The organism is Desulfuromonadaceae bacterium (genome assembly GCA_019429445.1).
In the GTDB taxonomy this organism is placed as follows: domain Bacteria; phylum Desulfobacterota; class Desulfuromonadia; order Desulfuromonadales; family JAHYIW01; genus JAHYIW01.
Genome location: JAHYIW010000021.1, coordinates 1 through 57,671 on the forward strand (window position 1 = coordinate 1; position 57,671 = coordinate 57,671).

The window sequence follows — 57,671 nt, forward strand, 5'->3', positions numbered from 1 at the left end:
AATTTGTCCACGTTCACCCCAACGCAGCAAAACCCGCGTCCGAACACCGCCACGCGCACGAGCACCCGCCGGTTACGCCTGCCGTGCATGAGCATCAGCATCCGGGGCATGAGTTTGAGGAGCATGAGCATGAGCATGAGGAGTAACGTGGTGGCGGGACGAAACCCGCCGGTTACGCCTTGCGTGCATGAGCCTCGACATGGCCCTGAAAAGGATGTGATGAGTTAACACAATGGACAATATCCTCCAATGAAGTTCAGAACCGACAGATTCTTCTTGTCTAACCACGCCACCATACTATAATAATTCGTCTTTAACCGTGTCGGCATGGTGCAAAACTTTTCTGCCCATCCTCCACGACACATTGCCCTCCCTGATCCCTTTAAAATGCTCAGATCGGAGAAATTCATGAAAGCTAAAAACTTTGATCGATTCCAGAAAAAATCGTGGTGCAGGCAGCTGTTGTTGGCCGCTCTGCTGGCGGTCCTCGCCCTGGCCCTCTCGGGTTGTGCCATGCAGTGGACCGCGCAATGGCAAGATGCCGGTGTCAACACTCCAACAGCGCAATCCGCCATGCTCCTGAACCAGGCACAGGCGCTGTTTGAAACAGCCAACGACCGGGAGTCGCTGTTGAACTCCATCGCCGCATACGAAAAAGTCCTTGCTGCCAACCCGGGAGACACGACCGCGCTGACCATGCTCAGTACCCAGGAAATTCTCCTTGGGACGGCGTACACCCAAAGTTCACAGGAAAAATCTCTCCATTTCAGACGCGCCATGACCTACGCCGAGCGCGCCATGTACACCAACCCCTCGTTCAGGAAGCAGGTTGATAGTGGCACAGCACCCTGGGACGCGGCAGCCACCTTGGGCAAGGATGATGTTCAGGCGATGTTTTTCTGGGTGACAGCGTTGCAATATGAATTCAAGGAAGGAATGAACCTCGCGCAAAAGATTGCCAATATAAACTGGCTGCAAAAAGGTTTGATTTTTCTCGACCGCATTGAGCAGGTCGCCCCGGAGTTTGGCGGCGGCGCGGTCGCATTCGCCAAGGTAATCTGCTACTACGCCTTGCCGGCCAGCAAGGGAGGGTCGACAGTAAAAGGGGATAAATACATGGAGCTGGCAATCGAGCGGGGCGGCACAAGGCTGTTCACTCGCTGGGCGCGGGGCAAGTATTTCTATCCCATCAAGAATGAAAGCGAAAAAGCCCGTCAGGATCTGGAATGGGTTGCGGGCCAGAACTTGACTGAATTTGATGACCCCTATCCATGGAAAGTCTATTTTCTGGAGAATGCCCGCGAACTGCTCAACTAATCCGGAGACCACCTGATGAGATCCTCAAAACATTTCACCCGTGTCGCTTTATTGGTCGCGATGCTGATTCTGACCGCCTGCGTACCCAAAGCTACAATCCCGATACCGGCCAGGGAATATGGTCAAATCAACAGCTCGGGCAATCATCATCTGCTGATTATCCTGCGCGGCATCGGCGGGAGTATGGATGATTTTGAAAAACACGGTCTGATTGATGAGGTCCGCGCCCGCAAACTCCCGTTTGATGTGATCATTCCAGACGCTCACTTCGGCTACTACAAGAGTGAAACCCTTGAAGAACGCCTGAAAAGAGACATCATCGACCCGGCCAAAGCCCGTGGCTACCGGCAGGTCTGGTTAACCGGTTTTTCCATGGGTGGGATGGGCAGCCTTTTCTATCTGCGCAAGTATGCCGAAGATATCGATGGCGTCCTGTTGGTCAGCCCCTTCATGGGCTGGGGATCAATCCACAAGGAAATCCAGAAGGCGGGTGGTATCGGTGGGTGGGTTCCGGAGCAGAGCAAGCTGGATGACTGGCAACGGACGATCTGGAGCTGGGTGCATGATTACACACGCCATGCTGCAGAATATCCGCCAATCTATCTCGGCTTTGGCGACAATGACTCCCTGACCGGAAAGGGGCCGCAACTGCTCAGTGAAGCCTTTGCACCGAGTCACGTCTTCACCCTGCCCGGTGATCATGACTACCCGACTTTTAAAGCGATCTGGACAGAGCACCTCAACCGGCTCGAAGAGCAGCTGCGAGCACTTCCTTAAAACACCACCAATATGCTGTCCTCCGTTATTTGGTAGTTCATTGCGTCATGCCTAATCGACAATGATGCGACGGGGGCGGGCTGCCAAGATGGCAACCCGGGACTATCTTGACAACGCAGGAGCCTGATCCCACCGTTGCCCTGTATTTCCCCGAGAAATCTCAAGCAATATGCGCCACCTCCTACGGCGTGAGCGCGGCAATCTTTTGCACCAGCTGTTTTTCCCGTTCAAACGTCGCGGTCACATCGCGCATCACCGATGCAACGCCAAGGGGTTTTCCGTCGTCATCCTTGAGCATGACGATGGAAAAGGCGCAGGAGAGTTGATGACCATCCTTGTGCCGTGCCGGGACCGAAAGCAGCTCGCTCCCGTAGCGGGTCTCTCCGGTGGCCATAACCTTGTGATACCCTTCCCAGTGCCGTCCTCGAAGTTTTTCCGGAATAATAATATCCAGCGACTGGCCGAGTGCTTCGGCGGCACTGTAACCGAAAACCAGTTCGCAGCCTCGGTTCCACAAGCGGATAGTCCCTTCCCGGTCAGAAAAAAGGAGCGCATCCGGGGCCTGGTCGATGATCTGGCGATAGAATTCAAGCGGAAATTTTTCAGTCACGATTTTCTCCTTTGCACACAAGAAGTTCTGTACACGCTCATCCTACACCATCTGACACAGCAGTAACTTGATCTACAGCAATTTCGAGGCGTCACAATAAGTCCGCCCGGCGTGAAAAATTGTCGCCCCGCCTCTTGCAATTATTCATGCATTTTGTTATATATCTTCTAGCACTCTCGCACCGAGAGTGCCAAATGCCAAAATAATGGGGGAACCAACCATAATGAGTACGCTCAGTCTTCCGATTACCACCGATTCATTTGATCATTACATGACCCAGGTCAACAGTTTTGCCCTGCTCGATCGTGACGAAGAACACGCCCTGGCAATCCGCTATCGCGACACCGGCGACATCGAAAGTGCCCATCGGCTGATTACGGCGAATCTGCGTTTTGTTGTTAAAGTTGCCCTTGAATACCGCAATTACGGGGTCAAACTTCTCGACCTGATTCAGGAAGGGAATATCGGCCTGATGATGGCGGTGCGCAAATTTGACCCGGATCGCGGCCTGCGCCTGATCACCTACGCGGTCTGGTGGATTCGCGCCTACATTCAGAATTATATCCTGCGCAGCTGGTCGCTGGTCAAGATCGGCACCACCCAGGCGCAAAAAAAACTTTTCTTCAAACTCAGCCAGACGCGTAACGCCTTGCGCAACCTGACCGGCGATGCCGACGCCGCCGAGATTGCTCGCCAGCTTGATGTGCGTGATAGCGATGTCGAAGAAATGACCATGCGCATGGGAGGGCGTGACCAGTCTATTGATCTTGAACTGGTCGAAGGCGAAGGGTATACTCTCAGCGATTCGCTCGCTGACACCCGCGCCAGTCAGGAAGAACTGGTGGCGGAGCAACAGGAACAGTCGCTGTTGAATGAGCAGGTTCAGCGCGCCATGAAACGCCTCAACGAACGCGAACGCCACATCGTTGAGCAACGGATTCTCGCTGACGAACCGCAGACGCTGCAAGAACTGGCCGACCACTACAGCATCAGCCGTGAGCGCGTGCGGCAACTTGAAAAGAACGCACTGCAAAAACTCAAGGGGGTCTTTTGCCCGACAACCTGACCGTATTGACGCCATCAGCGGCGGACGAGAAGATCGTCCGCCTGAGTGCGTTTGTCGCACCGCTGATGGACGAACTCGGCAAGGTTATAATCGGCCAGCGCGCACTCCTCGAAGGGCTGCTGATCGGCCTGCTCAGTCAGGGACATGTGCTGATCGAGGGCGTTCCCGGGCTGGCCAAAACGCTCACCGTCAACCGTCTGGCCAACGCTCTCGACCTCACTTTTCAGCGCATCCAGTTCACCCCCGACCTGCTCCCCGCCGACCTCCTCGGCACCCTGGTCTTTCATCCCGGCAGCGCCACTTTCGCCATCAAAAAAGGTCCGATCTTCGCCAATCTGGTGCTCGCCGACGAAATCAACCGGGCTCCGGCCAAAGTCCAGTCGGCACTGCTGGAGGCGATGGAGGAACAGCAGGTGACGCTCGGCGACACCACCTATCCGTTACCCGCACCCTTCTTCGTCCTTGCCACCCAAAATCCGCTTGATCACGAAGGCACTTACCCGCTCCCCGAAGCGCAAACCGACCGTTTTCTGCTCAAGCTCCTGGTCGATTACCCCTCACGGGCAGATGAAGAGCGGATTGTTGACACTTACAGCGGCGCACCCCCGACGCACATCACCCCCCAGCTCGATCCGGCCACGCTGGCAGCGGCGACCGAAGCCGTAAAATCCATCTATCTCGATCCGCTGGTGCGTGATTACCTGCTCGATCTGGTGGCGGCTACGCGCCATCCTGAACACTTTGGTCTGGCCGCACTCGCGCCATTGATCGAGCACGGGGTCTCGCCGCGCGGGAGTATTTTCCTTGCTCGCGCCGCCCGCGCCCAGGCCTTTTTGCGCGGTCGTTCCTACGTCGTCCCTGACGACATCCGCAGTGTCGCTCCGGCGGTGCTGCGCCACCGCATTCTGCTCTCCTATGAGGCCGAAGCCGAAGCGGTATCGATTGCCGCCATTCTGCAACAGATCTTTGCTGCCGTCCCCCAACCCTGAGCACACCACCATGATCCCCCGTTCGGAAATCCGCCCGCTGCTGCGTCGTCTGGAAATCGATTCCCGACGTCTGCTGGCCGGACTGGCCGGGGGCGACTACCGTTCGCTGCTTTGCGGGCAAGGGCTCGAATTTGCTGACCTGCGCCTCTACCAGCCGGGGGACGACATTCGTGCCATCGACTGGAACGCCACCGCCCGCAGCGGCGTCCCGCACAGCAAACAGTTCAGTGAAGAACGCAATCGCACAATGACCTTGGTGGCCGACATCTCCCGTTCAATGACTCCGGCCAAACGACGGCTGCTCCTCGAAACCGCCGCACTACTGGCTTTCGCAGCGGTCGCCCATCGCGACCGGCTGGGGTTGATCACCTTCAGTGACCGGATCGAAACGCTGGTGAGGCCCATGACTGGCCGCAGCCATGCCCTGCGTATTCTCGATGCAATACTCACCGGTGCGCCGAGCGGACGCGGCACAGATCTGCATCCGCCCCTCGAAACCGCTTTGGCGGTTGGCAAACGCCCCGGCCTGCTGATCCTCCTCACTGACGGTCACGGCTCCTTGCCGCAACACCTGCTCAACAAAGTCACTGCCCGCCACGAGCTGTTGCTGCTGCCGCTGCGCGACAGTCGCGAACAACACCTGCCCGCCGCCGGGCTGACCCGCTTCGAGGATGCGGAAAGTGGTCGCCAACGGCTGGTCGATCTGAGCACTGCCGCCCTTGCCAGCGGCTGGCAGCGACTTGACCGCCAGCTTGTCATGCAGCTGCGCCGTCACCGGATCGACCATACCTTCCTGCGCAGCGACCAGCCGATATTCCCCACCCTGGCCGCATTTTTCCGCCGCCGGAGACGCCGATGAAGCGCTGGATCGTCAGCGTGATCATGCTCTGCCATGCGCCCCTGTTGCTCGGCGCGGCACCGTTGGCGATGACCGTGGAACCAGCTACGCCGACCTTCGGCAAAACTGTTACGGTGCATGTCACCCTGCCGGACGACGTGGTTCCCGGCGGGCTTCCCGCCCTCTCGCCGTTCATCGCCCTGGCGGCACCCCGTGTCGAAGACAATCATTATCGACTCCTCCTGCTGCCGCTGGGCAGCGGCAGCGTCACGCTCCCGTCATTATCGTTTGTGCGCGGGGTCAGCGAGCATTTTCAGACCGCGCCGCTGACGCTCGAAATCCGCGATGACATCCCTCCCGATGCCATGCTTATTCCGCCACCGCCGCCACCGCGCAACACTTTGCCGCTGGGCAAAGTGGCGGCTCTGTTGCTTGCTGGCAGTGCGCTACTCTGGGCCTTGCGTGCTCCATCCCGGCGTCCTCTACCGCCGCAAAGGGCACCGTCCCTCGCCGATTTCAGCGGTGCAGAACTGCTTGCTGAACTTGACCGCCGGATCAGCTCCGACAGAGAACTGCCCGCAGCGGAGCAGCACCTGTGGCGCAAACGACTCGACGCCGCACGTTTTTCCGCGCCCCTGACACGAACCGCGACCGCCCGCCAGTTGCTCACCGAATATCTCCGCCACAGTGGCGAAAAGCGATGCAGCTGACTCTCTCGCACCCCGGACTGTTGCTGCTTTTGCCCCTGTTGATCGTGCCCTTTTTGCCACGTCGCTCAGCAGCGCTCCATTTTTCAACGCTCGAACCGTTGGCCCAACGGCCCACCTGGCGCCTGCGTCTTGAACGCGGGCGTCCGTTGCTGGCCGCCACAATCATCCTGCTGTTGATCGGCGCATTGGTCGACCCGGCGCGCGAAGAACATTTTCAGGAAACCCTTCGTCGCGGTCGCAATCTGATGCTGGTTCTCGATATCTCGACCAGCATGGCCGCCACCGACCTGGCGCCGAATCGCCTGGCAGTGGCCCGTCGCGAAGCAACCCGCTTCGTTGCCGGGCGCCCCGACGACCGTATCGGCGTGGTGCTCTTTTCCGGGATTCCCTACCTGCTGACCCCCCCCACCCTGAGCCGCGGCGTAATCCTCGACCGGCTGCACCAGGTCCGTGCCGATCAGCGCGGCAGCGGCACCGCCATCGGCGATGCTCTCGGCGTGGCGCTGGCGCGACTGACCGACGCTCCCCCCGACAGCGCGGCGATTATCCTCCTGACCGACGGTATTTCGAATCGCGGTCGCCTCGCGCCAACCGCCGCGGCACGGGCCGCGGCGGCGCTTGGCATCCGGATCTACACCATCGGGTTCGGTACCGATTTCGGCGGCGACGTTACCCTCAGCGGTCAGCAGCTGCACGTCGGGCTGGCCACCCAGGAACTGCTGGAGATTGCCCGGCTCAGCGATGGCCGCTACTTTCGGGCGCTCAGTGGCGATGAACTGGAAACGGTCTACCAGCAGATCGATGCGCTCGAAAAAACGTCGCTGATAACCACTGAAAAGATTGCACGCACGTCACTGCGACCGTTCATCCTTACTCTTCTGAGCATCGCGCTGTTGGTTGAGGTGATCCTTTATCGCAGCTGGTTGCGGAGGATGCCATGAATCTGCCGTGGTTCCTCGTGCCGGGATTACTCGTGCCGGGCGCCGTGTTGATCGTCGCCGCCGAGCTGCACGGGCGACGACGGTTGCATCACTGGCACCCCTTGCCAGGGGGGAAGGAGCGCCTGCGCGACGATCTGTCGTCGCTGCTGACCGCCGCCCTGATCTGCGCCGCGCTGTTGCTCCCCGCCCCCGAAAGCGCCCGCCGGTCGCTTGCCGGCGCGGCGGCCCCGACCGTGGTGCTGGCGGTCGATGTCTCGACCAGCATGAGCGCCGCCGATGTCACCCCGACCCGCCTCGATCGCGTCAAAGCCGAAATCCGCCAGTTGGTCGCCGCCCTCCCCGGCACCACCTTTGCCCTCCTCCCGTTCGCCGGTGAAGCGGTCGAACAACTGCCGCTCACCACCGATCAGCAGGCACTGCTCTTCTTTGTTGACCGCCTCTCCCCCGGCATGATTGCCGCGCCCGGCTCCGCCCCCGCTGCCGCCGCGCTCCACGCGCAACAGTTACTCAGCGCCGCGCCCGGCCCGCCCGCCACCGCACGTGTGATCCTCTTCAGCGACGGCGAACGCACCCTCCCCGGCCCGCCCCCGGAGGTGCTGACGACGATCCCGATTTACTGCGTACCACTCGGTTCAACGGCTGGGGCACCATTTCTTGACCACGAAGGGAAAACCCGCCGCGCTGCTGACCAACGACCGCAACTCAGTCGGGCACACCCCGATTTTCTGGAGCAACTGGCCAGCCGGAGCGGCGGCAAGCTCTTCCCGCTCACCCCGGATTCCTTTGCACTCGCCGCACTGGCCCGCAGTTGGCACTCATCAATCGCCGGGCGCCCGGCAAATCCGGAGTTTTTTCTCTGGCTGGCACTGGGGTGCTGGCTGTTGCGCTATCTACCGCTGCGCGGGCAACGGCGGGGCATGCGCTCGACCGTCGCTGCCGCAGTGTTGATCATGCTGGTTGCCGCCTGCCGCCTTAATGACCCTTGCAGCGCATTGCTTGCCTCCGCCTATGACGCCTACCAGACTGGCGAGTTGACCGCAGCGGCGCGCCATTACGGCGCCGCCGCGCAGCACCTTGACGGTGCTGAACGCGCCGCGGCACTCCGTGATCAAGGCACCGTTCTGCTCCTGAACAACGCCGGTCAACCGGCGGTGGACATCTTGACCGCAGCGTTGCTCGAAAATCCCGAGGACGAAGCAACCCGCGTCAACCTGGCACTGGCACTGCGCCAGAGCAAGGCGGACGCAGCGGGGGCGACCGGCAGCGGCACCAGCGAACCGACCGAGCAAAACGGTGCGCGCATGTCACGTCAACAGGCGTTGAAGTTGCTCGAAAACGTCACCCCGCACACCCTCCCGAACGCGCCCTTGCGCAACACAACCGTGCGCGAAGTTCCGGTGGAAAGGGACTGGTAGGCGATGCGTAGTGGCCTGTTGATGATTATTTTCTGGATCGTAACAAGCACTGTTGCGCTGGGCGCACCGTCAAACCTGACGTTGCGGCTGCTGGTCGACAACCCGCGTCCCTATGTCGGTCAGGCATTTATCCTGAGCCTTGAATTCAGCTACGAACAGCTGCCGACAACTGCGGTTACCCCCGTCTGGGGCGGCCTCGACAACGTGATCCTGACCGATCTCCCCCCCCTGTTACCACGCCGCGAAGAGCATCATGGTCACCACCGCATCGTCGAAACCACGCGCAAACTGGCGTACCCGCTGACCTCTGAAAAAATTATTGTCACGCTCACCGCGCCCGGCGGCGGTGACCTCCCCCCCCCGGCACCGCTCATCATCCATCCCCGGCCACTCCCGCAACGGGGACGTCCCGCCAACTTTTCCGGAGCCGTCGTCAGCGGGGTGCGACTCAAGGTCAACAGCGCGGGGAGTGGCGCCCGTGAAGTTGTTGTCACCCTTGGCGGTCGCGGCAATCTGTCCGCCGTTGAACTGATCGCACCGCTGCATTACGGTGACCGGCTCACCCTGCTCAGCGATGAACTTCTCGGCCGCGCAAAAGATAAGCAAACGCGGCGCCAGCGCTATCTTTATCAACCCTGGCTCGCCTCCCGTCAGCCGCAATTTCTGGTTAGCGTCTTTGACCCGGTCACGGCCAGTTATCAGCTGCTGCGCACGACGCAGCGATCTTCCCGCTGGCCGACAGTGGGCATGACGGTCGCTTTGCTGCTCGTTGCGGGGGCGCTCGGAATCGTTATCCGTCGCCGACCCCGGCGCGATCTCAATCAACAGCTGACGCGACTGCTCGGCGCCCCCCCGCACAGTTTGACCGATGCGCAATTTGACGCCGCGCTGGAGCGCCACAAGCTCTCTTCGGAGATGATCAGGGCACTGCAACAGGAACGGCGCGCGTCCGAGGAGCGTTTTGCTCGCGGCGCCGTGCGACAACGGCCACCCTCGCCACTGGCCACGACTGAACTGGCCCGCAAACTGGCGATGGAGATTGACAAACGATCACGCTTGCCGTAAGGTCAGCAGGGAATTTTACCCAGGAGTCAACGACCAAATGCGCCTATTCATTATCCCCCTCTGCTGTTTTTTCCTTGCGGCCTGCATGGCAACAGAAGTCCCCGAAAGAAAGAGCGCCGAGCACTACTTTAAACAGGGCGAAGAGTTTCTGGAGAACAATCAATATGAAGATGCCATTGCCTCCTGGGAGAAGGTTCGCGACAGTTATCAATCGCCGGAACTGGTCACTATCGCTGAACTTAAAATCGCCGAAACACATTTTCTGGCCGAACAGTACCCCGAAGCGGTCGCCGCCTGGGAAGCTTTTCTCAAACAACACCCCAACTATCCGCAGGCCGCAGAGGTGATCTTTCAACTCGGCAAAGCCTACTCTATTCAGATGCTCTCTGCCGATCGTGACCAGACCGCCACGCACAATGCCGTCGCCACTTTTGAAACACTGTTACGCCAATATCCGCAATCGTCTCATAGTGACGAGGCCAGGCAGTTAAATGAACGGTGCCACAACCGGCTGGCGGAACATGAACTTTATGTGGGGGAAGTTTATCTACGCCTCAAACAGTATCCTGCCGCCATCAGAAGGCTGTCCGGGCTGCTGGAAAGCTATCCAAATTACTCGGAGAATCCTGACAAAGCCCTTTTTCTCCTTGCTAAAGCTTACCTGCTCAATGAGCAACGCGCGGAGGCAACCGATTACTTCAATCTCCTTTATCGCAACTTTCCCGACAGCCCCTATGTTCTCAAGGGACGAAAGCTGGTCGAGAAACATTATTGAGTAGCCCTGTTCGCTCCCGTTGGGAGGGGTGCAACAACGCAGAAGCCAGTATGTTTTCGCTTGACTTGCACCAATCGTCACGCTATAAAAGTTTGGCCTTTATAACCTGATTTTAGAATCAACATGACAACGAGGGAGCTTCTTCCTCGTTGTTTTATCCCCTGTAAAACCCTTTAATCCCGGTTCGAAACGCACTGAGACGTTTCGGCAAATTTAAGAGGAGGAGAGAGAAATATGTCTGAATACGGTACATTGCAAGATCGCGTTCGCTGTAAGTCTTTGCTCAACAAGGTCATGGAGCCGGCGCAAACCGTTCAGTTTTTTAAGGACGGAATGAACCTCGGCTGGTCGGGATTTACTCCGGCAGGCTACCCGAAGGTAGTGCCGATCGCCCTCGCGGATCATGTTGAAAAGAACAATCTGCAAGGCAAGATGAAATTCAGCCTCTTCATCGGCGCGTCCGTCGGGGCGGAAACTGAGGATCGCTGGGCAACCCTCGACATGATCGACCGCCGCTGGCCCTACCAGACCGGCAAAAACATCGCCAAAGGGATCAACGAAGGGCGCATCCGCATGGGTGACAAGCACCTCTCGCTCTTTGCGCAGGATCTTGGCTACGGCTTCTACACCGCCAATGGCCGGATCGATATCGCGATCATCGAAGTCTCGGCGATCACCGAAGATGGCGGGCTGGTTCCGACCTCATCGTGTGGCGTTATCCCCGAACTGCTGCAGGTCGCCGACAAGATCATTCTTGAGGTCAACACCGGACAGCCCTCTTTTGAAGGGATGCACGACCTGCTGACCTGCTATAACCCGCCGAAGCGTCAAATCCTCGGCATCACCCACGCCGCTGAGCGGATCGGCAAAACCTCGATCCCCTGCGATCTGAGCAAAGTCGTCGCGGTGTGTGAATCAAAGTTGCGTGACAAGGGGCGTGCCTTCACCGACATGGACGCCACCTCTGAAGCCATCGCCAGCCACATCATGGACTTCTTCTCCAATGAAGTGAAGCAAGGGCGCTTGCCGGAAAACCTGCTGCCTTTGCAGTCGGGCGTCGGTTCGATCGCCAATGCCGTCGTCGGCGGTCTGGCCAAAGGGCCGTTCAAGAACCTCACCGTCTACACCGAGGTTCTGCAGGACACCATGCTCGACCTGTTCGACTCCGGCAAACTGGACGCCGCGTCATCCTGTTCGCTGTCACTGTCCGAAACCCCCGGTTTCCCGCGTTTCTTCGACAACTGGGACAAATACGCTGACAAGATCACCCTGCGTCCGCTGGCCATCTCCAATGCCCCGGAGCCGATCCGTCGTCTCGGCTGTATCGCCATGAACACCCCGGTTGAATTTGACTTCTATGCCCACGCCAACTCGACGCTGGTCGGCGGCACCCGGATGATCAATGGCCTCGGCGGTTCCGGCGACTACCTGCGCAACGGCTTCCTGAAAATCATGCACTCCCCGTCCTCGCGTCCGTCCAAGACCGATCCGAACGGCATCACCTGCGTGGTACCGAAGGCTCCGCATATCGACCATACCGAGCACGATCTTGACGTTGTGGTCACCGAGCAGGGTCTGGCCGACTTGCGCGGTCTGGCACCGAAAGATCGTGCCCAGCTCATCATCGACAAGTGTGCTCATCCGGAGTACAAACCGATCCTGCAAGAGTACTTCGATATGGCCAAAACCGAGTGCCTGGCTAAAGGGATCGGTCATGAGCCGCAACTCTTTGACCGCTGTTTCAAGATGCAGCAGAACCTCGCTGTCAACGGCACCATGAAGGTTAAAAACTGGGACATCAAAGTCGATCTCTGCGAATAGTTTTCGGCTTTACCCGGCACCACATAAAAGCCCCGTCGAGTTTTCGGCGGGGCTTTTTATATGCACTGATAGCGTCTTTGTCCAGAGTGATTCAATAAATTGACTTTTACTTTCAAAACTGCATAAATGTGTCATAATATCGTCACTAATTTTTTATCATTTCGCGGGGTTTTGCCTTCATATCACCACCCATGCTCAACCCACACCCCGAAAGGTGAAAATGAACGCATTTAAACATCTGACCCTGCTTTTTGTTGAAGATCAGAATCTGTTACGTCAAAGCGTAGGAGATCTGCTCACCCCCCTTTGTAAAAAACTGCTCTTTGCGGTCAACGGTCGCGAAGCCCTGGATATTTTTTTGCTGGAAAAACCCGATCTGGTGCTGACCGACATCATCATGCCGGAAATGGATGGTATCACCCTGACCGAACACCTGAGCAGGCTTAGCCCACAGACCCCGGTGATCATCTTCAGCGCTTTCTCTGACACCCCCAACCTGCTTCGCGCGATCGAACTGGGGGTCGCAGGCTTTGTGCCGAAACCCTGCGACGATGACAAGCTGATTGCCACCCTTGAAAAAGCGGCCACGCCGGTAGTGCAACGACATCAATTATCCGGACTCAGAAATGAGCTGTTGCAATCGGTCGAACAGATGCTTGGCCGTGGGCCACAGTTGCGGGCCATCGCCGCTCAGGTTGTCCGCATCGCCCGCAGCAACTACGCGGTACTGATTCAGGGAGAAACCGGTGCCGGAAAATCGCGGCTGGCCTCGATCATTCACGGTCTCAGCCCGCGTGCCAACCAGCCTTTTGTGTCCGTTCAGCTGGGCGCAATGCCCGAATCACTGGTCGCCGCCGAGCTCTTTGGACACGAGAAAGGTGCCTTTACCGGCGCGGAACGCAAGCGCGAAGGGTTTGTCGGTGCCGCGCAAGGGGGGACCCTTTTTCTTGACGACATCGATGCGGCCGCCCCTGCCATACAAGCACTATTGCTGCAATTAGTGGATGAAAAAAGCTATCACCCCCTCGGCAGCAATCGCATCGCACACGCCGATATTCGCATCATTGCCGCCAGCAACAAAGACCTCGCGGCAGAGGCCGCAGCGGGGAACTTCCGTCAGGATCTCTATTACCGACTCGCCACGTTCATGATCGAGATGCCTCCGTTGCGCACCCTTCCCGAGGACATACCGCTGCTGGCGGAAAAGTTTTTGCGGGATGCCTGTCATGAAATCGGTCGGGCACCGCTGGAAATTTCCGCCGCCGCAATCGCCCTGTTAAGGACCCATCCCTGGCCCGGAAATATCCGCGAACTGCATAACATCATCAAATACGCCGCAGTCATGACAGACGACCTGATTACCCCAAAGATTCTCCACACTGCCATCAGCAGAACCGACCCCACCGCCAAAGGGTTGAGCACCGGCAATACAGCGGCGGAAACACCCCCCGTTGACCTGCCCTTCACCATGGCCGAGGTCGAAAAATGGGCACTGAAGCGTGCGCTGGCCGCCGCCGATGGCAAAAAAATGGTCGCCGCGCGACTCCTTGACATGAACTACTACACCTTCAAACGACACCTGGAACGCCACGGTATCGACGACGATTCCACCGACTGATCTGTTTTAGCTATCTATAATAGATACCCAAGACATGACCTGCAATCTTCCCTTTATCCAATCAGCCCCTTTTCCTCGAATAATTGATACGGTATGAATTTTGCATTAAATACATTACATTAATTTCTTTATTGGAGGGAAAATCCTGAGACCGAACAGTCGGGTTTTTTCATCATCCCGGCATTACCGAAACGAGTGGATCAATATCATGAAAACCAAAAACCCTCCTTGCTCCCTGCAGACCGCAGACTTCTCGCAGGAAATAAATTTTTCCGCCAAACAGTTGCTGGCTTTTAAACAATTGCGCTCGCGCGCTGAAGATCTGTCCCTGGCACTGGCGGTGCGACTGCGGGTGATGGCAAAAAGTTTGGCGGCAGCCTGCCGGAACAACCAGCGGGAGGGTGATAACGCGCTCATGGAGCATGCCCTCACCTACACCCTTCTGCGGCATCAGCTGAACGTTTTTCTCGTCACCCACAGCAACGGTGAGTTCAACGCGTTTAAACCGGTTGCCACCGTCCGGCGTCACCTGCTGACCACCTTGCCACGAAATCTGGAAATTTGCGCTGCTGCCAAGTCGTGCCGCGTTAAAACCATTGAAGAGATGGTCGCTCTGTTGACGGAAACACACCGCGAATCAGGCGATTTTCCTTTCACGCGGAAACCGCTGTTTTCAGCGCCGGGGCAGAAGACAAATGCGGCATAGGTATTCACACCAGAGTATGAGGGGCAATGAAAGTGCCTACTTGCGAACCACGAGTTTGCGCATTCAGGCGGAACACGCACTAAACAGATGACACAAAACATGACTTCATTTGGGCATGACAAACAACACGGCATAAAGAAAATTGCGGCGCGATGCAGCCAGCGGCTCTTTACGCTGCTCCTTTTTTCAGCCGCATTGCTGCTGATTGCGGCGACGCATGTGCATGCCTGGCCAGCGGACAGCGACTGGATTCCGATCTATCGCGGAACCGAGATGCTCAGCGACGACAATGATGCCAATCCGAGCAGCCTCGACATCGTCGGCGATGCGACCAATTCTGCCGCGTATCTCTTCAACGATGGCAATTATATGCACTTCCGTATTCGTCTCGACGCCGATCCCATGGCAAATGCCACATCACTAAAGCAGTTCGGTTGGGGTTTTCTGCTCGATTTGAACCAGAACTTCGACGATTACGAATTCATGATCATGCTCGACGGCATATCTGACACCATGTACCTGGCCCAAAACACCGTACAGGGAACACTCGGAGACCCCTCGGACCGCCCCGAAATCATCCGCTGGCAGGAGACCCTCACCTACGGCAACAACTTCCGGGTAGAGGTCGCGACCACGACATTCGGTAACAACGCGGATTATTTTCTCGATTACGCCATTCCTTTTAGCGTCTTTAAAAGCAGCATGGGCCTCACGGACTCGTCGATTATCAGCTACTTTGTCGGCGGTTCCACTTCTGCTCAAACCCTTGCCACTGATTTGGCTGCCGGGTCGGATCTTTACGACAGTGGATCCAATTTTGTGCTGCCCAGTGGCACGCAACCCACCACCGGCAGTGTTCATTTTGTCACCGACAGCAGCGGCACAACAGACCTGACCGAGTTTTATGCCGGCGCCACCGTTTATCTTCAAGTGATTGACGCCGACCTCAACTCTGCGGTCACTTCAATCCAGACGGTCACCGTGTCGGTCACAGCACCGAGTGGTGATTCTCAATCAGTGACACTGACTGAAACCGGCCTCGATACGGGGATCTTCACCGGACCGTTGACAACATCGGACGGCTCACCGACAGCGGATGACGGAATATTGCAAACAACTCCGATTGAAATCGTTACCGTCACCTACATCGATGGGGCCGACGCGACCACCCCTGTCCCGTTGCAAAACCAGCCACGTACCGACACCGCCCAGGTCTTGCCAGCGGCGGACATTGCCGTGACAAAAAGTGTCGATCATGAGACGCCCAACGAGGGGGAAACGATCACCTATACCATCCGCGCCACCAATAACGGTCCAAGCAATGCCAGTGGCATCCAAATCAGCGATCTGCTGCCGAGCGGCGTCACCTACGTCTCCCACAGCGCCCCGACGGGTACCAGTTATAACTTCGACACCGGCCTGTGGTCCGCCGGGAGTCTGACCAAGGACGCTTTTAAAGAGTTGACCATTACCGCCACCGTCAACAGCGGCACCGCGCAGACCACCATCCGCAATATCGCTACGCGCTCGGCCGCATCTCAGCCAGATCCCAACAATGCCAACGATTCTGATTTCGCCGACATTTCGGTCACCGGCGCCGACCTGAGCATTACCAAGACAGTCGACAATATCACCCCGGCGGTTGGCAGCACGGTCCATTTCGTTATCACCGTCACCAACAACGGCACCTATCCGGCCACCAACGTGGTAGTCACCGATATTCTGCCCACCGCCACCTGGGCTTCATTGAGCAATATCAGTGTCACCCAGGGCACAACCAGCTACGGCGATGGCACCTTTGTCTGGAACGTCGGCACCGTCGCCTATCCCGGTCCCGGCAATGTTGCCACACTGGAATTTGACGCAAAGCTGGCCGCAGCGAGCAGCGGCACCACCGTAACCAACACGGCTGCGATAACGGCGGTCGATCAAAAAGATCCGCATCCTGGCGATGACGTTGCCAGTGTTACGCTGGTGGTCGGCGGCATCGATCTGTCAGTAACCAAGGTCGTGACTTCACCCAGCCCGGCGACCCCGAATGTCGGCGACAGCGTCGTTTTTACCATTACCGTCAGCAACAATTTAACGTCATCTACCGAGGCCACCGGGGTCGAGGTCAGCGATCTTCTCTCCACCGGTTTAACCTATGTGTCAGCCACGCCCAGTGAAGGGACCTACAACAGCGGTATATGGAGCGGGCTTAGCCTCGCACCCGGTGAAAGCCAGACCCTTGATTTAACCGCCACAGTCGACAGCGGCACCGCCGGACTTACCCTGACCAATACGGCAACCATCAGCGCCTACAACGAAGTTGACATCAACACCGGAAACCACAGTGCCGCTGCCGCCGTCGCGGTTAAAGCCGCTGATTTGAGCATTGTCAAAACAGTTGACAACCCCACCCCCAGTGATAACACAAATGTCACTTTTACCATCATCGTCACCAACGTCGGCACCACCGCAGCATCTGACATCAGCATTTACGATTTATTGCCCGGTCAGGTTACTTTTGTTTCGTCCAGTGCAGATCAGGGGAGCTACGATGATCAAGTAACCCATCTGTGGAGTGGCATTTCCCTGCCCGTCGCAGGCACCGCCACACTGACCATTACCGCCAAGGTCAATCTCTCTCAACAGGATCCCAAAACTTTCTTTAACACCGCCGCGCTCAATGCCAGCACCCCCGAAGATAGCAACGCTACCAACGACGTTTCTTCTACGGTGGTCAGCGTCAGTGGCACGGATCTGGGCATCACCAAGACGATGAACACCGGCTACACCAACTATCCGGCGAGTCCTTCGACCACCCAGTTCCTGCTCACCCTGACCAATTACGGGCCAAACCCTGCGACCAACATTAAAGTTAAAGACACCGTTCCGGACGGCTTCTCCTGCGCCTCAGGAACACCGTCAGTCGGAACCTTTGTCACCAACAAATGTGAATGGACGGTTTCCGCGCTCGCTGTCGATGCCGTTGCCACGTTGGTACTGACTTCAGCCATAACTGCTCCCGTCGGTTCTACCCGGACCAACCAGGCGACGATCACGGTCGCTGACCAGGCCGACCCCAACGGTGGCAACAATAGTGCCACCCAGCTTCTTTATGTCGGCGCGTCCGACATTTCCGTGGCTAAAAATGTCGACAACCCCACCCCCAATGTCGGCGACAGTGTCACCTTTACTGTCACCCTCACTAACAACGGCAGCAACAATGTCACCGGCCTCTCCCTGACCGACCTGCTGCCGACCGGCCTGAGCTACAGCAGCCATAGCGTCAGTGCAGGGCAGTACAACGCAGTCACCGGCCTCTGGGACGGCATCGATCTGACCTACAGTGTCGGCCCGCCGGAGGTGAAGGAGACCGCGACCCTGACCCTGACCGCCACCGTCGACAGCGGCACGGCCGGAACCGTCATCACCAATGAAGCGGTGTTTTCACCGGTGGGATTCCTTGATCCGAACACCGCCAATGACCGCGCATCGGCCAGCATTGCGGTACAACAAGCCGATATTTATATCGACAAAATTGCCGACACCCTGACTCCCTATAGTGGAGAAACAGTAACCTTTACCATCACCGCCGGCAACTACGGCCCCGATACCGCCACCAACCTGATCGTGCGTGATCTTCTGCCGACACAGCCCGACAGTTCGGCGACCCCTTCCCCGGTTTTTTCCGGCGTGGTGAGCACTCCGAGCCAGGGTACTTACAACAGCACCACCGGCGACTGGGTCATCGGTACCCTGGCAAAAAATGCCACCGCAACCCTGACCCTGACCGCCACCGTCGTCCCCGGCAGCGAAGGGATGAATATCACCAACACTGCCAGCAAGGTCAGCGCCGACCAGACCGATGTCAACACGACCAACGACAGCAAAACGGTTGCGATCAGTCCGCGTCTGTTAACCATCGATCTGCGCCTGACCAAAAGTGTCAATAACGCCACTCCCGATGAAGGGGCCAACGTCAACTTCACCCTGACCCTTTACAATCTGCACGCCTCGGTAACCGCCACCGGCATCGAGGTCAGCGACCTGCTCAACCCCCTGGTTGCAGGAAACAATGGTTTCAGCTTTATCTCTGCCACTCCGGCGGCAAACTACAACACCACCACCGGCATCTGGTCGATTCCATCACTTGGGCCGATGAGCAACACATCACTGGTGCTGACCGCAGCGACACTGAACGGCACTGGTGGCACCACCATCACCAACCTGGCGAGTATCACCGCTCATGACCAGAATGACAACGACACGACCAACAACACCGCCAGTGTCGATGTCGCTCCAGTGCATGTACCCAAGCCGAGTTTGACGGTTCTCAAGGCAGTATATGCGGAATCAGACCCCGTCAACGGTACAACCAATCCGTTTTCTATCCCTGGGGCAATCATGCGTTACGAAATTCAGATCTTCAATTCCGGTAACGGCTCCCCCGACGCGGCCAGTCTGATCATCAACGATCCGATTCCGGCAAACACCGCACTGGTGGTCACCGACCCGCCTGTCACTTTTGTTGATGGCACACCGACCAGCAACCTGACCGTGACCTATAACAGCCTGGGTGATGCGACCGACCATATCGATTTTTGTAATGGGACCGACTGCACCTATACGCCAACGGTCGATGCCAGCGGAACCGACCCGGCGGTCAAAAGCATCCGCATTACCCCCGCCGGGACGATGAATGCCGACAGCGGCAGCGGTTCACCAAACTTTAAAGTTATGTTCAAAGTTCTTATTCAGTAACGGTTATTGATCGAACATATAAGCAGCCAAAAGGAAAAAACCATGGGCAATAAACGACTAAGAAGATCAGGCCCACTCATCTTGGGCACTCTTGTTCTGGCGTTACTCCTGTGCCCGTCCATCAGTTTGGCCCTTGGCACGGTGGCCGGCACAGAGATCAAAAGCAAGGCGACAGTCAGTTATCAGCTCGGTGCATCAACGCTCACCAGGGAAAGTAACGAGGTGACGGTGACGGTTGCCGAACTGATCGACCTCACCGTTGTGTCACAAGATGGTGGCAGCCTTTCCGTATCACCGGGCGCCACGGATCGGTATCTGACCTTTTTACTGACCAACACCGGTAATGGTACAGAAACCTTTAACCTCAGCGTGAACAACGCCCTCGCCACCGAACAGTTTGACCCGACCCTGGTCAATATTTATCAGGATGGCAACGGCAACGGCAGCTACGACGATGCCGTAACGGATCCCGTGGTTGATGCGCTCACGTTGGCCCCCGATGCCACAGCGACGCTCTTTATCGTCAACAATATTCCGACCCTGCGCAGCGATGGCACCACCTTGCTGGTGGACGGTGATATCGGCACGACAACTCTTGCCGTTGCCAGTGCCACCGGCAGCGGTGCGGCGGGGACGGTCATTGTCGATGGTGGTGACGGTGGCGCCATCGATGCGATCCTCGGCAACGCCTTTCCGGTCATCATATCGGTCGACTACGTTGTCAGTGCGGTCAGCGTTGCAATCGACAAAACTTTGGTGGTGGCCGACCCCTTCGGCGGAACCGTCCCGATGCCCGGCGCAACGGTCACCTATTCACTGGTCGTCACCGCGACCGGCACCGGAACAGCCACCGGCCTGACCATCACCGATCCGATTCCGGACAACACCACCTACCAACCCGGCACGTTGACCCTTGAGGGGACAGCGCTGTCGGATAGCGCCGCGGATGACGCGGGTGAAGCCACCGGCACGCCGGTGAATCTGCTCACCGTGCGTCTGGGCGACATGCCCGCCGGAACCAAAACGATTACCTTTGCCGTCACGATTAACTAATCAGCAGGACAGAAAGGAAACGCTATGTTGATCGCCAGAATGGTTCAAACCCTCACCCTCTGTTTCATCTTGCTCAGCCCGGTCTTGCTGTGGGCGGCAGATTCTATCGAGCTGCTCTCGCGGGTCGAAAAGGTGGTGGTCACCACCAACGAAAAGGGCGAAACGGTCGCCGTGATCGAACCCGCCGCCAAGGTCGTGCCGGGCGAATCGGTGGTGTACACCAACACCTATCGCAACGTCGGCGCAGCGCCGGCGGACGATATCGTCATCAACAACCCGATCCCCGAGCACACCAGCTACATCGGTGACAGTGCTTTCGGCGACGGAACAGACATCCTTTTTTCGGCGGATGGCGGCAACACCTTCGCCCCCGACGGAGAAGTAACCATAAAGGACGAGGACGGCAAAGACCGCCCGGCCCGCCTCGAAGAATACACCCACATTCGGTGGATCGTTAAAAACGGACTCAAACCCGGTGCGTCAGGAGAAGTCGGCTTCTGGGCGCGCCTCCAGTAATCAGAAAAGGAAACAGAATCTATGTTAACGAACAGACGAGAACATCATTCTCACTCACAAGCAAGGAGAAGCATCATGAAAAAAATGTTTATCTATCTCACATTAGCAGTGATCGGACTGCTCTTTGTGACCGGTTCGGCCCTGGCGGCCGGAACCGCTGCGGGAACCACCGTCAGTAACCAGGCAACACTGGATTACAAGGTCGGCGGGGTCGATCAGCCCCAGGCCTCCTCCGTAGAATACATCGGAGGGGTTGCAACCGGTGATGCTGCCACCCTCTTTACGGTGGACCGCAAGGTTGACCTGACGGTTTCAACCGTCGGACCGGCAGTGACCATCACCCCCGGAGGGACCGCAGCCGCGACCTTCACCATCACCAATACCGGCAACGACACGCAGGATATCGACCTGACCCTCATCGACCTGGATGGTGTCCCCAATCCATTTGGCGGTTTGCTGTCAGACACTATCGATGCAGCCACCATCAGCTTTTATCTTGAAACAGCGAATGTGGGATTCAATTCAGGAGATGACACGCAGGTTACCCACCTGAATGCCGTCGCCCCGGATACACCACAGACGGTTTACATGGTCATTACCGTAGCAAACACTGTCGTCCAGAACGATCTCGCGGTTTATGCTTTGCGTGCAACCGCTCGCTTAAACAACGGTGCAGACACTCTGGGTGACGCATTGACCAACGACGCAAACGGCAACACCATTGATGGCGCCGCAGAGACCGTCTTCGTCGATGGTGATGGCAGCGATGACACGGGCGGTGCCGGAGTGCCGGATGCCCAGCACAGTGTCCGTACCGCTTTTGTCGTCAGCACGGCGAGCCTCACTGTCTCCAAATCCGTTGCAGTGTTCGATACCGGCAACTTATTACCTTCCGACACTTATGCCATCCCGGGTGCGGTCATGACTTATACCGTCAATATCGCCAACTCCGGGACAGAGACGGCAACCGGCATAGTCCTTGTCGATCAGATCCCCTCTGGCACCAGCTTCTACGTCAGTTCTGGGCCCACAGGCGGCACAGTTTACGCCTACAGTAATCAGACGCCCTTCAATCCATCTGCACCAACCTGGACTGAGACCCCTGGCGCCGACGCCAATGGAGTTGACACGGATGTCACCGCGATCAAGATCACTGTCGCTGACATTGCCGGGGGTGCCAACGCAAGCGTCACCTTCAAGGTAAAAATTCCTTGATCTTTAACCTTTAACACTGAATGTCCCCATGAACCTGACGACCCGCACAATCAGACGCTTTACCCAGCTCCCCGGCACCTTTGCCGGGGGGACGGGTGGTCTGTTGTCCGGCGTCGTCGGGTTATTTTTCACCCTGTTAACGCGTGTGGTTCTGTCTGTTACCAGAGATTCTTTTTTGTGGCGCCGTACCCTGCAACTCGGGCTGTTCTTCTGTCTCCTCCCTGTTGCATTATGGGCCGCCACCCCGACTGGAACGCATATCAGCAACGTTGCAACCGCAACCTTTAACGGCAGCATTACAATTAATTCAAATCAGGCCAGTGTCACCACATTGCCAACACCGACACCATCAACCATCGAGTTTTTGCAGTATGTTGCAAATCCGACGGACGCTACAGAACGGGTACAGATCAACGGTACGGATTTGAGCAGCTCGGGGGATCTTGCCGGGCCGTTCACTCCGCTGCCGGCACCGACCCCGTTTGGCTCGGCAACACCGATCTCGATTCTGACCCCAACCCCGCTGACCACAGCGAACGTCTTTCATCTGGGCGAACCGATCTTTATCCGCCTGACCGATCTCGACCAGAATATTGATACCACCCTGATCGATACGGTGGTAGTCACCCTGACCACGCAGCTTACCGGGGATCAGGAGGTCTTGCGCCTCTACGAAACCGGACCGGACACCGGTGTCTTTGTTGCCTGGCTGGCAACCACCGATATCACCAGCAGTGTTCCCAATAACGGGAGTTTGTCAACCGTCAGCGGAGATTCGCTGACCGTGACCTACCGCGACGAAAACGATGTCAGCGACACCTCGGCGACAGCGGCGCTGGTCGATCCCTACGGGATTGTCTTTGACAGTAACACCGGTCTGCCGGTGAATGGCGCGACGATCACGATCATTGACACCGGCACCGGCCTGCCGGCAACGATCTTCGGCGACGATGGCATCAGCAGTTATCCCTCAACCCTGATTACCGGCAGTGGCACCACCGATTCCAGTGGCAGGGCATACACCTTCCCGCCGGGCGGTTACCGTTATCCTTTTTTAACGCCGGGATCATACCGTTTTATTGTTACCCCACCGGCCGGCTACGCAGTCCCGTCAACAACCGCTACCGCACAGCTTCAATCTTTGCCCGGCGCGCCTTTTGCCGTCACTCCCGGATCACGTGGAGAAGTGTTTGTTGTTAATCCGGGGCCGGCGTTGCATATCGATATTCCGGCCGATCCGGTCAGCGTAGGGCTGTGGCTGCAAAAAAGTGCGGGAAAATCGACGGTGGCAAGCGGTGATTTCATCCCCTATCGCGTTGAAGTGGAAAACAAGGACCCACTGATTGCCGCGACCGGTATGGTCATCACCGACCGGCTGCCGGTCGGGTTCCGTTATCAGCAGGGGTCAACAATAATTGACGGGACAGCGGCAACGGACCCGACGATCGCCACCGATGGCCGCACCCTGAGCTGGAATATCGGCACGCTGGCCGCCGCGACCAAGGTGACCCTGCGTTACGTTGCCGCAGTGGGGGTCAATGTCAAACCTGGCGCAGCTGTCAATCAGGTCAGTGCCACAGGGGACAAGGGTGTCACGTCCAATGCAGCGACCGCCGCAGTCACGGTGCGCGAGGATCTGCTCCGCTCCAAATCGTTCCTGGTTGGCAGAGTGCTATCCGGTGCCTGTAGCGACGATGAAACCGCCCTTGAAGGTCTGGCAGGAGTGCGCATCTATCTGGAAGACGGCTCCTACGTTCTGACTGACGACGAAGGGAAATATCATTTTGAAGGGATTGAGCCGGGGGTTCATGTGGTGCAACTTGATCTCGATTCCCTGCCCCCGACCTACGAGGTCCTGGCCTGTGACGAAAACAGCCGTTTTGCGGGGCGCGCCTATTCGCAATTTATCGACCTGCAAGGGGGGACCCTGTGGCGCGCCAACTTCCACGTTGGGCTGAAGCCGCGCATTCGCGGTGAAGCGACGATCGCACTGAGCAGTATTCTTGAAGAGGATTTTGTCACTTTTGAACTGCCACTGGCCATCGCCAGCGTTCCCCTCACCAATCTGCGCTTGACCGCGCTTCTCCCCGCAGGGCTGGCATATGTTCCGGGGAGCAGCCACCTGGGAACGGCGCCAATCGACGATCCGGCGATTGTTGGCTCTTCGTTGACGTATCGCCTTGGTGATCGTGCCGCCGGGTGGAGTGAGACACTGACGTTACGTGCCAGACTGCTGGATACCGCTGAAAATGATCTGACCACCCGGGCGCTGCTGACCTTCAACACCCCGGAGCAGGAAAACCAGCGCACGCCGATGGTTGATAACCTGTTGCTGATCAACCGCACCCAAAATCGCGAAGCGCTGCCGACTTTTGTGGTGCGCCCGCAGTTCCCGATCTTTGTCGCTGAACTGAGTGCGGCGGATCGGGCGGAACTCGATAATCTGGTCGAACGACTGCGGGGCTATCAGATCGAGAAACTCTATGCCATCGGCCATACCGACAATCTGGCTATTGCCCCACGCAGCAGGCATATTTTCCCGGACAATTTTGCGCTGTCCGACGCCCGGGCCAACAATGTAGCACGCTACCTGAGCGAACAACTGCGTCTCACTCCGACGCAGATCGTGTCAGTCGGCATGGGCGACACCATGCAGATTGCCAATAACGCCACAGCTGCCGGGCGCGCCAGGAACCGGCGGGTCGAAATCAGGATTGAAGGGTATCGCATCAACATCAACACCAGTGTTGAACTGATCAAGGAGAAAAGTGCTCCGGAAACGGTGGCAACGCGCGGGATGCGACCGGGCGAAGATGTGGAACTGCCGCCGCAAAAGACGACCGATCAATCCACTAAAATGCCTGCTTATGACTCGGAGTGGCTGGCCACCGCGACAGCGGGGATCGAATGGCTCTGGCCACAGAGCACGTTCTACCCGGCAATTCCTTCGATCAAAGCGGCCGTCAAGCACGATCCGCAGCAGCGGGTTACATTTATCCTCAACGGCAAGCCGGTCGATCCGCTCAACTTTGATGGCACCAGACGCAACCTTGCCAAAACCGTTGCCGTCAGTCGCTGGAACGGCGTTGACATTATTGACGGGGACAACCGTCTGCGCATCGAAGTCAGCGATTCATCCGGCGCCATTGTGTACAGCGAAGAACGCATCATTCACCACTCTTTGCCTCCAGTGAAAGCGGTCTTGTTGCCACAAGAATCGGCCCTGATTGCCGACGGAAAAACGCCCCCGGTCCTCGCCGTTAAACTGCTCGACCGCGAAGGACACCCGGCGCGCACCGGTAACGTCGGTGAGTTCCGCGTCAATCCGCCTTATCATGCCGCAGAAATTCACGCCGAGGATCGCTCCCTCCTCAGCACGGGGGAAAAATTTCGTTTTCAGGTGGAAGAAAACGGTATTACGCGCATTACGCTGGTGCCGACCAGCCAGTCAGGAACGGTTGAGATTGCCTTTCCCTTCATAGAAAATAACGAGCCGGTCACTGCCTGGCTGCAACCCGCCATGCGCGACTGGATTCTGGTCGGCCTCGCGGAAGGCACTGTCGGCTACAATCTGGTCAATGACCACATCGAATCAGCTGCGGCAGCCGGAATTGATGACAAGCTTTATGAAAACAACCGTCTTGCCTTCTTCGCCAAGGGCAGCATCAAAGGTTCATGGTTGTTGACAATGGCTTACGACAGCGAAAAACCGGATCGCAAAGACCGGGAACTTGAACAGACCATTGATCCCGACAGTTACTACACTCTCTACGGCGACGCCACCACCCAGGGGTACGAAGCCGCCAGCAGTGAAAAACTTTATCTGAAGATTGAACGTAATCAGTTCTACGCGCTCTTCGGTGATTACAGCACCGGACTGACGACCACGGAACTGTCACGCTATAGCCGTTCGTTAACTGGACTGAAAGCCGAGTGGAACACCGACAATGCCCAGCTGAACGTCTTCGCCAGCGACACCGGCCAAGTCTTTGTCCGCGATGAAATACGCGGCGACGGCACCTCGGGCCTCTATCGCGTATCACGCACCGATCTGGTGGTAAACTCGGAAAAAATATCGATTGAAGTTCGCGACCGCTTCCGCAGTGAACAGGTTCTCAGCAAACGCGAACTGCACCGCCATAGCGACTATGAAATTGACTACGATGACGGCACGCTGTTCTTTAAGGAGCCGATCCTGAGTAAAGACAGCGATTTAAATCCGATCTTTATTGTCGTTGCATATGAAGCGCGCGGCAACGGCCAGGAATATCTCAACTACGGAGGGCGCGGGGCAGTCAAGCTGCTGGATAAGCGGATCGAGGTTGGCGCCAGCTATATCCGCGAGAAACAGGGCCTCGGTGACGGGGAACTGATCGGCACCGATGTTGCGGTGCAGCTCACCGACACCATGCGTCTCAAGGCGGAAAGCGCGCGGACGGACACCAGCGTTGCCGGTACGAAGGAAAGTGGCTCGGCGCATCTGATTGAACTGCAACAGGAATCTGCCGCACTTCAATCAACCCTCTACCTGCGCGATCAGGAGACCGGCTTCGGACTCGGCCAGCAAAATGGCAGCGAGGACGGCATGCGCAAGCTGGGGGGTGATGTGGTGGTGAAGGTGACGGATAACTTTGACCTCAGCGGGCAAGCATTCCACCAGGAGAACCACGCCACAGCCGCGACCCGTCAGGTGATTGAAGCGGAGACGCGCTATCATCAGGACAATTACACGCTGAGTACCGGGCTGCGCGAAGCACGCGACGAGTTCGCCGACGGCACCGCCAACCGCTCCCTCCAGGGAACATTTGGCGCGGGCCTTACGACGCTGGGGAACGATTTGAATCTGCGCGTTAACCACGACCAGTCGCTGGGCGGCAATGACGCGAGTGCCGACTATCCGACGCGGACAACCCTGGGGGCGGATTATCATCTGACCAAGGATGTCGATCTGAACGCCACCCAGGAATTCACCCGGGGGGCCGACGAACAGACGCAGGGAACGCATCTGGGGTTGAGCGCCAGACCGTGGACCAATGGCGAAATCAAAAGTGGCGTCAATCAGGAAAACAACGAAAATGGCCGCCGGGTCTTCAGTACGCTGGGGCTGGCGCAGCGGCTGCAACTGACTGAACGCTGGAGGCTCGATGGATCGGTCGATCACAGCAAAACCATCCGTGATCCCGGCAGTCAATCGGTGAATATCAACGCCCCCCCGGCGTCCGGAACTGGCACTGATTTTACCGCGCTGACGTTTGGCCTGGCATACCAGCTGGAACATTTCTCCTGGACTGGCCGCAGCGAATGGCGTACCTCGGACGTTGACGACAAGTGGTCGATATCCAGCGGGCTGGTGGTGGAACCGCGCAGCGGCATCGCCCTCTCCAATCGCTTCCGCTATCACCACACGGACAGCACGACCGGTGCAACGAATGCAGCGCTTGAAACCCGCTTCGGTCTCGCCTGGCGTCCGACCTTCAGCCGCTGGATTATTCTCGATCGACTCGATCTGGTGGCCGAGCGACAGAACGACGGCAATTTCACCCTGACCAATCGGCGCGCAATCAACAACCTGCATCTCAACGTCAAACCTAACCGGCGCACCCAGCTGGCGCTGCGCTACGGCGTCAAATATGTTGAGGAGACCATCGATTTCAGGGATTATCACGGGTTCACCGATCTGATCGGCGTGGAAGGGCGTTTTGACCTCACCAAACGCTGGGACATCGGTCTCCACGGTTCAAAACTGCACGGCTGGAACAGCGGTCAAATCGAATACGGTCTGGGAGCCTCGATCGGTTTCAGTGTGATGACCAACACCTGGATCAGCGCTGGCTACAACGTGCGTGGTTTTGAAGACCCGGACTTCTCCAAAACGGGATACACGGCGCAAGGGCCGTTCGTCACCTTCCGCATAAAGTTTGACCAGCACTCGGTCAAAGATGCAATCGCCTGGCTGGGGCACCAGTGACCCAGGTAGCAAGAACTGGTTGATCGTCGGCACACCGAGCGATGCTCTTTGCTCCCCTGGCCGGGGGAAAGATGACAAGCTGATCAGAACCGGGTATTGTTGAGGAAACAAAGCCCTTTTATCCTGATCAGCATTCTCCGCCTGGTCCGTTGCAGCAATTCATTTGCAGGTGACTGATGGGAAACCGGATCCAGCCAGCTGCCAGCAGCGGCCACAACCTGTCACGACTCGGACTATTGTTGCTTACCACGTTGTTCCTGACCACGCCCTCCTTCGGGGAGGATAACGTGCCGGGGGCTGCCGCAGCGGTGGCCGTACCGACGACAACGCTCCTGCCGGAAGCCACCCCCCGTCTGCCATGGATGTATTACCTTGATCTGACCCACGGGTATCTCTCGCGGTCGATCGAAAATGTGGCGGATAATATCGACTTTTTTTTTGGTGACAACCGCATCTTCACCGAGACCAGCGGCACCTACGCCCGCATTAACGGCTCCGCGATTTACAGCAAGGGTGGCGAGCGCCTGTTTGGGGAGACGTTTCACCTGCGTGCCGACCTGACCAACCTCAACAAAAAATTGCATCTGATTATTGCCAGTGATGATCTTCCCCCGGACGACGAAAAGATCAGCAGCGGCGAACGTTTTTCCAACCAGCTCGACACCACTGAACCGGTTGTCGCCTTGCAGATTGTTGTGCAGGAGAAACGCCGCTGGGATGTGCGTCTGCAACCCGGGCTCCGGCTCCGTACACCAATCGATCCGCACCTCAAGTTGCGCATCCGTCGGCTTCAGCCGCTGGGTGAGTCATGGCTGTTGCGCGCCACGCTGGTACCAGCCTGGTACGATTCACGCGGCTGGGAAAATCGCGCCACCATCGATTTTGATGCGGCGCTCTCAACCCGCACGCTGCTGCGTTTTACTACCGGTGCCCTCTGGCAGCAGGGATTCAAAAAAAATGTGCAGTTGAATCAGTCGATTTTCTGCTCCTACATTCTGACCCCCAATGATGTTGTCGCGACCGATATCGGCACAACGTTAACGACTGCGCCACACCTGCAAGATGATGCCTATTTCGCCGACATCCGTTATCGTCACAACCTGCATCAAGGATGGATTTTTGGAGAGATCAAGGCGCAGGTCCTGTGTGAACGCAGTAGCAGCTTCAAAGCCGTTCCCGCTCTGGTGCTGACCGTGGAGATGTTGTTCGGCAAGCTGTACCTGCCACGCATGTAAGCCGCCCCCGTTTTGAAAAAAAAAGGCTGGACCGATAGTGGCCCAACCGCTTGATAATTACACTTTATTTTATCATTTCAGTCAGTTTGGCTGATTCGACCCTACAGGGGACAAGCTTTTAAAAATCTGCTCAACATTGATCTTGACGCTATCGCTGCCAAAGACATCATCACGGAAGACAGCACGAGAAAGTATTTTGTTTTCAGTCGATTGCATAGTTTTGTCTCGATCATTTTTTCATAAAAAAATACTACTTTATCTGAAAAAATCACAGCATTCTTCCTGAGAAGCACTGATCTTCCGCTGAAACAATTTCCTCCCCCCAGCGGGGGGAGGTCAGGAGGGGGGGGATGCTGCAAACGCCCCCCCCTGTCAAGGGGGCTAGAGGGGGGTGCTGAGCACTCGCAAAACCCAGCGAATGGCTAAGCCATCAATCAGGCTTTACCGGCACTCCCGAGAACCGTTTCATTCTTGTGCTTGAGCAGCTCGGTCAGTTCCTTGCGGGCGGCGCCGAGGTATTTGCGCGGGTCAAATTCGCCGGGATGGTTGGCGAGATATTCGCGGACTTTGGCGGTGACTACCAGGCGGCCGTCGGAATCGATATTGATCTTGCAGACGGCGCTCTTGGCCGCCTTGCGCAACTGCTCTTCGGGCACACCGACCGCGCCGTCCATCTTGCCGCCGTACTGGTTGATCAGTGTGACGTAGTCTTGCACCACACTCGAAGCCCCGTGGAGCACAATCGGGAAGCCGGGGATGCGTTTTTCGACTTCTTCGAGGATATCGAAACGCAGCGGCGGCACCGACTCCCCCGGTTTGAGCTTGAACTTGTAGGCACCGTGACTGGTGCCGATGGAGATTGCCAGCGAATCGACGCCGGTTTTTTTGACGAAGTCCTCAACCTCTTCCGGCTTGGTATAGGTCGAGGTCGCGGCTTGGACGTCATCTTCAATCCCGGCGAGCACGCCGAGTTCCCCTTCAACGGTGACGTCAAACTGATGCGCATATGCGACGACTTTTCTGGTCAGGGCCACGTTTTCGTCGTAGGGGAGATGCGAACCATCGATCATCACCGAGGAAAAGCCGTTATCAACGCACGACTTGCAGATTTCGAACGAATCGCCGTGATCAAGATGCAGGCAGACCGGGATGTTGGAGCCCAGCTCCCGCGCCATCTTCACCGCCCCCAGCGCCATGTAGCGCAGCATGGTGGCGTTGGCATATTCCCGCGCCCCCTTGCTGACCTGAATGATGACCGGCGAGCCGGTTTCGGCACAGGCGGTGATGATCGCCTGCAATTGTTCGAGATTGTTGAAGTTATAGGCCGGAATCGCATAACCGCCGGCAAACGCCTGGGCAAACATCTGTTTGGTGTTGGCCAGACCCAGTTCCGTAAAATGCACCTTTTCGCTCATTATCGATGACCTCCCATCCTGTGCGGTTCCGCTGATAAAATGAATGACGAACGGGATAAGAAACCGCGATATCCCGCCAAAACCACGATATTAATAGCAGTTCACCCCCTCTTTAGTCCAGCCTAAACTGCTGCTTGCAGCGCACGCCTCACCCCAAACGCGACAAGGCCCCCGGAATACCAGGGGCCTTGTCGCGTAAAAATGGCAGCAATACGTTGATGGCGTCGCAAAAAATCCGCCCTGCTGCGTTACGCTGCTTTTTCAGGACCTCGACCTGCCTGATGTAGGTCTTCGCCCCTGAAAAACCACCAGGCCTTGTCGGACGAAATTTTTGTTTAGCCATCCCATGAGTTTTTGCGAAAGCATCACAAGTTGGATCTTCAACTGCAACGCAGCGCCATGCCCATCGTCGGCATTTTCGGCATCAACTGCTCATCAAAAGAGTGCGCCTCGGCGATCCCGTGATGACCGTTGAGCAGGGCAAAAAGGATGTAATCGCGGAGCATCTTGAGGTCGTCGGGACAGGCGTCGGTAAACTGAATGCCGATGCCCTGGTTGTAATTATTCTCCGCACTCGGCAAGACCTGATAAATCACCTGGCCGGTGATTTCCAGTTCGCGTTTCATCCCCAACAGCGGAATCACCAGTTGCAGCTTATGGTCCTTGCCGAGGCGCAGGCTCTGGGTTTGCAGAAAGACGCCGCCGGTACCCAGGCTGTGGATATCGCACAGCTCGTCGTGACCGTCGAGGGAATAGATTCCCGGCAGGCGCACAGCGATCCGCAGGTGCTGGCGGGTAAAGCTGGCCAGATGGCGGGTGAGCAGATTATGGATTGAGTCGACATCGTCCGGCTGCGACAGATAATCGTGCGGGTCATACCCCGCAGGAGTGGCGTCCGGGGTCCCGGCGATGATCACCGGCATCTGCACCCCCCGCTGGTTCAACTTGTCGGCAAGTGCGGCATACGATTCCTGATCAAAAATCAGCAGATCGGGGGTGCGCTTGCCGGTCAGCATCGACAAACCGACAGGGTCTGGACAGCACTCCGCCCGATACCCCATTTGCTGGAGGATATTAGCCAGCTTGACCAGTTTCTGCTCACGATAACACACAGCGATTAAAGGCTTTTTCACGCGGACCTCGCAACAGTGATAAGGATCATCGAATCCTGCCTGAACTTGCAATAATCATGCGCGTAGCAGCCCTGCGGCTGCGGGGGACCTTTTACAATAACACTACTTCTTAAATATCCTTTTTAAAATCAGTGACATAGAGTAAAAAAACAACGCCGCGAAGCGTCTCATTAGCTAGCATTATGTATCGCAACTAATGTCAATCCGCCGTATCACTGAACTTTCCGGGCAAAACCCAGAGATGACGCGGAGCATCACGCACCGCCACCACACAAGCCACAACGCCGACAGGCTGGATGACATGGGGCGGTCAACTGTCCGGCCAATGACTCCAGGTATTCCGCCCGCAGGTAGCTGCGCCGGGTACCGTTGTCAATAATTTCCCACGGAAATACTTCTTTGTCCTCGCGCTGGCGTTCAATGAAAAAATCGGGGTTGATTCCTGTTTCACGACAGGCCACATTCAAACTCGCGCCCGCTGCCAGAAGCGGCAAGGCGCGACCGACCCGCCGATCGGCTCTTGCCAGCAGCGCCTGCAAACGAGCGGCTTTGAGGGATTCAAAATGTATCTCAGTGTTCGGTACTTTTGCCAGCGCCGTACGCAACCGCTTGAATTTACGCTCCAGTGAGGATTTCCCCTCCATCGCTGCCCATTGTAACGGGGTGAACGGTTTAGGGATAAACGGGTTTACCGACAAGATGATCTTGCCGAGTCGGCCCCGGCTCCGCCCGGCCTCCAGCCATATCGAGCGGATCTTTTCTGTCAGCGCCAGCAGGGCGTCGATATCCGCATCGGTCTCCGTCGGCAGCCCGAGCAGAAAGTAGAGTTTGAGATTCAGCATCCCCCCTGCGGCCAGAGTCTTGACGGCGTCAAGGATCTGCGGCTCATCAAGGCTTTTGTTGATCAGGTTGCGCAGCCGCTGACTGCCGGCCTCCGGGGCAAGGGCCACACTGCGATGCCCCGCCGCGAGCAACGCCACCACATGCCCGGCATCAATCGAATCGATGCGCAGACTCGACATCGAAAATTCTCCGCCGCGAGCAAGGATTTCCTGTTGCAAAGGAGCAAGGTCGGCATGATCAGAGACCGACGGGCTGATCAATCCGATTTTATTGCGTTGGCACAGACCAGCGGCCACCTGATCGACCAGCACGGCAAGACTGCGTTCACGCGGGGGGAGATAGACAAACCCTGCGGCGCAGAAGCGACAGCCACGGCTGCAACCGCGCGAAATCTCAACCAGCGACATGTCGCCGAATTCACTTTCGGCACTGTGCACAAAAGAACGGCTTGCCGAGCGATCAAGGTCAGGCAGCCATTGGCGGACGATCCGCGCCGGAGCTCCCGCGGCGGCGCGGTGTCCGGCGAAGGTGCCATCGTCATGATAGCGCGCGGCGTAAAGGGACGGGACGTAGACTCCGGGAATAGTTGCGCAAGCCTTGAGCAGTGCAGCGCGCGAGGCGGTTGCGCCGACCAGCAGATCGAGCAGCGCAGGCAGCACCGGCTCCCCTTCACCGACAACGAACAAATCCATGATCTCGGCGAGAGGTTCCGGATTGATGAAGGAGCAGACCCCGCCGCACAGCACCAGCGGCGCGTGTGCATCGCGGTCGAGCGCAAAAAGAGGTAACCGTCCCAGCTCAAAGAGGGTCGGCAGGTGCAGATAATCATTTTCAAACGAAATCGAGATGGCGACCAGATCAAAATCGCGCAACGCACGCCCCGATTCGAGGGAAACCAGCGGCGCACCACCTTGGTCGAGCGCAACCCGCTCCTCTTTATCGGGGAGGAAAAAGCGTTCACACAAGATATCGTCACGACTGTTGAGTAAATGATAGATGGTCAAAAAACCGAGGTTACACATCGCCTGGGCATAAGTGTTCGGATAGAGCAGTGCAACCGTCACCCTGGTTCCCCACGGTTTGAGCACCGCGCCCTGTTCGCCGGCCAGGCGCTTGCGCCGTTTTTCTTCTGTATAGTGTGACATTGAACAACATGCTCCTGTGTGTGTCAGCTGAAACTACCGTATTCCACCGGGGAGGTCAAGATATGCCCCTGCTCGATTCATCGCTGGTTTTTGTTTCGCAATAATGCTAAAAATGGCACAGCTCGACGTAACGACGGATGAAGATGACGAGGATAGCGGATGGCGAATAGATTAAAAACCCGCATAGGCGGACTCAAGTTACGCTGGAAACTGCTCCTGGCCGTCTTGCCGATGGTCATTTTGCCAATCGTGATCACGGGCAGCCTGGTCGGCTACATCTCCGCCCGGCAGGCCTATCAGGGGATCACCGAACGCAGTGAAGCAGACCTCGACCACATGGCTGCCTTCAGTGCCGATCTGCTGGAGGCTCACCACCAGCAATTCCAGGTCTATCGCGCCGATAAACGGCGCAATTTCAGGCGCGACCTGAAAACCCTCACCGATGCCGCCTTTGAAATCGTCGAGACGGCCCAGCAGCAATTTGGTGAGGACAAGGGCCAACAGATTGCACAACAAAATGCCCGCAAGACGCTGCGCCGCATCAACGTCGGTGAAAGCGGCTACGTCTTTGTCCTCGACAGCAGCGGCCTGCTGCACCTGCACATTGCTCGTGAAGGGGACAACATCATCGATTCACGCGACGAGAATGGTCGTCTCTTTATTCGCGAGTTGATTGAAACCGCAAAGCAGGCGGGGCCGGACAAAGTCAATTTCATCACTTATCCGTGGAGCAGTAACCTGTCACCCGCTGACCATCCACGGCTGAAAATTGCCGCCTACCGTTATTTCCCGGCCTGGGACTGGATCATCGCGGTCAGCGGCTATCTCGATGAAACCTACGATGATCTTGCCTTTGAGGAACGCGCCTTCGCCAAACTGAAAGAGCAGATCAAGAGCAAGCAGGTCGGCAAAACCGGTTACATCTATGCCATGACCACCGACGGCACCTTTACCATCCATCCGGAAAATGAAGGCCAGAATTTCATCGATGCGCGTGACTCATCAGGAAATTATTTCATTCGCGAGATGTGTGAAAAGAAAAACGGCTGGATTCGCTACCCGTGGAAGAACGACTTTGACCCCCGCCCGCGGATGAAAATTGCTCGCTACCGTTATGTCGAAGCGCTGAACTGGATCGTGGCCGTCGGTTCCTACGAAGACGAGTTCTACGATGCCGCAAACCGCATCAAGGGGCGCAGTTTCATCAGCATGCTGATCCTGACCGTCCTCATGACCTGCCTCCTTGTGCCGCTGGTTATCTGGGCCACCCGGCTGCTGACGCGACCGGTCGCGCGCATGATGGAGGCGATTCGCCAGGTCAAGTCAGGCAACTTTGCCGTCCGTGTCTCTGCAACGCGCCGGGATGAACTAGGTGAAATGGCCCAGGCGTTCAATCGCATGATCGGTATGATCGACAACAACCGTGAAATCGAAATGAAACTGGCACACCAGGAAAAGATGGCTTCCCTCGGCGTCCTGTCGAGTGGCGTGGCACACGAAATCAACAACCCGCTGGGAGTGATTCTGGGCTATGCCGCTTATCTGGAAAACAAACTGGAGACCGATTCCCCTTACTACAACTACGTTCACGAAATCAAACGCGAAAGCAAGCGCTGTAAAAAAATCGTTCAGGATCTGCTCAGTTATGCCCGCATGCCTAAACCGACACTGCGTGAGGAGGATGTCAACGAACTCCTCCGCCAGATCGCAGCTTTCGCGGCCAATCATACCGAGTTGCACTCGGTTAATTTCAAGATCGATCTGGATGAAACGCTCCCCCCCCTGGCGATCGACGGTGATCTCTTCCGCCAGATCACGATCAACCTTATTCTTAACGCCGGTAACGCCATGGAAGGACACGGTCTGTTGACGATCCGCACCAGTCGCGAAGAGCAGACGCTGCTGCTTGAGGTCAGCGACACCGGATGCGGGATTCCAGCGGAGCATCTGGACAATATCTTCGAGCCCTTTTTCACCACGCGCGAACAGGGGACGGGGCTCGGTCTGGCGATCACCAAACAAATTGTCGACATGCATCACGGATCGATTGAAGTCAGCAGTACTCCCGGAAAAGGGACGACGTTTCGGATCAGGCTGCCGCTGAATCAGGAGGAATCTTTGTGACTGGAAAACGCATTCTGTTAATCGACAACGAGGAGGGGTTGTGCCGGATGATGACCGCAATCCTCGAAGATCAACGCTATGAGGTTACGGCTTTTACTGACCCGGTCGCAGCCATGCGGCGCTTCTCCCCTGCCGACTGGGATGTCGTCGTGACCGACATCAAAATGCCGGGGATGGACGGGCTTGAGGTTCTGCAGCACGTCAAGGACAAGGCACCGTTGCTCCCGGTGATTATCATTACCGCGTTTGCCACCGTGGACATGTCGATTCAGGCGCTGCGCAAGGGTGCCTATGACATGCTGACCAAACCGTTTGAGCCTGACGAGCTGCTTTACCGCGTCAAAAACGCGCTGAAAACCAACGAATTACTGGTTGAAAACCACCATCTGCACCAGGAATTGACCGGTCGTTTCAAATTTGATCGCATTATCGGCAATTCGACAGCGTTGCGCGAGCTGCTGCTCAAGGTCGAAAAGATCGCCGTTCGCGACACATCGGTATTGATTACCGGCGAATCGGGGAGTGGCAAGGAACTGATTGCCCAGGCGATTCATTATAATTCGACGCGGCACGACAAGCGGTTTGTCGCCATCAATTGCGGCGCGCTCCCTGAATCGGTTCTTGAAAGTGAGCTGTTCGGCTCACGCAAGGGCGCTTTTACCGGGTCCACGGAAAATCGCAAGGGGCTTCTCGAAGAAGCTGATGGTGGCACCCTGTTTCTCGACGAAGTAGGCAACCTGCCGCTGACTGTCCAGAAAACCTTGCTGCGTTTTCTGCAGGAACAGGAGTTTATGCGCATCGGCGACACCAGGCCGACCCGCGTCGATGTGCGTCTGATCACCGCAACCAATGCGGATCTGAGTGAAGACGTCAGTCGCGGGACGTTTCGCGAGGACCTTTTCTATCGCATCAATGTCATCAAACTCCGCTTGCCGCCGCTACGCGAACGGCGCGAGGATATCCCGGTACTGGTCACCCATTTCATCCGTACCTGCAACGAAAAATTCGCCACAACCTTTCAAGGCATTACTCCCGAAGCGCTGCGTGTGCTGACCACGCATGACTGGCCGGGGAACATCCGTCAACTGGCGAATGTCATTGAAGCCTGTCTGACGATTGAAACGGAATCGCATATCAGCCTCTCCACCTTGAATCAGATCATGGAAATACCGCATGAACAGGGTGAACCCATCAGCAGTGGTGCCGGTTACACCTCGTCACTGGCACGTTTTGAGATTGACTACCTCTGCGGGCTGTTACGTCACACTGAAGGGAACGTTGAAGAAGCCGCCAAACTCGCCGGAATGAATATGGCGACCATTTATCGTAAAATGAAGAAATACGGAATTACCAAGGAATCGGTCACCTGATTCCCTTTTCGCGGATGCGCAAATCGTATTGCCCAATGATTTGCGCATCCGCGAAAAGAGCTCTGCCCGCGCCTTCCGCAACTTTTTACCTCTGCAATATAACTCACCGATATTACATCAAAAATATTTTCAGCATGACGTCAGCGATTCTGGAACAGCCTTTGCTCAATAGGGTGCTGACAGCAGATATTAACTTCACTGAAAACGGAGTGCGTGATGACGAAAAAATCCAGTCACTGTCCATTCTACGGCGTTGATGAAGACATTTGTGATGTTGGTTGCGGTTATATCTCTCCGTCCGATGTATCGCGTATCGTTACCCTTTGCTTCGGGTGTCACACCGCCTGTAATAAATATGACGAATTACTCGATCGCAACAATGTTTCACGGCGCGGACATTTCCCACCACCAGCAGCAAATGAAAAAACCGGCCACCATGAAGATACCGGCTTTACCCGCCATAGCATGCTCGGTTTCGGCAGTGTTACCCTGGCCATCGGCCTGATGTTACTCAATGTTGCACCGCCTTTCTGGCCGTGGTTGCTTCTTCTCGGCCTCGGTGCGGCCACCACCCTGACGATTCAGGGGTTCCGGGGGCGCAGTGGCAACCTGGCACTGGTCGCCGCCCTGCAAGTTCCGGCAGCAATTTTCTTTCTGACCATTATAAGCCTGCTGGCACTCCCCAGATATAACTTGCTGTCCCCCCCCTCGCCAACCGCTGCAATCGTCTTTTGCATCCTCTGGATCATTTACGCTATTCTCGCGCATTCTTATCTGCAACGGACAGGGGTCCCGGCATACGGTCTGCCGGCAACGATCATCCTCTGTGCCCTTGGCACACTGCTGTTTATCATCAATCCAGCGTCCACACCAACAATTACAACAGGAATTGGACTGGCCGTGGTCGGGGGTATCTATCTGGCAACCGCACTTGCTGACAATGTCGTCACATTGCGTCCCGCCAGCAAAGTCCTGCTCAAAACCCGGCTGTAATTTATCCGCCGCCTGCCCGGTGGATCGTGGCTTGACAGTTTAGCGGCAAACAGTTAGATTAAAGATGACGTTACGACGCATGAGTCACTGTCAAAACAACCAAACGGAGATTGGACCAAGGTGGGAATCAGTCGTCAAATGACACTTCTGGGATTCTGCGGAATGGGCCTTTATGGGTTGCTGTTGAGCCAGGGGCACGTTTCTCCCGAGCTTTTGCCGCAGTTTTCCATTACCGCCCTGCTGTTTTGTTTTTCGGGACGTATTATGGAAAAACTTTCTGTGCCTACGGAAAAAAGCGAGGTTGCCGAGGGTGATCAGGATCGGATTAACGATTCAGACTGGTTGCACCTGACCAACATCATTAACTGGATTTTCGCGCTTGCCCTGGTTTATGCTTTGGTTATCTTTGTACTCATGCCCACCGGTATGTCTTCCGCCGAGATGTTTGACTACTTCTTCGGCTCTTCAGAAAAACTCAAATTTGGTCCGGCACCCTGATTGCCACAATTCAATTCTTTTTTGCGAGTGCATCAAACTTGATGCACTCGCAAAAACTCATGGGATGGCTAAGCAAAAATTTTGTCCTACAAGGCCTGGTGGTTTTTCAGGGGCGAAGGCCTACATCAGGTAGGTCGAGGTCCTGAAAAACCGGCGTAACGCAGTAGGGCGGACTTTTTGCGACGCCATCAAACTTTAGACGAAAAATTCAAAAAAGGCCGGACATCACTGTCCGGCCTTTTTAAATAATCCTCAGTATGGGCTTTCTGGAGGCTGATTATACCAGAAAACGGCCCTGACTCCGGGAACGATTAACAAGGATTGTCTGATCGATCACTTCACCGCACGAAGGGCAACGCCAGGCATCGTAGGTACGCACAAAGTCATAAAATTTTTCAGCATACATCTTGCCTTTACATCTGGGACATTTCATAACGTAATCCCCTTTCCAGAATAACTGACAATTAAAACAACTCTCTCCGTCTCTCCGTCTCACTGTATGTTCAGAGATGATTACACTTGTCGTGCCAACCGCTCGTGCCTTTACCCTGAAAATATAATATTTTTAGTCATAATTATAAATATCCGTTTAATATCATATAGTTACAAAAACTTACCGGTTATCGAAAATATTCTTTCCAGCGAGCGATCAGTGCGTTGCCGACCCCTTTTACACGATTCAGTCCCTCAATTGAAACAAAATCGCCATTTTTATGGCGGTCAAGGATGATCCGTGTGGCCATTTTTTCTCCAATCCCTGGCAATTGTTCCCAATCTTCCTTTTTCATGCGATCCGGATGCAGTGGTATGCCCAGCGACATGCGCTGAGCGGCAGGCATCCATTCAACCTTAAAACCGGCAACTCCACCGTTTTTAATGACGACGGACAAGGTTTGTCCGTTCTGTAAACGGGTTGAATCAGCGATATTTCCTCCCGCTCCCTGATCGACAGCCATGCCCGCCATTTTCATGACGTCTTGTGCGGTGGTTTCGTCATTATATTGGCGAACGATCCGTTCGCGAAAACCGTCACCATGTGCGATCCAGATTTTATGATCGACGGAGATTGGAACGGCCGGGAACACACGTGAATCACGAAGTGTTGCCCGGCCGAAAGTTAAGGAATAAAGGATAAGAGCGACAACGGCCAGCAACAGGGGGCCGCGAGAGGTTGTTTTAATCGTTTTGATCGTTTTGATCCTTGACCAGTTTGTAGAGCAGGGCATCGACCAAAGCTCGATATGACGCGTCGATAATGTTATCACTGACACCAACAGTCCCCCACCGCGTGAGGCTGTCACCGGATTCAATCAACACACGAGTCATCGACGCAGTGCCCTCTCCGGCCGGGAGAACGCGGACTTTGTAATCAAACAGCTTGATCTCTTTGATTTGCGGATAAAAACCCTCCAGCGCCTTGCGCAAGGCATTATCGAGAGCATTGACCGGTCCGCGACCCTCCGCAGCTGTATGCTCAATCTTGCCGCCGACCTTAACCTGCACCGTCGCCTCGGAAAAGGGTTTGGCATCGCCACTGCGCTGGCTGTCAATGACGCGAAAACCAAGGACCGTAAAATATTGACGCACCGTCCCCAACGCTTTGCGCATCAGCAATTCAAACGAGGCCTCGGCACCCTCAAACTGATAGCCCCGATTCTCCATCTCCTTGATCTCTTCAAGCAATTCAAGGGTCAGCGGATCCTTGCTGTCAATGTCGATATTAAACTCTTCGGCCTTGGCAAGAATATTGGCGCGCCCGGAAAGATCGGATACCAGCACGCGAGTCACGTTCCCGACATACTCGGGGCGAATATGCTCGTAGGTTTCAGGATGCCGCTGGATGGCCGAGACGTGCACGCCGCCTTTATGGGCGAAAGCCGAATTGCCGACGTAGGGTTGATGTTTGTTCGGAACCAGATTGGCCAGTTCATAGACATAACGGGAAACGATACGCAGGGTGTGCAATTGTTTGTCGGTGACACAATCCTTCTTCATCTTCAGTTTGAGCGCAGGGATGATGGAACAAAGATCAGCATTGCCGCAACGCTCACCGAACCCGTTGATCGTCCCCTGAACATGAACAATGCCGTTTTCGACGGCCACCAGCGCGTTGGCCACGGCACATTCCCCGTCATTGTGGGTGTGAATGCCGAGCGGTGTCGAGATCCTGCCCTTGACTGCCTGGATAATGGCAGCGACCTCGAACGGCATCGTCCCGCCGTTGGTATCGCACAGGACAATACAATCGACCCCTGCCTCGCGTGCGGCATCCAGAGTCTTCAATGCATAATCGGGATTCGCCTTATAACCATCAAAAAAGTGTTCGGCATCATAGATAACTTCACCGACGTGTTCTTTGAGATAAGCGAGCGAGTCATTGATAAGATCAAGATTTTCATCCAGACTGATCCGCAATGCTTCGCGAACATGAAAATCCCAGGTCTTGCCGAAAATTGTGACAACATCGGGGCGGGCTTCGATCAACGTCTGGATATTATTGTCTTCCGCGGGAGTGACCCTGGCCCGCCGGGTCGATCCGAAAGCAGCAATCTTCGCCTGATGCAGGGTGATATCCTTGATATCTTTAAAAAATGCAATATCTTTTGGATTTGAACCAGGCCAGCCTCCCTCAATATAGTGAATACCCAATTCATCCAGTTTCTGGGCAATCCGCACCTTGTCTATTACCTGAAAGGAGATATCCTCAGCCTGTGTTCCGTCACGTAGTGTTGTATCGTATAAACGAATCATTCCTGCCCCCGTTTTAAATCCATTGCACACGATTATCCGGTCGACCTTATTCCTCGGTTGCCTCTTTGGCCAAACCGAAAACATCGTGCAGTACACGTAGCGCCAATTCTGAATATTTAGAATCAATGACACAGGAAACCTTGATTTCACTCGTCGAGATCATCTGAATATTGATTCCTTCGGCAGAAAGGGTCTGGAACATTTTGCTGGCCACGCCCGAATGTGAGCGCATGCCGACACCAACGATCGAGACTTTCGAAATCTGTTCGTCGCTGACCACCCCGCCAGCCTTGATAATACCCGCCGCCTCATTGACAATCTTCAACGCCTTCTTGTAGTCAGTTTTGGGCACAGTAAACGTCAGATCGGTGAACCCCTCGTGCGACACGTTCTGAATAATCATGTCGACCGTAATATTTGCCGCGGAAAGTGGCGAAAAGAGCTTCGCGGCAATCCCCGGTTTATCTGGAACCCGGATCACCGAAATTTTTGCTTCATCCTTATTGTAAGTAATTCCTGAAACCAGTACAGTTTCCATATCGGCATCCTCCTTCATCACCAGAGTTCCGGGGTTATCGTTGAAACTCGATCGAACGTGGATCACCACGTTATATTTCTTGGCAAATTCGACACTACGGATCTGGAGAATTTTTGCGCCCAGTGACGCCATCTCCAGCATCTCGTCGTACGAAATTTTGTTGACCTTCGATGCTTCGGGAACAATCCGCGGATCGGTCGTGTAGACACCATCGACGTCGGTGTAGATTTCACACACATCCGCCTTGAGTGCCGCCGCGACGGCCACCGCGGAGGTATCGGAACCACCCCGTCCGAGCGTGGTGATACTGCCGTGGCGGTCAATCCCCTGAAAACCGGCAACGATAATAATCGTCCCGTTCTTGATATCTTCGCGGATGTTCTTGTCACCGATCTCCTCAATTCGTGCTTTACTGTACGCACTGTCGGTGTAAATCGGAATCTGGTGCCCGAGATAACTTTTTGCGTTGTAACCCATTGACTGGAGGCACATGGCCAGCAGCGCGATAGTTACCTGTTCGCCGGTTGCAACGAGAACGTCATACTCGCGCTCACTCGGAAACTCACACATCTCGTTGGCGAGTGCCACCAGTTTGTTGGTTTCACCGGACATCGCCGAAACAATAACAACGACATCATTCCCGTCGTCATAGGTGCGGCCGATGCGTCGTGCAACATTGCGAATGCGCTCCACATCACCGACCGACGTACCACCATATTTTTGTACGACTAAAGCCATAGAACTGTGTCCTCCCAAGCAGCTTACGGACTATACGGGCCGAAGCGAAAATTTGGATATTTGAGAACAGATTTTAGCTCTTTTGAGGTGCATAGCCGTAGCTATGAACCAAAAAGGAGCTGAAATATGAGCCAAACAGCCGGGTATGCAGCCGGCTCATGGATAGTCCGACAGGCTGCTAGTGCTTTACCGCATCATGCGGACGAATCTGGATCATGCCCAGAGTTTGATTAAATAGCAGGATTACCCGCTGCGGTCAAAACATTTTTCCAGCGTTTGTCTTAACTCTGATCAACAGCAACTTTCCACGCGGCAAAGAGTCGCGACAGCAATGCCTCGGCATCCACTCCGCAGGCCCGACAAACGATTTCACGGCGAGAGGCGGCAACTATTTTCAGCTCAATATGTACCCCCGCGCGCGCACCGCCCGCGTACCCGGCACAGGTGTCGAAACGATCCGCCCATTCGACCAGAGAAATGCCGCCATCCTCAATAAATTCATCGCCGCCGAGATCATCAAGCTCGTCAGGATGGGACAAACGATAGTAATCGAAATGATACAGGGGCAAACGTCCCTGATAAAGATTCATCAGCGTGTAACTGGGGCTAACGACCGGCTCATCAGCTGGAACCCCAAGTCCCGCTGCGACCCCCTGAGCGAAACAGGTTTTTCCGGCGCCAAGCGGGCCACTCAGCCAGATCGTCAGGGACTTGTCCAGCTGTTCGCCGAGCCTCCGGGCAAAAGCCCGGGTCTCCTCCGGAGAAGCGGTAATCACCACCCGTGAAGACACCGCGGTTACTCCATGGAACGAATAATATCGAGACGCCCGACCACCCCGACCACCCGCTCGTTCTCCACGACCGGAACCAGATGTGCAGCCTTGCCCGCCATCAGGGCCGCTATTTCACTCACCGGAGTTGCCGGGGTACAGGTCGGCACATCGACGCGACAGATATCACGTACCGTCCGGGCGGACATCTTGCGTACTTCTTCGCGAAACGTCTTGTCACTTTCGAGGTAGATAACCCAATCGAAAATCGAAATCACCGTCGGGATATGCAACGGCTGATCACGCTCGACCAGATCGTTCTGTGAAACCTGCCCGTACAGCTTCCCGTTTTCGATCACCGGGAGTGCGTTAACGCGCGTCTCAACGAAAATTTTCGCCAGTTTTTCAATCGTTGTTTCAGGTGTCACCGAGTGAACATCCCGGGTCATTATATCTTTGGCCGTCAACATGTCTGACTCCTTATCAGTCGCAGTTCCCGCCAGGCGGCAGGAAGTTCATTCAGCAGTTCGGTTGCGGTCATTCCGACGTCACCGTGGCGCGTAGCCCAGTGATCAGCCGCAGCCCCATGCAGATAGCTGCCGAGCACAGCAGCATCATCAACAGTCAATCCCTGTGCCAGAAGCGCCCCGATCAACCCGGTCAGGACGTCGCCGCTCCCCCCCGTCGCCAGCAGCGGATTACCACTGGAGTTAATCCTGATGCGCCCGTCAGGAAGAGCAATAATGGTTCGCGCGCCCTTGAGGAGCAGCACGACCCTGTACTCCATCGCGAATTCTCGTGCACAATTGATCCGTTCCGCTTCCACCGCAGCGACACCACAGCCGAGAAGGCGCGCCATCTCCCCCGGGTGCGGAGTCAGAATTGTCCTCGCGCGAGGACGTTCCTTCAGCACGTGACAGTGCCCCGCCAGCGCGTTCAGGCCGTCGGCGTCAACCACCAGCGGCAGCGACGATTCCCCAACGATGCGCCGGACCAGGCGGACTGTCTGCCCAGATATCCCCAACCCCGGACCAATTGCCAATGCTGATTTATTGTCCAGCAGGGCGTTCACAGAAGCCAACGCATCCTCACCGAGGCACCCGTCATGATCGGGCAAGGCGACGGTCATCGCCTCGGTCAACTTGATTTCCATGATATCGTGAACGGCTGCCGAACAAGCCAGGGTAACCAGCCCCGCACCGCCCCGCACCGCCGCAGCGGCAGTCAGCGTCGCGGCTCCTGTCTTGCCGGGCGAACCAGCCAACGCCAGCAGGTGGCCGAATGTTCCTTTGTGGCCATTCACGGGGCGCAACGGCAACAGCCGCGCTGCTTCGGCGGCTTCAATCAACCAATGGCTATCACCGGTTGAGGCACTTAAGGTCGCCGGGATACCGATATCTACAATTTTCAGCTCACCACAACAGGAAAACCCGGGACTAACGGCATGCCCGACCTTGGCTGCGGCGAAGGTCACGGTCAAGTCGGCATGTGCCGCGCGGCCAAGGATCGCGCCGCTCGTGGCATCGACCCCCGAAGGGATGTCGACTGCAACCAGCGGTGCGCGCTGCGCCCCCAGCCAATCGATGGCAACGGCATAGCGTCCACTTACCGGGTTGGCCAGACCGGTTCCTAGTAGGGCATCAACCAGAATCACGCCGGAATGCGCCGCGAGGGCGGAGCTCAATTGCTCATCAGTTGTCACCGCAGTGACCGTAGCGCCACAACGTTGCAGAATATCGAGATTGAGCCCGGCAGCGCCGCCAATTGCCGCAGGTGCATCAAGGACAATCGTCTGCACCTGCCAGCCACGGTTCAATAACCAGCGAGCAATAACAAACCCGTCTCCGCCGTTGTTTCCCTTCCCCGCGAGGATCAACACCGGACCGGGAAAGAGATCTGCATAACGTTCAGCCAGTAGTTCCGCCGCGCCGCGCCCGGCACTTTCCATCAGTACCGCACCGGGGATGCCGATTTCTTCCATCGCCCGACGATCAAGCTCACGCATTTCCACGGCGGTTAGCAGCTTCATACCATCTCCACCGTCACCATCGCCACCGCATATTCACGTTCATGACTGTAACTCAACTGGACGTTGCCCAGCTTGCGCTCAGCAAGAATTTCTGCGGCCCGGCCGCCAAAAAACAATGACGGCTTGCCAAGGGCATCGTTACGCACCTCAATATCGCGCCACTGAACCCCTTCGCGCAGGCCAAGACCAAGGGCTTTAAGGAAGGCCTCTTTCGCCGCAAAGCGTGCCGACAGGTGCGTCGCAGGATCTTTCTTTCCTAAAGCGTAGGCCCGTTCATCCGTGGTAAAAATGCGCTCAATGATGCCGGTTTTTCCCATTTTGAGAAATTCCCGAAAGCGTTCGACCCGGACAATGTCAGTGCCTATCCCGGCGATAGCCATATCAGCACCGCACCAGTGTTGCCATCTCCCGCACCGCGCGGTCCAGCCCGACCAGTAGCGCACGAGAGATAATGGCATGACCGATATTGTACTCTTCTACGCCGCCAAGAGCGACCACCTGCTGGACATTCCGGTAGTTCAGACCGTGCCCGGCGTTCACCACCAAGGCTGACTCGTGACCGTAGCTAATCGCCTGACGTATTTTTTCCAGTTCAATGGCCCGCCGCGCCTCGGTCGGGGCATCACAATAGGTGCCGGTGTGGATCTCGACAGCATTGCCGCCCACCTCCCGTGACGCCTTGATCTGCGCGGCATCTGGATCGACAAAGAGGCTGACAACAATCCCCGCCTGACCCAGGCGGGCAATGTAAGGACGCAGCTGGGCTGCCTTCCCGATGACATCCAGACCGCCTTCAGTCGTCAATTCCTGACGTTTTTCCGGCACCAGTGTCACCTGGTCAGGAAGCAACCGCTCGGCGATAGCCACCATTTCGTCAGTCGCCGCCATCTCCAGGTTGAGACGCGTCTGCACCGTCGCGCGCAAAATTTCAACATCACGATCCTGGATGTGCCGCCGGTCCTCGCGCAGGTGAACGGTAATCCCGTCCGCTCCGGCCAGTTCCGCAAGGAGTGCCGCAGTAACCGGATCAGGCTCGATCGTTCCCCGTGCCTGACGAACTGTGGCAATATGATCAACATTGACCCCCAGCTTCGCCATCTGTTATGTCCCTTCCCGATGCCCGCCAAGATGCTGCACAACGGCGACAGCGATATCATTCGCCAGCTCTTCAATCCGGTGCTGTTGCGGCCCTTCGAGCATGATCCGTAACAGTGGCTCGGTTCCCGAGTAGCGGATCAGCACCCGGCCATTCTTGCCAAGTTCCGCTTCGACCGCTTTGATCACCCGGGAAACTTCCGGAACATCCCCAAGATCTTTGCGCTCCGCGACTCTGATATTGAGCAGAATCTGCGGCAAAGCGGTCATGACCTGCGCCAGTTCTGACAAGCGTTTACCCGAGCGCTGAATGATCGCCAGCACCTGCAACGCCGAAAGCGTGCCGTCACCGGTGGTATTATGATCGAGAAAAATCATATGTCCTGATTGCTCGCCGCCCAGGCTGTAACCGCCATGACGCATCGCTTCGACGACATAACGGTCACCGACCGCCGTCCGGATCATTTTGCCACCGGCTTTGCGCATGGCGATATCCAGCCCCATATTGCTCATCACAGTCGAGACCAGTGTCTTGCGCGCCAATGCCCCCCGTTCAAGCAGATCGGTTGCACAAATTGCCATGATATGATCCCCATCAACTTCTCGGCCATGCTCGTCTACGAAAATCACCCGGTCGGCATCACCATCCAGGGCAATCCCGAGATCGGCGTGATGCTCACGCACCGCTGCGGCCACAACTTCGGGGTAGAGCGATCCACAACCGGCGTTAATATTCATCCCATCCGGGGTCACCCCGATGGTGATCACCTCGGCACCCAACTCGCGCAGCACTGCGGGAGCAACTTTGTAGGCCGCGCCATGGGCACAATCAAGGACGATTTTTAAACCGTTAAGATCGAGATGTTTAGGGAAAGTGTGCTTCAAAAAAACGATATAGCGGCCAACGGCATCGTCAAGACGTACGGCTTTGCCGACTTCAGCAGCGGTCGGACGCAGTGCGTCAAGGCGGCTGTCGTCGAGCAATGATTCGATCTCGATTTCGAGTGCATCCGGCAGCTTGAACCCATTATTTGAGAAAAACTTAATGCCGTTATCCTGGTAGAGATTGTGCGAAGCGGAGATCACCACGCCGGCATCTGCCCGTAGTGATGCAGTCAGAAAAGCAATCCCCGGAGTCGGCAGGGGACCAACCAGAATCACATCGACCCCCATTGAACAAATTCCCGATGCCAATGCGTTCTCGATCATATACCCCGAAAGCCGGGTATCTTTGCCGATGACAATCCGGTGCCGCCGAGCATTGTGTTTTTTAAAAATATGCGCCGCCGCGCGCCCGAGTTGCATAGCTATCTCGGTTGTCATTGGATAGGTGTTGGCAACCCCGCGAACCCCATCGGTTCCAAACAGTTTCTTCGTCATTCCCCGTGCTTCTCCTCCTGTGCAGATGGCGGGCCATCGGTATCGACAATGATCGCAACTTTCACCTGAATATTCTGCTTTTGTGAAAAAGAAACGTATTGCCCAAGCGGAATCAAGGCGACAGAAGTCTCAACATCCGCCATTGCACCGTCAATCTCAACCGGATCAGTGACCGCCTCATTGATCTTTTTTAGTTCACTTTTCGCACCTTCAATTTCTACCTGTGCCGGGTTCGGATAAACTCCACCAATGTTTGCCACAGCCGGCAGTTCACCCTTTAAAATAACGCGAACCGGAATGATTTTTTTCTGGATCGCCTCCAGCCTGACATCAATCACCGGGGGAGACAACCGCGTCACCTTCAATGCCGTAGGCAGATTCAACTGTTCCTCAAGACGCTTAAACGAGGTCACTCCCGCTTTCAGTCCGGTGAGATCGACGGACAGCCTGACCTCAGACGGCTTCAGATTCATCAGCAGCGTTCGTGGACCACTGATCCGCACATCGATGGTGCTCGGCACATCATTGGCAATCATCAGCCCCTTGGGTATATTCCGCAATTGCAATGAAGCAGAATAACCCTGTTCCAGCCGTTGCTCACCCATAACAAAAAACCACAGAATTACCGCGAAAGTTAACGACAACAGTTTTAAGAACCAGTTTTCCATGATGATCTTGACCATCGTCGTGCCACCCTATGCTTTATTATGCCGCGGTTCAAACAGTCGCGCCAGAACCTTGCGCAGCGTCGGGCCATCGAGATTACGCGTCAATCGCCCGCCAACACTCACCGAGATCTTGCCCGTCTCCTCCGAAACCACAATCGCAACCGCATCGACCAGTTCGGTCAACCCCAGTGCGGCACGGTGTCGCGTACCGAGAGCCTTGCTGATCCCCGGCTCCTGACTGAGCGGAAGGAAACATCCGGCGCGTGTCATCCGCCCCTGTTGAATCACCAGCGCACCGTCATGAATCGGGGAATTCGGTAAAAAGATCGAAGAAATAATCTCTCCCGAAACCTGGGCATCAAGCTCCACCCCGACTTCCAGAAAATCCTTGAGACCGGTCTCGCGTTCAATCACGATCAGCGCGCCAATCCGTCGCCCGGAGAGAAACAGACAGGCCTTGGCCAACTCATCCAGAACCGCGCCCTCCTCCTTGTAGCTGAGATCGGCAAAAAACGGATTACGCCCCACATGGATCAGCGCACGACGAATGTCGCTTTGAAAAATAACAATAATGACCAGGATAATTGATGAAAGGAAGTTATCGAGAATCCAGCGCAACGTGTAGAGCCCGACAACTTGCGCAGTGACATAGACACCGAGAATGACCGCCAGACCGAGCAGCATTTGCACTGCGCGGGTTCCTTTGATCAATAAAATAATACGATAGATGATAAACGCAACGAGAGCGATATCGACCAGGTCGAGGACCCAACGGAAATGATTTGAGATGTCGAAAAGTGCGCTCATTACATACCATTAAAAATTCAGGGTTTATGCGTTTATGGACGTTGTCCGGAGACAACCGCCCAGGCGGTCAGCGCCGCCTCACGTGAGGCCCGCACATCGTGGACACGCAGCAACCGAACTCCGGCAGCGACGGCCAAAGCCACTGTCGCCAGGGAACCATACAAACGCTGCACGGGATCATCCTCGCCGAGGATGGTGCCGATGAAACTTTTGCGCGACGTTCCGAGCAACAGCGGACGCCCGAGGCTGTGCAATTCATCAAGGTGGCGCAACAGTTCCAGATTACCGGCGACATCCTTGCCAAAACCGATCCCCGGATCGACGGCAATCCGCTCCACTTGTACCCCGGCGGCCAGGGCGCGGGACAGGCTGTCGCGCAGCCCACTGATCACCTGTCCAAGCAGGTCCGGGTATTTCGTGTCGTGCTGCATGGTCTCGGGTCGACCGCGCGTGTGCATCAGGATCAGTCCGGCCGAACTCGCGGCAACCACCTTGGCCATCTGCGCATCGAACTGCAATCCGCTGATATCGTTGACGAATTCAACCCCTGCGGTCGTGGCCGCTACCGCTACGCCACTTTTGCTGGTATCGATCGACAACGGCAGAGCAAACTCGGCATGGAGCGCTTCGATTATCGGGATGACCCGATCAAGTTCTTCTTCGACCGACACGGCCAGGGCACCGGGGCGCGTACTCTCGCCGCCGACATCAATCAGGTCCGCCCCCTCGGCGACCATTTCACCGGCACGCATCAGCGCCGCATCGACCCGGTTGTAACGGCCACCATCGGAAAAGGAATCGGGCGTTGCGTTCAAAATGCCCATGATTCGTGGCCGGGAGAGGTCAAGTTCGACCGTCCGCCCGCGCAACAATGTCGCCGGTTTGTCCAGCCACGCCAGCAACTGAATCAGCTCCTGACCAAGATCCGCCAGGCCAAACGGCTGAACGCCGAGCCGCCGGGCCAACAGTTCCAACTGCTTGAGGGTCCCGATCAGAATAACATCTGTCGTCGGCAGGGAACAAGCAACAGTGCCGCGCGCCACAGCAGTATCGCCGCCAAGTGCCAGCATCTCCTGCTTGAGGATATTGGCCGCCCGACACGGCACCCGGTCGATCTTCACCAGCCGCAAAAGCATTTTCGCCGTCATCCGCTCAATGCCGACAGGATCGACGCCGAGCGTCTTCAGTTCATCTCGCGCTGCGGCGTCGTCGGCAACCTTCAGCAAACGGGTGGCGAACGTCATCAGGCCGGCGGATCCTCCGGATCATCCTGCTGCTCTTCCGGTGCATTCGTTGTCTGCGCACCGCTTTGATCAGCGTCTGCCGCAGGTGCCGATTTTTTTTGCGTCGCCGCCGGTGCAACCGGGGCAACATAAACTTCGACCGGAGGGAGCGTCTCTCCCTCGACCAGCGCATTGACTTCAGCCCCGTCGAGGTTTTCACGCTCCAGCAGCGCATCGGCAACGCGAAGCAGCCCTTCGCGATTGTCGGTGAGAATTTTCTTGGTGCGGTCATACGCCTGTTGGACGATGGCGCGGATTTCGGTATCGATCTCGATCGCCGTGGCTTCACTGTAATTCTTGGTATGCGCCATATCACGTCCAAGAAAAATTTCGCCTTGTTTTTCACCGAAGGCCAACGGTCCCAACGTGTCGCTCATCCCCCACTCACAAACCATGCGCCGGGCAACGATCGTTGCCCGCTCAATATCGTTACTGGCTCCAGTGGTGATACTGCCAAGCAACAGATCCTCGGCAATCCGACCGCCCAGCAAGGTGCAGATATGTGCCTGCAACCCTTCCTTGCTCTGATTGTATTTTTCCTCGCGCGGCAGATACATGGTGATCCCCATGGCGCGCCCGCGCGGAATGATCGATACCTTGTGCACCGGATCAGCATCGGGCAGGAAGAGCGCAACAACCGCGTGCCCGGCCTCGTGATAGGCGGTTACTTTCTTTTCATCTTCGGTAATCACCATCGAGCGCCGCTCGGCACCCATCATCACCTTGTCCTTGGCCGCTTCAAGATCTTCCATATCGACCGTCTGCTTATCGGCCCGCGCTGCCAAAAGTGCGCCCTCGTTGACCAGATTGGCCAGATCGGCACCGGAAAAACCTGGTGTTCCCTTGGCAATAACCTCCAGATTGACATTCTCGGACAGCGGCACCTTGCGGGCATGTACCGTAAGAATTTTGAACCGTCCCCTGATGTCGGGATGCGGAACCACCACCTGCCGGTCAAAACGACCGGGACGCAGCAGGGCGGGATCAAGCACGTCGGGGCGGTTGGTCGCAGCAATCAGAATAACCCCCTCATTCGACTCGAAACCATCCATCTCGACCAGTAACTGGTTGAGGGTCTGTTCGCGCTCGTCGTGTCCACCGCCGAGACCCGCCCCGCGGTGCCGACCAACCGCATCGATTTCGTCGATAAAAATGATGCACGGCGCATTTTTTTTCCCCTGTACAAAGAGATCGCGCACCCGGCTGGCACCGACTCCGACGAACATTTCGACGAAATCGGAACCGGAAATTGAGAAGAACGGAGCCCCTGCTTCGCCGGCAATGGCCCGCGCCAGCAAGGTCTTGCCGGTCCCCGGCGCGCCCACCAGCAACACCCCTTTGGGGATGCGTCCACCGAGGCGGGAAAACTTCTTCGGATCCCTGAGAAACGAAACGACCTCTTCGAGTTCGTCCTTGGCTTCATCGATCCCGGCAACATCATCAAACGTCACCCGCGCCGACGTCTCATTGAGCAGTTTCGCCCGGCTCTTGCCGAAGCTCATCGCCTTGCCGCCACCCGACTGCATCTGCCGCATGAAGAAAATCCATACGCCGATCAGCAACAGGATCGGTCCCCAGGAAACCAGCAGGGTAAACCAGAAACTGCGATCCTCATCCGCGCGGGCCTGAATCACCACGCCACGTCCGCGCAGTTCAGTAATCAGGTTCGGATCATTCGGCACAAACGTCTTGAATGCGGTGTCGTCCTGATAATGACCCTCGATATTCTGACCCTGAATCGTAATATCCCTGACGCTGCCCGACTCGACTTCGGCCATGAAAGTTGTATAGGTTATCGGCTTCTGCCCCTGATCGCGCTGGGTCATCATATTGAAAAGCATGATCATGACCAGTGAGATCACCAGCCAAAGCGCAATATTCTTGTAAAATTGGTTCACTTTTCCCCCTGTGGTAGGTTATTTTCATGTCGCACGGAATGATGCATGTCATGACGCATTAAACCTTTTGAACTTACCATAATTATTCACCCGCGACAAGAATCAATCACGGCAAAGCTGGCTCAAAAGCAACCCTCAGCACCGGTACTTCACTCGGTGTCGGCCAATGGCTGTCACAACGTCTTAAACCGGGAATCCAAAGGATGTCCTCCCCGACCAGCAGCGGCCACGACCGGCGCCGTTCGCGTTCAATCTTTGCGTCGATAAACAGTTCTTTCAACTTACGGCTTCCCGCTCCGCCTGCCGGTTGCAAACGGTCGCCGGGTTGGAACGAACGGATCGTCAACGGAAAAGACAGCGTCGCAGCAGAAAACTCAACCGCCAGGGGATCTTCTCCTTGCGGCGGTCCGTAACTGAAAACCAGTCTGTCCCCCTGTGGAAGATCGATGATTCCCGGCCCGGCCACGATCACGCTGAACGGTTGACACGACGGCGCAGCCGTCCGTAACCATAATTCGCTGTAACGACGTGCCGCCCATACTCCGGGCAGATCGAGTTCCGCCTGACTGCTGCCGTGCAAAAGCCGCTCAAGTGCAGCGATCTGCGGTGCCGCCAGGGTCATCACCGACCCGCGAACCACCCCCAGAGCATGACGCAACACGCGTCGACGCACCCCCCGGTGAAGTGCTTGCAGACCGGCGACAGAAAGGCGCAGACCGTCGCGGGAATCGGTCAGCAAGCGATCAAAGTGCTTTGCAACCACCCCCGACCAGAAGTCTTCCTCGACCGCCAGACGCTCCGCCAGCGCGACCAGATGTCTATCGATGCGGGGATTAAATTCACGCAATTGGGGCAGCAACTGGTGGCGAATCCGGTTACGGGTGAAAGTGATATCGCGATTGCTGACATCCTCACACCAGTTGAGATGATGTTCAGCCGCATACCCTTCGATATCCGCTCGGGTAACCCTTAATAGCGGGCGGATGCAGGCCCCGTGGTGGAGGCGCATTCCGGCCAGACCACTGGCACTGCTCCCGCGCAGCAGCCGATGCAGAACTGTTTCAGCCTGGTCATCGGCATGATGCCCCAAGGCAATGACCTGACAATTATGTTGCCGCGCAACCCGGCACAAAAAATCGCGCCGCGCCTGGCGCCCGGCCTCTTCCAGCCCCGTTCTCTGTGCGGCGGCAAGTGCCGGGACATCAATCCGTTCAGTTGTCAGCTGGACAGCGAGACGGTCACACAGGTCGATAACGAACGCGGTATCTTCCGCACTGTTCCTGCGTATAGCATGATCCAGATGGGCAGCGTGGAGCGTAACAGGGAGGCGCGGAGCAAGGGCATGCAACAGATGCAGCAGGACGACCGAATCAATCCCGCCGGAAACGGCAACCAGAACGGCATCCCCGGAATCCACCAGATGCTCGCCAAGCAAAAGATCATACACGGTTTCCTGTATCATAGCGCAACCAGTTCTCGCGGCAGATTTACTTACAGGATTAAAACGACGAAAGCCCTCAACCGTCGCCGGAGAGGGCTTTCGCAAGATGGTGGCGGTGCAGAGATTTGAACTCCGGACACTGCGGATATGAGCCGCATGCTCTAACCAACTGAGCTACACCGCCGAAAACGATCTGCAACCTCCCTCCGCCGGGAGGCAGTCTTTCTTTCGTAATATCGGGGGGTTGTCATCTATCTCAGGCGACCTTTCCCCGATCGGGGCTCTTATATATCCCAACCCGACAAAGGTTGTCAAGGGGAAAACCGGCGCAACTCCCGCGAGCGCTCAATTTTTCGATTGTTCAGCTTAACCGCGAAATAACAGCGCACGCAGAATCCCCAGCCATTTAAAATTGTTTACATGTCGCCGCCAGAACAGCTCGCGCTTGTCACACACCGTCGACACGCTGAAATCATGAATTTCGCCACGCAGCAGTTCAAGTTCATGTGGATCAAGGGCCATGCCACTGTCGCTACAGTGGCGCAGCCGGGTTTCAAGCTCTGCAGCTTGACGAATACGCGCAGCGACCGCCTGTCCACGCCCCTTGTTGATGCGCCCGTAACGCAATTTCAGTGCATTGAGGGCAGCAGCAGCGGTGTAGGTGACATCAACCAGTTCATCACGTGACATGGCGGTTGTCTCATAATTGAGAATGCTCCGCCAGGACGGCTGCACCAGCAATGCGCGATGCTCTTCGAGAGTCCGGGCAAAGAGCGTGTAACCGAATTTTTCGGGATTTTCAAAGCATTGACTGCCGGGATCGGCAAAGGGACCCATCGGCGAGATAAAACAGGACAGACGTGGATCGGAAGCGGCAAAGAGCTGTTCACAATAGTCGATGGTTTCCATCACTGAGCGCTGTGTCTGTTCGGGAAGACCGATCATAAAGAACACATCGAGGCGATGACAGCGCAATTTCAGTGCTGCGGCGATCACCCTTTCCATCTCGGCATTGGTATAAAAGAATTTCTCGTTCTGCACCTTGCGAAGCGCCTCGCAATGACTCTCCGGGGACAGCTCCAGACTCCAGTTGGCAACGTTTTGGTCAATCGCCTGAAGACAGCTGAGCGCTGGCATGGCAAAAAACTCGAAGATAATCTCATTGTTGATCGTTACTTTCCCCAGCCGCGTCAAAGTCTCCAGCGCATAATCCTCTCCCGCCTGATACAGATCGCCGACGAGAAAAATCGGGCCCTTCGAGATGCGCGCGATATCGACAATATTTTTCACCAGATTTTCAGGACTGCGAAAGGTCGGTTCGTGGCGGGCGTTGATGCGTCGGTTGGCTTGCTGGGAACCCCCGCAGGTAAGGCACTCGTGGGCGCACCCCTTGACGGTAAAGACCGCTGTGATCGGGTTCTGCCACCAGCCGTTAAAAGGGAGAACACTTTGCAGGTCACGATAACGCAACACCATCCTGATCATCTGCACCGGATTGAGATCGACCGGTTCGGGGGGGTGGGGAGTGGTGCTTAACGGATTGACCTGTACCTTGCCAGCGACCTTCCAGGTCAGATTCGGCACCCCGGTCGGTGTTTCTCCTGCCCTGAGCTTCGTCAGTAAAGCATAGAGCTGCGCTTCGATCGCATCACCACGCAAAACGTAATCGACCGCCGGATACTGAATGAGTTCTTCGTGAAAATAGCTTGACGAAAGTCCGCCGAAAATAATCGGCACATCGGGGTGGCACTCCCTGGCCAATTTTGCGATTTCAATCGAGCCGTGAGCGTGAGGGAGCCAATGCAGGTCGATGCCGATGGCGTGCGGTTTGAGCCGGGAAAGAAAGGTGCGCACATCGAAATCAAGATCATTCATCATGCGCAAGGCCAGATTGACAATACGCACCTTGAAGCCGCGCGCTTCAAGGTAACTGGTCATGGTGAGGAACCCGAGGGGGTACATCTCAAAGACCGGAGAGGAGGGGATCAGATCACTGATCGGACCATACATGATCGACTTTTGCCTGAAATCATAGACGCTGGGCGGATGAAGCAGGAGCAGGTCGATTTGTGCCATGGATCCTCCGGGTTAACGGCGAATACCAGGGGCGGGAGGTGACGCCCGCCCCTGCTATTAACAGAGGGCCTGCATTCGTTGCAGACTTTCATCGAGAATCTTCAGCTTTTCTTCCGCCGCCAGTAATTTGCTGCGATCTTTATCCAGGACTTCCGCCGGAGCATTGGCAACAAACTTCTCGTTCGAGAGCTTTTTACTGAACAGATCAACGTCTTTCTGCACCTTCGAAATTTCTTTTTCGAGACGTTTGATTTCCTCGGCGACATCGACCAGCCCGGCCAGTGGCAAGAGGACTTCGACATCGCCCACCACCTGTGTTGCGGCCTTCTCCGGTCGAGCAACTGCAACGCCACAGGTCAGTTCGCCGACTCGCGCCAGCGGGGTGAGGTAAGCGGCATTTTCATTGATGATCGCCGCCACCTCCGCCGTTTTGCAATCGAGAATCGCGACGATCTGTTTGCCCGGCGGGACGTCCATTTCGCCGCGAATATTGCGAATCGCCTTGACCACTCCCATGACAATTTCCATCCGCTTTTCACCTGCGGCATCAATCGGGAAATCGTCCCCTTGAGGGTAACCTGCCTGCATAATTGAGGCACAGGGACGTTCCCCCGGCAACGTTTGCCAGATTTCCTCGGTGATAAACGGCATAACCGGGTGCAGCAGGCGCAGCAACTGCTCAAGGACGGTATAAAGAACGCCCTGCACCCGTTCTTTGGCAACGCCGTCGTCACCATAGAGGTCCCCTTTGACCAACTCAATATACCAGTCACAGAAATTGTGCCAGGTAAAGGCGTAGAGGAGACTGGCGACTTCGTTGAATTTGTACGCCGCCAGTGCCGCAGCAACCTCTTTGGCGGTCGCGGCCAGCCGCGCCAGAATCCAGCGGTCAGCGGGGGACAGATCGTCACGCTGCACGTCGATGGTCGCCGGGTCGAAATCCTCCAGATTCATCAGGCTGAACCGCGCGGCGTTCCACAGTTTGTTGGCAAATGCTTTATAACCACCAATCCGCTCGGTCGAGAGTTTGATATCCCGCCCCATCGCTGCAAATGCGGTCAGCGTAAAGCGAAAGGCGTCGGCACCGTATTCGTCGATGATCAACAGCGGGTCGATGACGTTGCCTTTGCTTTTCGACATCTTCTGCCCCTGCGCATCACGGACCAGCGCATGGATATAGACATCCTTGAACGGCACTTCGCCCATGAATTTGCACCCCAGCATCATCATGCGCGCCACCCAAAAGAAGAGGATATCGAAACCGGTGACAAGGCAGGAGGTCGGATAGAATT

At 56.3% G+C, this 57,671-nt stretch carries 45 protein-coding genes and 1 tRNA gene (1 of these 46 running past the window's edge); 23 read left to right on the top strand and 23 right to left on the bottom strand.

From position 1 onward, the window contains the following. The first annotated feature begins 408 nt into the window (after positions 1 to 408). Together K0A93_09610 and K0A93_09615 are read left to right on the top strand one after the other, a co-directional pair. A complete protein-coding gene (locus K0A93_09610; GenBank protein ID MBW6512348.1) occupies positions 409 to 1,317 on the top strand; it encodes a TRAP transporter TatT component family protein in 909 nt (302 codons plus the stop codon). A 15-nt stretch (positions 1,318 to 1,332) separates the two neighbouring features. Next, positions 1,333 to 2,094, top strand: a complete 762-nt coding sequence (locus K0A93_09615; protein ID MBW6512349.1) for an alpha/beta hydrolase — start codon at positions 1,333 to 1,335, stop codon at positions 2,092 to 2,094. Between the two features lie 181 nt (positions 2,095 to 2,275). Here K0A93_09615 and K0A93_09620 read toward each other — a convergent pair whose 3' ends face one another. Further along, on the bottom strand, positions 2,276 to 2,704 hold the full coding sequence (locus K0A93_09620) for a PAS domain S-box protein (protein MBW6512350.1): 429 nt from the start codon (positions 2,702 to 2,704) through the stop codon (positions 2,276 to 2,278). Between the two features lie 223 nt (positions 2,705 to 2,927). Here K0A93_09620 and rpoH point away from each other — a divergent pair, with 223 nt between their 5' ends. The 17 genes from rpoH (at position 2,928) to K0A93_09705 (ending at position 29,384) form a co-directional block, all read left to right on the top strand. Then, positions 2,928 to 3,770 (top strand): RNA polymerase sigma factor RpoH, encoded by an 843-nt coding sequence (gene rpoH / locus K0A93_09625; protein ID MBW6512351.1) that lies wholly within the window; start codon positions 2,928 to 2,930, stop codon positions 3,768 to 3,770. Positions 3,771 to 3,835: 65 nt separating this feature from the next. Then, a complete protein-coding gene (locus tag K0A93_09630) occupies positions 3,836 to 4,759 on the top strand; it encodes a MoxR family ATPase (GenBank protein MBW6512352.1) in 924 nt (307 codons plus the stop codon). Positions 4,760 to 4,769: 10 nt separating this feature from the next. Next, the gene (locus K0A93_09635) at positions 4,770 to 5,618 is read left to right on the top strand and encodes a DUF58 domain-containing protein (protein MBW6512353.1); all 849 of its coding nucleotides are present in this window, start codon (positions 4,770 to 4,772) and stop codon (positions 5,616 to 5,618) included. After that, positions 5,615 to 6,307 (top strand): hypothetical protein, encoded by a 693-nt coding sequence (locus tag K0A93_09640; GenBank protein MBW6512354.1) that lies wholly within the window; start codon positions 5,615 to 5,617, stop codon positions 6,305 to 6,307. The genes K0A93_09635 and K0A93_09640 overlap by 4 nt, the downstream gene beginning before the upstream one ends. Continuing rightward, complete coding sequence (locus tag K0A93_09645; protein ID MBW6512355.1) at positions 6,298 to 7,248, top strand: VWA domain-containing protein; 951 nt, start codon at positions 6,298 to 6,300, stop codon at positions 7,246 to 7,248. The genes K0A93_09640 and K0A93_09645 overlap by 10 nt, the downstream gene beginning before the upstream one ends. Further along, positions 7,245 to 8,663, top strand: coding sequence for a VWA domain-containing protein (locus K0A93_09650; GenBank protein MBW6512356.1), 1,419 nt, complete (start codon positions 7,245 to 7,247; stop codon positions 8,661 to 8,663). Before K0A93_09645 ends, K0A93_09650 begins: the two co-directional genes overlap by 4 nt. Before the next feature lie 3 nt (positions 8,664 to 8,666). Next, positions 8,667 to 9,728 (top strand): hypothetical protein, encoded by a 1,062-nt coding sequence (locus tag K0A93_09655; protein ID MBW6512357.1) that lies wholly within the window; start codon positions 8,667 to 8,669, stop codon positions 9,726 to 9,728. A 37-nt stretch (positions 9,729 to 9,765) separates the two neighbouring features. Beyond that, on the top strand, positions 9,766 to 10,503 hold the full coding sequence (locus K0A93_09660; protein ID MBW6512358.1) for an outer membrane protein assembly factor BamD: 738 nt from the start codon (positions 9,766 to 9,768) through the stop codon (positions 10,501 to 10,503). Between the two features lie 234 nt (positions 10,504 to 10,737). Next, positions 10,738 to 12,324: an acetyl-CoA hydrolase gene (locus K0A93_09665; protein MBW6512359.1), complete on the top strand. Its 1,587-nt coding sequence runs from the start codon at positions 10,738 to 10,740 to the stop codon at positions 12,322 to 12,324. A 220-nt stretch (positions 12,325 to 12,544) separates the two neighbouring features. Then, positions 12,545 to 13,942 (top strand): sigma-54 dependent transcriptional regulator, encoded by a 1,398-nt coding sequence (locus tag K0A93_09670; GenBank protein MBW6512360.1) that lies wholly within the window; start codon positions 12,545 to 12,547, stop codon positions 13,940 to 13,942. Positions 13,943 to 14,150: 208 nt separating this feature from the next. Beyond that, the gene (locus K0A93_09675) at positions 14,151 to 14,648 is read left to right on the top strand and encodes a hypothetical protein (GenBank protein ID MBW6512361.1); all 498 of its coding nucleotides are present in this window, start codon (positions 14,151 to 14,153) and stop codon (positions 14,646 to 14,648) included. 99 nt (positions 14,649 to 14,747) lie between these two features. Beyond that, on the top strand, positions 14,748 to 19,397 hold the full coding sequence (locus K0A93_09680; protein MBW6512362.1) for a DUF11 domain-containing protein: 4,650 nt from the start codon (positions 14,748 to 14,750) through the stop codon (positions 19,395 to 19,397). A gap of 81 nt (positions 19,398 to 19,478) precedes the next feature. Beyond that, positions 19,479 to 20,450 (top strand): DUF11 domain-containing protein, encoded by a 972-nt coding sequence (locus K0A93_09685; protein MBW6512363.1) that lies wholly within the window; start codon positions 19,479 to 19,481, stop codon positions 20,448 to 20,450. Between the two features lie 24 nt (positions 20,451 to 20,474). Next, positions 20,475 to 20,966, top strand: coding sequence for a hypothetical protein (locus tag K0A93_09690; GenBank protein MBW6512364.1), 492 nt, complete (start codon positions 20,475 to 20,477; stop codon positions 20,964 to 20,966). 75 nt (positions 20,967 to 21,041) lie between these two features. Further along, positions 21,042 to 22,181, top strand: a complete 1,140-nt coding sequence (locus K0A93_09695; protein MBW6512365.1) for a DUF11 domain-containing protein — start codon at positions 21,042 to 21,044, stop codon at positions 22,179 to 22,181. A gap of 28 nt (positions 22,182 to 22,209) precedes the next feature. Then, positions 22,210 to 28,149 (top strand): OmpA family protein, encoded by a 5,940-nt coding sequence (locus K0A93_09700; protein ID MBW6512366.1) that lies wholly within the window; start codon positions 22,210 to 22,212, stop codon positions 28,147 to 28,149. Positions 28,150 to 28,325: 176 nt separating this feature from the next. Further along, a complete protein-coding gene (locus K0A93_09705; protein ID MBW6512367.1) occupies positions 28,326 to 29,384 on the top strand; it encodes a hypothetical protein in 1,059 nt (352 codons plus the stop codon). Positions 29,385 to 29,818: 434 nt separating this feature from the next. Here the strand turns inward: K0A93_09705 and K0A93_09710 are convergent, their stop codons facing one another. The 4 genes from K0A93_09710 to K0A93_09725 form a co-directional block, all read right to left on the bottom strand. Then, positions 29,819 to 30,799 carry a class II fructose-1,6-bisphosphate aldolase gene (locus K0A93_09710; GenBank protein MBW6512368.1) on the bottom strand — a complete coding sequence of 327 codons (981 nt, stop codon included), beginning with the start codon at positions 30,797 to 30,799 and terminating at the stop codon, positions 29,819 to 29,821. A 148-nt stretch (positions 30,800 to 30,947) separates the two neighbouring features. Beyond that, positions 30,948 to 31,142, bottom strand: a complete 195-nt coding sequence (locus tag K0A93_09715) for a hypothetical protein (GenBank protein MBW6512369.1) — start codon at positions 31,140 to 31,142, stop codon at positions 30,948 to 30,950. A 37-nt stretch (positions 31,143 to 31,179) separates the two neighbouring features. Further along, complete coding sequence (locus K0A93_09720; GenBank protein MBW6512370.1) at positions 31,180 to 31,932, bottom strand: PilZ domain-containing protein; 753 nt, start codon at positions 31,930 to 31,932, stop codon at positions 31,180 to 31,182. A gap of 254 nt (positions 31,933 to 32,186) precedes the next feature. Next, on the bottom strand, positions 32,187 to 33,920 hold the full coding sequence (locus K0A93_09725; protein MBW6512371.1) for a radical SAM protein: 1,734 nt from the start codon (positions 33,918 to 33,920) through the stop codon (positions 32,187 to 32,189). Between the two features lie 159 nt (positions 33,921 to 34,079). On the opposite strand from K0A93_09725, the gene K0A93_09730 reads away from it, so the two are divergent. The 4 genes from K0A93_09730 to K0A93_09745 all read left to right on the top strand — a co-directional run bounded on the left by K0A93_09730 (position 34,080) and on the right by K0A93_09745 (position 38,905). Beyond that, positions 34,080 to 36,044, top strand: a complete 1,965-nt coding sequence (locus tag K0A93_09730) for a cache domain-containing protein (protein ID MBW6512372.1) — start codon at positions 34,080 to 34,082, stop codon at positions 36,042 to 36,044. Next, the gene (locus K0A93_09735; GenBank protein MBW6512373.1) at positions 36,041 to 37,414 is read left to right on the top strand and encodes a sigma-54 dependent transcriptional regulator; all 1,374 of its coding nucleotides are present in this window, start codon (positions 36,041 to 36,043) and stop codon (positions 37,412 to 37,414) included. The genes K0A93_09730 and K0A93_09735 overlap by 4 nt, the downstream gene beginning before the upstream one ends. 216 nt (positions 37,415 to 37,630) lie before the next feature. After that, positions 37,631 to 38,407, top strand: coding sequence for a hypothetical protein (locus K0A93_09740; GenBank protein MBW6512374.1), 777 nt, complete (start codon positions 37,631 to 37,633; stop codon positions 38,405 to 38,407). Positions 38,408 to 38,527: 120 nt separating this feature from the next. Beyond that, on the top strand, positions 38,528 to 38,905 hold the full coding sequence (locus K0A93_09745) for a hypothetical protein (protein MBW6512375.1): 378 nt from the start codon (positions 38,528 to 38,530) through the stop codon (positions 38,903 to 38,905). A gap of 277 nt (positions 38,906 to 39,182) precedes the next feature. On the opposite strand, the gene K0A93_09750 is transcribed toward K0A93_09745, so the two are convergent. The 18 genes from K0A93_09750 to K0A93_09835 form a co-directional block, all read right to left on the bottom strand. Further along, entirely contained in the window at positions 39,183 to 39,338 is a 156-nt protein-coding gene (locus K0A93_09750) for a hypothetical protein (protein ID MBW6512376.1), read from the bottom strand. 187 nt (positions 39,339 to 39,525) lie between these two features. Then, positions 39,526 to 40,131, bottom strand: coding sequence for a helix-hairpin-helix domain-containing protein (locus tag K0A93_09755; protein MBW6512377.1), 606 nt, complete (start codon positions 40,129 to 40,131; stop codon positions 39,526 to 39,528). Continuing rightward, complete coding sequence (gene cimA / locus K0A93_09760) at positions 40,082 to 41,656, bottom strand: citramalate synthase (protein MBW6512378.1); 1,575 nt, start codon at positions 41,654 to 41,656, stop codon at positions 40,082 to 40,084. Before cimA ends, K0A93_09755 begins: the two co-directional genes overlap by 50 nt. A 46-nt stretch (positions 41,657 to 41,702) precedes the next feature. Further along, on the bottom strand, positions 41,703 to 42,932 hold the full coding sequence (locus tag K0A93_09765; protein ID MBW6512379.1) for an aspartate kinase: 1,230 nt from the start codon (positions 42,930 to 42,932) through the stop codon (positions 41,703 to 41,705). A 281-nt stretch (positions 42,933 to 43,213) separates the two neighbouring features. Then, positions 43,214 to 43,723 carry a tRNA (adenosine(37)-N6)-threonylcarbamoyltransferase complex ATPase subunit type 1 TsaE gene (tsaE, locus tag K0A93_09770; protein MBW6512380.1) on the bottom strand — a complete coding sequence of 170 codons (510 nt, stop codon included), beginning with the start codon at positions 43,721 to 43,723 and terminating at the stop codon, positions 43,214 to 43,216. 5 nt (positions 43,724 to 43,728) lie between these two features. Then, positions 43,729 to 44,172, bottom strand: coding sequence for a CBS domain-containing protein (locus K0A93_09775; GenBank protein ID MBW6512381.1), 444 nt, complete (start codon positions 44,170 to 44,172; stop codon positions 43,729 to 43,731). Then, the gene (locus tag K0A93_09780) at positions 44,166 to 45,731 is read right to left on the bottom strand and encodes an NAD(P)H-hydrate dehydratase (GenBank protein MBW6512382.1); all 1,566 of its coding nucleotides are present in this window, start codon (positions 45,729 to 45,731) and stop codon (positions 44,166 to 44,168) included. The genes K0A93_09775 and K0A93_09780 overlap by 7 nt, the downstream gene beginning before the upstream one ends. Then, positions 45,728 to 46,111, bottom strand: coding sequence for a holo-ACP synthase (acpS, locus tag K0A93_09785; protein MBW6512383.1), 384 nt, complete (start codon positions 46,109 to 46,111; stop codon positions 45,728 to 45,730). Before acpS ends, K0A93_09780 begins: the two co-directional genes overlap by 4 nt. A 1-nt stretch (position 46,112) precedes the next feature. Next, positions 46,113 to 46,829 carry a pyridoxine 5'-phosphate synthase gene (locus K0A93_09790; GenBank protein ID MBW6512384.1) on the bottom strand — a complete coding sequence of 239 codons (717 nt, stop codon included), beginning with the start codon at positions 46,827 to 46,829 and terminating at the stop codon, positions 46,113 to 46,115. 3 nt (positions 46,830 to 46,832) lie between these two features. Beyond that, a complete protein-coding gene (gene glmM / locus K0A93_09795) occupies positions 46,833 to 48,206 on the bottom strand; it encodes a phosphoglucosamine mutase (GenBank protein MBW6512385.1) in 1,374 nt (457 codons plus the stop codon). Further along, positions 48,203 to 48,889 carry a YbbR-like domain-containing protein gene (locus K0A93_09800; protein ID MBW6512386.1) on the bottom strand — a complete coding sequence of 229 codons (687 nt, stop codon included), beginning with the start codon at positions 48,887 to 48,889 and terminating at the stop codon, positions 48,203 to 48,205. Before K0A93_09800 ends, glmM begins: the two co-directional genes overlap by 4 nt. 12 nt (positions 48,890 to 48,901) lie before the next feature. Next, entirely contained in the window at positions 48,902 to 49,681 is a 780-nt protein-coding gene (gene cdaA, locus K0A93_09805; protein ID MBW6512387.1) for a diadenylate cyclase CdaA, read from the bottom strand. Positions 49,682 to 49,713: 32 nt separating this feature from the next. Continuing rightward, complete coding sequence (folP, locus tag K0A93_09810; protein ID MBW6512388.1) at positions 49,714 to 50,925, bottom strand: dihydropteroate synthase; 1,212 nt, start codon at positions 50,923 to 50,925, stop codon at positions 49,714 to 49,716. Continuing rightward, positions 50,925 to 52,862, bottom strand: a complete 1,938-nt coding sequence (ftsH, locus tag K0A93_09815; GenBank protein ID MBW6512389.1) for an ATP-dependent zinc metalloprotease FtsH — start codon at positions 52,860 to 52,862, stop codon at positions 50,925 to 50,927. Before ftsH ends, folP begins: the two co-directional genes overlap by 1 nt. Positions 52,863 to 52,968: 106 nt before the next feature. Further along, complete coding sequence (tilS, locus tag K0A93_09820; protein MBW6512390.1) at positions 52,969 to 54,324, bottom strand: tRNA lysidine(34) synthetase TilS; 1,356 nt, start codon at positions 54,322 to 54,324, stop codon at positions 52,969 to 52,971. Positions 54,325 to 54,410: 86 nt separating this feature from the next. Continuing rightward, positions 54,411 to 54,487: transfer RNA gene (locus K0A93_09825), tRNA-Met, on the bottom strand. Positions 54,488 to 54,669: 182 nt separating this feature from the next. Next, a complete protein-coding gene (locus tag K0A93_09830) occupies positions 54,670 to 56,379 on the bottom strand; it encodes a TIGR04190 family B12-binding domain/radical SAM domain protein (protein ID MBW6512391.1) in 1,710 nt (569 codons plus the stop codon). Between the two features lie 57 nt (positions 56,380 to 56,436). Continuing rightward, positions 56,437 to 57,671, bottom strand: partial view of a valine--tRNA ligase gene (locus K0A93_09835; GenBank protein MBW6512392.1) — the 3' end only. Its footprint extends 1,423 nt past the window's final position; 1,235 of the gene's 2,658 nt are visible here — the last part of the coding sequence; the start codon falls outside the window, past its right edge; the stop codon is at positions 56,437 to 56,439.

Bases quoted from the DNA above. Each gene is read 5' to 3' on its own strand.
- K0A93_09765 (MBW6512379.1), bottom strand. From the start codon at position 42,932: ATGGCTTTAGTCGTACAAAAATATGGTGGTACGTCGGTCGGTGATGTG.
- glmM (MBW6512385.1), bottom strand. From the start codon at position 48,206: ATGACGAAGAAACTGTTTGGAACCGATGGGGTTCGCGGGGTTGCCAAC.
- K0A93_09670 (MBW6512360.1), top strand. From the start codon at position 12,545: ATGAACGCATTTAAACATCTGACCCTGCTTTTTGTTGAAGATCAGAAT.
- cimA (MBW6512378.1), bottom strand. From the start codon at position 41,656: ATGATTCGTTTATACGATACAACACTACGTGACGGAACACAGGCTGAG.
- K0A93_09830 (MBW6512391.1), bottom strand. From the start codon at position 56,379: ATGGCACAAATCGACCTGCTCCTGCTTCATCCGCCCAGCGTCTATGAT.
- K0A93_09800 (MBW6512386.1), bottom strand. From the start codon at position 48,889: ATGGTCAAGATCATCATGGAAAACTGGTTCTTAAAACTGTTGTCGTTA.
- acpS (MBW6512383.1), bottom strand. From the start codon at position 46,111: ATGGCTATCGCCGGGATAGGCACTGACATTGTCCGGGTCGAACGCTTT.
- K0A93_09615 (MBW6512349.1), top strand. From the start codon at position 1,333: ATGAGATCCTCAAAACATTTCACCCGTGTCGCTTTATTGGTCGCGATG.
- K0A93_09635 (MBW6512353.1), top strand. From the start codon at position 4,770: ATGATCCCCCGTTCGGAAATCCGCCCGCTGCTGCGTCGTCTGGAAATC.
- K0A93_09610 (MBW6512348.1), top strand. From the start codon at position 409: ATGAAAGCTAAAAACTTTGATCGATTCCAGAAAAAATCGTGGTGCAGG.
- K0A93_09730 (MBW6512372.1), top strand. From the start codon at position 34,080: ATGGCGAATAGATTAAAAACCCGCATAGGCGGACTCAAGTTACGCTGG.
- K0A93_09790 (MBW6512384.1), bottom strand. From the start codon at position 46,829: ATGGCGAAGCTGGGGGTCAATGTTGATCATATTGCCACAGTTCGTCAG.
- K0A93_09630 (MBW6512352.1), top strand. From the start codon at position 3,836: ATGGACGAACTCGGCAAGGTTATAATCGGCCAGCGCGCACTCCTCGAA.
- K0A93_09695 (MBW6512365.1), top strand. From the start codon at position 21,042: ATGAAAAAAATGTTTATCTATCTCACATTAGCAGTGATCGGACTGCTC.
- tilS (MBW6512390.1), bottom strand. From the start codon at position 54,324: ATGATACAGGAAACCGTGTATGATCTTTTGCTTGGCGAGCATCTGGTG.
- K0A93_09750 (MBW6512376.1), bottom strand. From the start codon at position 39,338: ATGAAATGTCCCAGATGTAAAGGCAAGATGTATGCTGAAAAATTTTAT.
- K0A93_09700 (MBW6512366.1), top strand. From the start codon at position 22,210: ATGAACCTGACGACCCGCACAATCAGACGCTTTACCCAGCTCCCCGGC.
- K0A93_09780 (MBW6512382.1), bottom strand. From the start codon at position 45,731: ATGAAGCTGCTAACCGCCGTGGAAATGCGTGAGCTTGATCGTCGGGCG.
- K0A93_09680 (MBW6512362.1), top strand. From the start codon at position 14,748: ATGACTTCATTTGGGCATGACAAACAACACGGCATAAAGAAAATTGCG.
- K0A93_09775 (MBW6512381.1), bottom strand. From the start codon at position 44,172: ATGTTGACGGCCAAAGATATAATGACCCGGGATGTTCACTCGGTGACA.
- K0A93_09650 (MBW6512356.1), top strand. From the start codon at position 7,245: ATGAATCTGCCGTGGTTCCTCGTGCCGGGATTACTCGTGCCGGGCGCC.
- K0A93_09710 (MBW6512368.1), bottom strand. From the start codon at position 30,799: ATGAGCGAAAAGGTGCATTTTACGGAACTGGGTCTGGCCAACACCAAA.
- K0A93_09645 (MBW6512355.1), top strand. From the start codon at position 6,298: ATGCAGCTGACTCTCTCGCACCCCGGACTGTTGCTGCTTTTGCCCCTG.
- K0A93_09755 (MBW6512377.1), bottom strand. From the start codon at position 40,131: ATGCCCTGCTCTACAAACTGGTCAAGGATCAAAACGATCAAAACGATT.
- folP (MBW6512388.1), bottom strand. From the start codon at position 50,925: ATGACGTTCGCCACCCGTTTGCTGAAGGTTGCCGACGACGCCGCAGCG.
- K0A93_09705 (MBW6512367.1), top strand. From the start codon at position 28,326: ATGGGAAACCGGATCCAGCCAGCTGCCAGCAGCGGCCACAACCTGTCA.
- K0A93_09740 (MBW6512374.1), top strand. From the start codon at position 37,631: ATGACGAAAAAATCCAGTCACTGTCCATTCTACGGCGTTGATGAAGAC.
- rpoH (MBW6512351.1), top strand. From the start codon at position 2,928: ATGAGTACGCTCAGTCTTCCGATTACCACCGATTCATTTGATCATTAC.
- K0A93_09640 (MBW6512354.1), top strand. From the start codon at position 5,615: ATGAAGCGCTGGATCGTCAGCGTGATCATGCTCTGCCATGCGCCCCTG.
- K0A93_09675 (MBW6512361.1), top strand. From the start codon at position 14,151: ATGAAAACCAAAAACCCTCCTTGCTCCCTGCAGACCGCAGACTTCTCG.
- K0A93_09665 (MBW6512359.1), top strand. From the start codon at position 10,738: ATGTCTGAATACGGTACATTGCAAGATCGCGTTCGCTGTAAGTCTTTG.
- cdaA (MBW6512387.1), bottom strand. From the start codon at position 49,681: ATGAGCGCACTTTTCGACATCTCAAATCATTTCCGTTGGGTCCTCGAC.
- K0A93_09725 (MBW6512371.1), bottom strand. From the start codon at position 33,920: ATGTCACACTATACAGAAGAAAAACGGCGCAAGCGCCTGGCCGGCGAA.
- K0A93_09655 (MBW6512357.1), top strand. From the start codon at position 8,667: ATGCGTAGTGGCCTGTTGATGATTATTTTCTGGATCGTAACAAGCACT.
- K0A93_09715 (MBW6512369.1), bottom strand. From the start codon at position 31,142: ATGGCTAAACAAAAATTTCGTCCGACAAGGCCTGGTGGTTTTTCAGGG.
- K0A93_09660 (MBW6512358.1), top strand. From the start codon at position 9,766: ATGCGCCTATTCATTATCCCCCTCTGCTGTTTTTTCCTTGCGGCCTGC.
- K0A93_09690 (MBW6512364.1), top strand. From the start codon at position 20,475: ATGTTGATCGCCAGAATGGTTCAAACCCTCACCCTCTGTTTCATCTTG.